The 54,594-nt window shown below is 63.7% G+C and carries 60 protein-coding genes (1 of these 60 only partly in view); 34 read left to right on the top strand and 26 right to left on the bottom strand.

Translation table 11 applies throughout. The features are described 5' to 3' along the window. From AWB65_RS25980 to pxpB, 5 genes are all read right to left on the bottom strand, one after another. Window positions 1-702, bottom strand: the 5' portion of a protein-coding gene (locus AWB65_RS25980; protein WP_087669893.1) for a DUF979 domain-containing protein. 255 nt of this gene lie to the left of the window's left edge; 702 of the gene's 957 nt are visible here — the first part of the coding sequence; it begins with the start codon at window positions 700-702; its stop codon lies beyond the left edge, outside the window. Then, the gene (locus AWB65_RS25975; RefSeq protein ID WP_025527920.1) at window positions 699-1,418 is read right to left on the bottom strand and encodes a DUF969 domain-containing protein; all 720 of its coding nucleotides are present in this window, start codon (window positions 1,416-1,418) and stop codon (window positions 699-701) included. The genes AWB65_RS25980 and AWB65_RS25975 overlap by 4 nt, the downstream gene beginning before the upstream one ends. Window positions 1,419-1,561: 143 nt before the next feature. Further along, the gene (gene pxpA, locus AWB65_RS25970) at window positions 1,562-2,308 is read right to left on the bottom strand and encodes a 5-oxoprolinase subunit PxpA (RefSeq protein WP_087669892.1); all 747 of its coding nucleotides are present in this window, start codon (window positions 2,306-2,308) and stop codon (window positions 1,562-1,564) included. 23 nt (window positions 2,309-2,331) lie between these two features. Then, window positions 2,332-3,363, bottom strand: a complete 1,032-nt coding sequence (locus AWB65_RS25965) for a 5-oxoprolinase subunit C family protein (RefSeq protein ID WP_087669891.1) — start codon at window positions 3,361-3,363, stop codon at window positions 2,332-2,334. Beyond that, window positions 3,360-4,013: a 5-oxoprolinase subunit PxpB gene (gene pxpB / locus AWB65_RS25960; protein ID WP_087669890.1), complete on the bottom strand. Its 654-nt coding sequence runs from the start codon at window positions 4,011-4,013 to the stop codon at window positions 3,360-3,362. Before pxpB ends, AWB65_RS25965 begins: the two co-directional genes overlap by 4 nt. Before the next feature lie 175 nt (window positions 4,014-4,188). On the opposite strand from pxpB, the gene AWB65_RS25955 reads away from it, so the two are divergent. Further along, window positions 4,189-4,701: a winged helix DNA-binding protein gene (locus tag AWB65_RS25955; RefSeq protein WP_087669889.1), complete on the top strand. Its 513-nt coding sequence runs from the start codon at window positions 4,189-4,191 to the stop codon at window positions 4,699-4,701. A gap of 27 nt (window positions 4,702-4,728) precedes the next feature. Here AWB65_RS25955 and AWB65_RS25950 read toward each other — a convergent pair whose 3' ends face one another. Further along, complete coding sequence (locus AWB65_RS25950) at window positions 4,729-5,322, bottom strand: 5-formyltetrahydrofolate cyclo-ligase (RefSeq protein WP_087669888.1); 594 nt, start codon at window positions 5,320-5,322, stop codon at window positions 4,729-4,731. A 20-nt stretch (window positions 5,323-5,342) separates the two neighbouring features. Here AWB65_RS25950 and AWB65_RS25945 point away from each other — a divergent pair, with 20 nt between their 5' ends. The 4 genes from AWB65_RS25945 (at window position 5,343) to AWB65_RS25930 (ending at window position 10,252) form a co-directional block, all read left to right on the top strand. Then, window positions 5,343-7,310, top strand: a complete 1,968-nt coding sequence (locus AWB65_RS25945; protein WP_087669887.1) for a lytic transglycosylase domain-containing protein — start codon at window positions 5,343-5,345, stop codon at window positions 7,308-7,310. A 101-nt stretch (window positions 7,311-7,411) separates the two neighbouring features. Further along, complete coding sequence (locus AWB65_RS25940) at window positions 7,412-8,368, top strand: complex I NDUFA9 subunit family protein (RefSeq protein ID WP_087669886.1); 957 nt, start codon at window positions 7,412-7,414, stop codon at window positions 8,366-8,368. Window positions 8,369-8,390: 22 nt separating this feature from the next. Beyond that, window positions 8,391-9,008, top strand: a complete 618-nt coding sequence (locus tag AWB65_RS25935; protein WP_087669885.1) for a glutathione S-transferase family protein — start codon at window positions 8,391-8,393, stop codon at window positions 9,006-9,008. Then, window positions 9,005-10,252 carry a multifunctional CCA addition/repair protein gene (locus tag AWB65_RS25930; protein WP_087669884.1) on the top strand — a complete coding sequence of 416 codons (1,248 nt, stop codon included), beginning with the start codon at window positions 9,005-9,007 and terminating at the stop codon, window positions 10,250-10,252. Before AWB65_RS25935 ends, AWB65_RS25930 begins: the two co-directional genes overlap by 4 nt. 21 nt (window positions 10,253-10,273) lie before the next feature. Here the strand turns inward: AWB65_RS25930 and AWB65_RS25925 are convergent, their stop codons facing one another. Continuing rightward, entirely contained in the window at window positions 10,274-10,468 is a 195-nt protein-coding gene (locus AWB65_RS25925) for a DUF2905 domain-containing protein (RefSeq protein WP_087669883.1), read from the bottom strand. A gap of 18 nt (window positions 10,469-10,486) precedes the next feature. Further along, complete coding sequence (locus AWB65_RS25920) at window positions 10,487-11,692, bottom strand: class I SAM-dependent methyltransferase (protein WP_087669882.1); 1,206 nt, start codon at window positions 11,690-11,692, stop codon at window positions 10,487-10,489. Between the two features lie 13 nt (window positions 11,693-11,705). Here AWB65_RS25920 and AWB65_RS25915 point away from each other — a divergent pair, with 13 nt between their 5' ends. The 7 genes from AWB65_RS25915 (at window position 11,706) to AWB65_RS25885 (ending at window position 19,208) form a co-directional block, all read left to right on the top strand. Further along, window positions 11,706-12,527, top strand: coding sequence for an SDR family oxidoreductase (locus AWB65_RS25915; protein ID WP_087669881.1), 822 nt, complete (start codon window positions 11,706-11,708; stop codon window positions 12,525-12,527). A 33-nt stretch (window positions 12,528-12,560) separates the two neighbouring features. Further along, complete coding sequence (locus tag AWB65_RS25910) at window positions 12,561-12,962, top strand: dihydroneopterin aldolase (RefSeq protein ID WP_087669880.1); 402 nt, start codon at window positions 12,561-12,563, stop codon at window positions 12,960-12,962. Next, window positions 12,959-13,915 (top strand): tRNA 2-thiocytidine(32) synthetase TtcA, encoded by a 957-nt coding sequence (gene ttcA, locus AWB65_RS25905; RefSeq protein ID WP_087669879.1) that lies wholly within the window; start codon window positions 12,959-12,961, stop codon window positions 13,913-13,915. Before AWB65_RS25910 ends, ttcA begins: the two co-directional genes overlap by 4 nt. Window positions 13,916-13,985: 70 nt before the next feature. After that, window positions 13,986-15,347, top strand: coding sequence for a bifunctional UDP-N-acetylglucosamine diphosphorylase/glucosamine-1-phosphate N-acetyltransferase GlmU (glmU, locus tag AWB65_RS25900; RefSeq protein ID WP_087669878.1), 1,362 nt, complete (start codon window positions 13,986-13,988; stop codon window positions 15,345-15,347). 83 nt (window positions 15,348-15,430) lie between these two features. Further along, the gene (glmS, locus tag AWB65_RS25895; RefSeq protein ID WP_087669877.1) at window positions 15,431-17,248 is read left to right on the top strand and encodes a glutamine--fructose-6-phosphate transaminase (isomerizing); all 1,818 of its coding nucleotides are present in this window, start codon (window positions 15,431-15,433) and stop codon (window positions 17,246-17,248) included. Window positions 17,249-17,517: 269 nt separating this feature from the next. Next, window positions 17,518-18,708, top strand: a complete 1,191-nt coding sequence (locus AWB65_RS25890) for an ABC transporter substrate-binding protein (RefSeq protein WP_087669876.1) — start codon at window positions 17,518-17,520, stop codon at window positions 18,706-18,708. Window positions 18,709-18,770: 62 nt separating this feature from the next. Then, the gene (locus tag AWB65_RS25885; protein WP_087669895.1) at window positions 18,771-19,208 is read left to right on the top strand and encodes a DUF2501 domain-containing protein; all 438 of its coding nucleotides are present in this window, start codon (window positions 18,771-18,773) and stop codon (window positions 19,206-19,208) included. Between the two features lie 22 nt (window positions 19,209-19,230). On the opposite strand, the gene AWB65_RS25880 is transcribed toward AWB65_RS25885, so the two are convergent. Next, window positions 19,231-19,497 carry a cupin domain-containing protein gene (locus AWB65_RS25880; RefSeq protein ID WP_087669875.1) on the bottom strand — a complete coding sequence of 89 codons (267 nt, stop codon included), beginning with the start codon at window positions 19,495-19,497 and terminating at the stop codon, window positions 19,231-19,233. 71 nt (window positions 19,498-19,568) lie between these two features. After that, window positions 19,569-19,853, bottom strand: coding sequence for a hypothetical protein (locus AWB65_RS25875; protein WP_087669874.1), 285 nt, complete (start codon window positions 19,851-19,853; stop codon window positions 19,569-19,571). A gap of 463 nt (window positions 19,854-20,316) precedes the next feature. Here AWB65_RS25875 and arsC point away from each other — a divergent pair, with 463 nt between their 5' ends. From arsC to AWB65_RS25860, 3 genes are all read left to right on the top strand, one after another. Next, on the top strand, window positions 20,317-20,739 hold the full coding sequence (gene arsC / locus AWB65_RS25870) for an arsenate reductase (glutaredoxin) (RefSeq protein ID WP_087669873.1): 423 nt from the start codon (window positions 20,317-20,319) through the stop codon (window positions 20,737-20,739). Window positions 20,740-20,865: 126 nt separating this feature from the next. Further along, window positions 20,866-21,156: a hypothetical protein gene (locus AWB65_RS25865; protein WP_087669872.1), complete on the top strand. Its 291-nt coding sequence runs from the start codon at window positions 20,866-20,868 to the stop codon at window positions 21,154-21,156. Between the two features lie 121 nt (window positions 21,157-21,277). Continuing rightward, window positions 21,278-22,318 carry a putative outer membrane beta-barrel protein gene (locus AWB65_RS25860; RefSeq protein ID WP_087669871.1) on the top strand — a complete coding sequence of 347 codons (1,041 nt, stop codon included), beginning with the start codon at window positions 21,278-21,280 and terminating at the stop codon, window positions 22,316-22,318. Between the two features lie 23 nt (window positions 22,319-22,341). Here AWB65_RS25860 and AWB65_RS25855 read toward each other — a convergent pair whose 3' ends face one another. Both AWB65_RS25855 and AWB65_RS25850 read right to left on the bottom strand, forming a co-directional pair. Beyond that, window positions 22,342-22,839: an MgtC/SapB family protein gene (locus AWB65_RS25855; protein ID WP_235007766.1), complete on the bottom strand. Its 498-nt coding sequence runs from the start codon at window positions 22,837-22,839 to the stop codon at window positions 22,342-22,344. A 24-nt stretch (window positions 22,840-22,863) separates the two neighbouring features. Continuing rightward, window positions 22,864-23,325 (bottom strand): Lrp/AsnC family transcriptional regulator, encoded by a 462-nt coding sequence (locus tag AWB65_RS25850; protein WP_087669870.1) that lies wholly within the window; start codon window positions 23,323-23,325, stop codon window positions 22,864-22,866. 159 nt (window positions 23,326-23,484) lie between these two features. Here AWB65_RS25850 and AWB65_RS25845 point away from each other — a divergent pair, with 159 nt between their 5' ends. After that, complete coding sequence (locus AWB65_RS25845; protein ID WP_087669869.1) at window positions 23,485-24,498, top strand: 1-aminocyclopropane-1-carboxylate deaminase; 1,014 nt, start codon at window positions 23,485-23,487, stop codon at window positions 24,496-24,498. Window positions 24,499-24,586: 88 nt separating this feature from the next. Continuing rightward, a complete protein-coding gene (locus AWB65_RS25840) occupies window positions 24,587-24,961 on the top strand; it encodes a RidA family protein (RefSeq protein ID WP_200821799.1) in 375 nt (124 codons plus the stop codon). A gap of 6 nt (window positions 24,962-24,967) precedes the next feature. Here AWB65_RS25840 and AWB65_RS25835 read toward each other — a convergent pair whose 3' ends face one another. Further along, on the bottom strand, window positions 24,968-25,585 hold the full coding sequence (locus AWB65_RS25835; RefSeq protein WP_087669867.1) for an alpha-ketoglutarate-dependent dioxygenase AlkB family protein: 618 nt from the start codon (window positions 25,583-25,585) through the stop codon (window positions 24,968-24,970). Window positions 25,586-25,848: 263 nt separating this feature from the next. Between AWB65_RS25835 and AWB65_RS25830 the strand changes: the two genes are divergently transcribed. Then, a complete protein-coding gene (locus AWB65_RS25830) occupies window positions 25,849-26,271 on the top strand; it encodes a response regulator (protein ID WP_087669866.1) in 423 nt (140 codons plus the stop codon). A 9-nt stretch (window positions 26,272-26,280) separates the two neighbouring features. Here AWB65_RS25830 and AWB65_RS25825 read toward each other — a convergent pair whose 3' ends face one another. Next, entirely contained in the window at window positions 26,281-27,087 is an 807-nt protein-coding gene (locus tag AWB65_RS25825; RefSeq protein WP_087669865.1) for an endonuclease/exonuclease/phosphatase family protein, read from the bottom strand. Window positions 27,088-27,133: 46 nt separating this feature from the next. After that, window positions 27,134-27,652 (bottom strand): hypothetical protein, encoded by a 519-nt coding sequence (locus tag AWB65_RS25820; protein WP_087669864.1) that lies wholly within the window; start codon window positions 27,650-27,652, stop codon window positions 27,134-27,136. 362 nt (window positions 27,653-28,014) lie between these two features. Between AWB65_RS25820 and AWB65_RS37890 the strand changes: the two genes are divergently transcribed. The 7 genes from AWB65_RS37890 to AWB65_RS25785 all read left to right on the top strand — a co-directional run bounded on the left by AWB65_RS37890 (window position 28,015) and on the right by AWB65_RS25785 (window position 33,480). Continuing rightward, window positions 28,015-28,317: a DUF4258 domain-containing protein gene (locus AWB65_RS37890; RefSeq protein ID WP_087669863.1), complete on the top strand. Its 303-nt coding sequence runs from the start codon at window positions 28,015-28,017 to the stop codon at window positions 28,315-28,317. 3 nt (window positions 28,318-28,320) lie between these two features. After that, entirely contained in the window at window positions 28,321-28,782 is a 462-nt protein-coding gene (locus tag AWB65_RS25810) for a helix-turn-helix domain-containing protein (protein WP_087669862.1), read from the top strand. A 126-nt stretch (window positions 28,783-28,908) separates the two neighbouring features. Beyond that, window positions 28,909-29,886, top strand: a complete 978-nt coding sequence (locus tag AWB65_RS25805) for an AAA family ATPase (protein ID WP_087669861.1) — start codon at window positions 28,909-28,911, stop codon at window positions 29,884-29,886. 184 nt (window positions 29,887-30,070) lie between these two features. Then, window positions 30,071-31,177: an NAD(P)/FAD-dependent oxidoreductase gene (locus AWB65_RS25800; protein WP_087669860.1), complete on the top strand. Its 1,107-nt coding sequence runs from the start codon at window positions 30,071-30,073 to the stop codon at window positions 31,175-31,177. Window positions 31,178-31,296: 119 nt separating this feature from the next. Continuing rightward, window positions 31,297-31,611: a high-potential iron-sulfur protein gene (locus AWB65_RS25795; protein ID WP_087669859.1), complete on the top strand. Its 315-nt coding sequence runs from the start codon at window positions 31,297-31,299 to the stop codon at window positions 31,609-31,611. A 234-nt stretch (window positions 31,612-31,845) separates the two neighbouring features. Then, window positions 31,846-33,153: an MFS transporter gene (locus AWB65_RS25790; protein ID WP_087669858.1), complete on the top strand. Its 1,308-nt coding sequence runs from the start codon at window positions 31,846-31,848 to the stop codon at window positions 33,151-33,153. A 15-nt stretch (window positions 33,154-33,168) separates the two neighbouring features. Continuing rightward, complete coding sequence (locus AWB65_RS25785) at window positions 33,169-33,480, top strand: cupin domain-containing protein (RefSeq protein WP_087669857.1); 312 nt, start codon at window positions 33,169-33,171, stop codon at window positions 33,478-33,480. A gap of 6 nt (window positions 33,481-33,486) precedes the next feature. On the opposite strand, the gene AWB65_RS25780 is transcribed toward AWB65_RS25785, so the two are convergent. Both AWB65_RS25780 and AWB65_RS25775 read right to left on the bottom strand, forming a co-directional pair. Next, complete coding sequence (locus AWB65_RS25780) at window positions 33,487-33,759, bottom strand: hypothetical protein (protein ID WP_087669856.1); 273 nt, start codon at window positions 33,757-33,759, stop codon at window positions 33,487-33,489. Between the two features lie 69 nt (window positions 33,760-33,828). Beyond that, entirely contained in the window at window positions 33,829-34,590 is a 762-nt protein-coding gene (locus AWB65_RS25775; protein ID WP_087669855.1) for a Mut7-C RNAse domain-containing protein, read from the bottom strand. An 89-nt stretch (window positions 34,591-34,679) separates the two neighbouring features. Between AWB65_RS25775 and AWB65_RS25770 the strand changes: the two genes are divergently transcribed. The 4 genes from AWB65_RS25770 (at window position 34,680) to AWB65_RS25755 (ending at window position 37,283) form a co-directional block, all read left to right on the top strand. Next, the gene (locus tag AWB65_RS25770) at window positions 34,680-35,552 is read left to right on the top strand and encodes an NAD(P)-dependent oxidoreductase (protein WP_087669854.1); all 873 of its coding nucleotides are present in this window, start codon (window positions 34,680-34,682) and stop codon (window positions 35,550-35,552) included. Between the two features lie 82 nt (window positions 35,553-35,634). Then, window positions 35,635-36,258 (top strand): LysE family translocator, encoded by a 624-nt coding sequence (locus AWB65_RS25765; RefSeq protein ID WP_087669853.1) that lies wholly within the window; start codon window positions 35,635-35,637, stop codon window positions 36,256-36,258. A 220-nt stretch (window positions 36,259-36,478) separates the two neighbouring features. After that, a complete protein-coding gene (locus AWB65_RS25760; protein ID WP_087669852.1) occupies window positions 36,479-36,910 on the top strand; it encodes a hypothetical protein in 432 nt (143 codons plus the stop codon). A gap of 7 nt (window positions 36,911-36,917) precedes the next feature. Next, a complete protein-coding gene (locus AWB65_RS25755) occupies window positions 36,918-37,283 on the top strand; it encodes a response regulator (protein ID WP_087656736.1) in 366 nt (121 codons plus the stop codon). A 228-nt stretch (window positions 37,284-37,511) separates the two neighbouring features. Here the strand turns inward: AWB65_RS25755 and argC are convergent, their stop codons facing one another. From argC to AWB65_RS25740, 3 genes are all read right to left on the bottom strand, one after another. Then, window positions 37,512-38,459 (bottom strand): N-acetyl-gamma-glutamyl-phosphate reductase, encoded by a 948-nt coding sequence (argC, locus tag AWB65_RS25750; protein ID WP_087669851.1) that lies wholly within the window; start codon window positions 38,457-38,459, stop codon window positions 37,512-37,514. Between the two features lie 130 nt (window positions 38,460-38,589). Next, window positions 38,590-39,156: a flavodoxin family protein gene (locus AWB65_RS25745; RefSeq protein ID WP_087669850.1), complete on the bottom strand. Its 567-nt coding sequence runs from the start codon at window positions 39,154-39,156 to the stop codon at window positions 38,590-38,592. 167 nt (window positions 39,157-39,323) lie between these two features. Next, the gene (locus AWB65_RS25740; protein WP_087669849.1) at window positions 39,324-39,926 is read right to left on the bottom strand and encodes a YbhB/YbcL family Raf kinase inhibitor-like protein; all 603 of its coding nucleotides are present in this window, start codon (window positions 39,924-39,926) and stop codon (window positions 39,324-39,326) included. A gap of 287 nt (window positions 39,927-40,213) precedes the next feature. Between AWB65_RS25740 and AWB65_RS25735 the strand changes: the two genes are divergently transcribed. After that, complete coding sequence (locus tag AWB65_RS25735; RefSeq protein WP_087669848.1) at window positions 40,214-40,927, top strand: response regulator; 714 nt, start codon at window positions 40,214-40,216, stop codon at window positions 40,925-40,927. A gap of 84 nt (window positions 40,928-41,011) precedes the next feature. Here the strand turns inward: AWB65_RS25735 and AWB65_RS25730 are convergent, their stop codons facing one another. Then, window positions 41,012-41,698, bottom strand: coding sequence for an orotate phosphoribosyltransferase (locus AWB65_RS25730; protein ID WP_087656732.1), 687 nt, complete (start codon window positions 41,696-41,698; stop codon window positions 41,012-41,014). A 304-nt stretch (window positions 41,699-42,002) separates the two neighbouring features. Between AWB65_RS25730 and AWB65_RS25725 the strand changes: the two genes are divergently transcribed. Both AWB65_RS25725 and AWB65_RS25720 read left to right on the top strand, forming a co-directional pair. Beyond that, the gene (locus AWB65_RS25725; protein ID WP_087669847.1) at window positions 42,003-43,220 is read left to right on the top strand and encodes an MFS transporter; all 1,218 of its coding nucleotides are present in this window, start codon (window positions 42,003-42,005) and stop codon (window positions 43,218-43,220) included. Between the two features lie 270 nt (window positions 43,221-43,490). Then, window positions 43,491-45,773: an NADP-dependent malic enzyme gene (locus AWB65_RS25720; RefSeq protein ID WP_087669846.1), complete on the top strand. Its 2,283-nt coding sequence runs from the start codon at window positions 43,491-43,493 to the stop codon at window positions 45,771-45,773. Window positions 45,774-45,968: 195 nt separating this feature from the next. Here AWB65_RS25720 and AWB65_RS25715 read toward each other — a convergent pair whose 3' ends face one another. Next, window positions 45,969-49,559: an indolepyruvate ferredoxin oxidoreductase family protein gene (locus tag AWB65_RS25715; protein ID WP_087669845.1), complete on the bottom strand. Its 3,591-nt coding sequence runs from the start codon at window positions 49,557-49,559 to the stop codon at window positions 45,969-45,971. Window positions 49,560-49,911: 352 nt separating this feature from the next. Here AWB65_RS25715 and AWB65_RS25710 point away from each other — a divergent pair, with 352 nt between their 5' ends. Then, window positions 49,912-50,115: a hypothetical protein gene (locus AWB65_RS25710; protein ID WP_087669844.1), complete on the top strand. Its 204-nt coding sequence runs from the start codon at window positions 49,912-49,914 to the stop codon at window positions 50,113-50,115. A gap of 103 nt (window positions 50,116-50,218) precedes the next feature. On the opposite strand, the gene hppD is transcribed toward AWB65_RS25710, so the two are convergent. Continuing rightward, entirely contained in the window at window positions 50,219-51,322 is a 1,104-nt protein-coding gene (gene hppD / locus AWB65_RS25705; RefSeq protein ID WP_087669843.1) for a 4-hydroxyphenylpyruvate dioxygenase, read from the bottom strand. A 140-nt stretch (window positions 51,323-51,462) separates the two neighbouring features. On the opposite strand from hppD, the gene AWB65_RS25700 reads away from it, so the two are divergent. Then, window positions 51,463-51,966 carry an Lrp/AsnC family transcriptional regulator gene (locus tag AWB65_RS25700; RefSeq protein ID WP_087669842.1) on the top strand — a complete coding sequence of 168 codons (504 nt, stop codon included), beginning with the start codon at window positions 51,463-51,465 and terminating at the stop codon, window positions 51,964-51,966. Between the two features lie 147 nt (window positions 51,967-52,113). Here the strand turns inward: AWB65_RS25700 and AWB65_RS25695 are convergent, their stop codons facing one another. From AWB65_RS25695 to AWB65_RS25685, 3 genes are all read right to left on the bottom strand, one after another. Next, window positions 52,114-52,782: a GNAT family N-acetyltransferase gene (locus AWB65_RS25695; RefSeq protein WP_235007765.1), complete on the bottom strand. Its 669-nt coding sequence runs from the start codon at window positions 52,780-52,782 to the stop codon at window positions 52,114-52,116. A 217-nt stretch (window positions 52,783-52,999) separates the two neighbouring features. Next, window positions 53,000-53,605 (bottom strand): TetR/AcrR family transcriptional regulator, encoded by a 606-nt coding sequence (locus AWB65_RS25690; RefSeq protein WP_087669840.1) that lies wholly within the window; start codon window positions 53,603-53,605, stop codon window positions 53,000-53,002. A 32-nt stretch (window positions 53,606-53,637) separates the two neighbouring features. Next, entirely contained in the window at window positions 53,638-54,447 is an 810-nt protein-coding gene (locus AWB65_RS25685; protein WP_087669839.1) for a DUF1835 domain-containing protein, read from the bottom strand. Window positions 54,448-54,594: the final 147 nt, after the last annotated feature.

The following is a 54,594-nucleotide window of genomic DNA, read 5'->3' as shown; positions in this document are numbered from 1 at the left end:
AGGAAACGCGGCAAATCCATTGCCCATCACCATCGTGAAAAGCGCCATCCCGATGCAGTACACAGCCACCGCTACGAGCCGGTAATCGAGATTCACATAAGCCGTCGTGATATGCGCGACCGCCTTCCCAACGCCCGCATCGGAAAACACGAGCCCGAGCATCCCCAGCATCTGCGGCAAGACCGCCGCCCAGGAAAGCGCATCGATCAACCGTCGCGTTTCCTTCATCGACTGCCCGACGGTATCGCGTGTCATCACGCACGCGATCGCGAGGGCGATCACGCAGCCGATGCCGAAGCCGATCAGCGTCACATTCTTCAGCTCGATCAGCGGCGTGCCACCGAACACCAGATACTTCGCGCCGAGCGTCACGATCACGGTGACGACGGGAATCGTCAGCGCGGGGACGAACAGCTTGTTGCCGAGGCGCATCGCGCTCTGGCGGCGCGTCTCGACGGACAGCATCTTCGGCTTCGCGCCGGTCACGCCGCCGAATCCGGCGATCAGCGCCATCGCGATGACCAGCACGCCGACCACCGTCGGCGGCAGGAAATCGCCGATCAGGAAGATGAGCGCATACACGAGCCAGAACGAGCCGGCGGTGAGGCGGCGCGGATGCGATTTGTCGGTGATGATCATCCCGCCGACGACCACCAGCACGATGCCGACGAGATAGAACAGATAATTGATCGTGAGCGTCATGCTTTTTCTCCGGCGACGTTTTTGGTGAGCGCGCCGAGTTCCTTCGCGAGTTGCCGGTCGAGCAGCCACAGCCGGAAGCCGTGGACGATGAACGCGCAGATCGCGGTCGGAATGCCCCAGAACGCGACGTGCAGCGGCTCCACGACGATCCCCGCTTCCTTCAGGAACGTGACCATCAGCACGATCGCGCCGAACGCGACGAAAATGTCCTCGCCGAAGAAGAGGCCGACGTTGTCGGTCGCCGCCGAATACGCGCGCAGTTTGAAGCGGATCTTGTCGGAGAACTTGCCGTAGCGCGCTTCGGTGGCGCCTTCGGCCATCGGCGCGAGGAGCGGACGGACCATCTGCGGATGTCCGCCGAGACCCGTCAGGCCGACTGCCGCCGTCAGTTCACGAATCAGCAGATACACGATCAACAAGCGCCCCGCGGTTGCAGCCTTGATGCCCGAAATCCAGATCTGCGCGCGCTCGCGCAGGCCGTGGCGTTCGAGCAGGCCGATCACGGCGAGCGGCAGCAGAATGATCAGCGGAATATTGCGTGTCTTCATGAAACCCGAACCGATCGCGGCAAGAATGCGATCGAGCGGAAAATGCGCCGCGAAGCCGGTGACGATCGCGGCAGCCGCCACGATCAGCATCGGATTGAAGCGCAGGACGAAGCCCACGATGATGACGGCCACGCCTATCAGCGGCCATAGATTGACTGCGGTTCCCATAAGATCTCCAAACGTCGACGTCATGTTCCCGATGCGTACGGCCGAGCGCGCCGCACCGGTATGCGAAAACGGCTCTATCGGCCGCTGTTTGCTAAAACGCCTCGCGTGTTGCGCGAGGCGTTCAGTGCTCTCTCAAACCCCAATCAGTTGCCGTGCGCCGCGCGCACTTCGATGCCCGCCGCCGTCAGCGCCGAGCGGATTCGACGCGCGAACGCGAGTGCATGTTCGCCGTCGCCGTGCAGGCAAATCGTCTGCGCGTTGAGCGGCACCCACTCGCCGCTCACGGCCTGCACGCGCTGCTCGCGCACCATCGCGAGCGTGCGGTCGAGCACGACGTTTTCGTCGTCGAGCAGCGCGCCCGGTTCCTTGCGCGGCACCAGAGAGCCGTCGGCGCGATAGCCGCGATCGGCGAACACTTCCTCGATCGCGACGATCCCCGAGTTGCGCGCCGCCTCGACGAGCCCGCTGTTCGCGAGCCCAAAAATCATCAGCGACGGATCGAAGTCGTGCACGGCCGAGACGATCGCATCGGCGATTTGGGGATTGCGCGCGGCCTGGTTGTAGAGCGCGCCGTGCGGCTTGACGTGCGCGATGCGCCCGCCTTCCGCCTGCGCGATCGCCGACAGCGCGCCGAGTTGATACAGCACGCCCGCGTAGATTTCGGACGCCGGCAGGTCCATCTCCTTGCGGCCGAAGTTTTCGGGATCGTTGAAGCTCGGATGCGCGCCGATCGACACGCCCTTCGCGACGGCCCAGCGCACGCAGTCGCGCATCGCGGTGGCGCCGCCCGCGTGCCAGCCGCACGCGATGTTGGCCGAGCTGACGAGGTCGAGCAGCGCTTCGTCCGAGCCGCAGCCTTCGCCGAGATCGGCATTGAGATCGATTTCCATGACTGTCGTTCCAGTATCGTGGGTCACTTCGCGCATCGCTCCTCGTGCATGGCGATGGCGGTCTCCACCTGTTTCACGTACATCCGTTCATCGGCGAGCGCGTGACGCGCCTCTTCCACCGATGTCTCAATAAAGCGCACGCCGCTATTCAGCCGCGCTTGCGCGAGCTTCCACAGATCCGCCTTGATCACGGCGCCGATCTTCGGATAGCCGCCGGTCGTCTGCGCGTCGCCCATCAGGACGATCGGCTGGCCGTTCGGCGGCACCTGGATCGTGCCGGGCAGCACCGCGTGCGACAAAAGGTCGATTCTGCTCTTGCGTTCGAGCGGCGTGCCGGCGAGACGAAAGCCCATGCGGTTGCTGTTCGGCGTGATCGTCCATTCCTCGGTCCAGAAATTCGACAGCGCTTCGGCGGTGAAGCTGGCGTATTCCGGGCCGCGCAGCACGCGAACCGGAATCGACCACGCGACGCCCGGCGCGTGCCGTCCGCGCCGCAACGGTTCATCGACGAGCACGAACTTGCACCACGCCGGGGCCTTCACGCCGAACGCGGGCTCGGCCGGCGAAAACGCGATGCCCGGATGCGGCTGCGCCACGCCGACCGGCAGCCGGTCGCCGTCGCGTAGCGCTCGGCCGCCGAGCCCGCCGAAGCAGGCGCCGAGGTCGGTGCTGCGCGAGCCGAGCATCGGCAACACGTCGATGCCGCCCGCCACGCACACATAGCCGCGCATCCCGCGCTTGGCCGCACGCAAGGTCAGTTCCTGTCCCGCCTGCACGGGCAGGCTCCACCACGAATAGACCGGTTCGTCGTCGAGCGTCGCGCCGAAATCGGTGCCGGTGATCGCGACGCGCGTCGCATGCTTGAAGCGCAGCACGGTCGGTCCGAACGTCACTTCGATGCCCGCCGCATCCGGCTTGTTGCCGACGATCCGGTTGCCGATTTCGAGCGACAGCGCATCGAGCGCGCCGCCCGAACTCACGCCGAGATGGCGATAGCCGTGGCGCCCGAGGTCTTGCACGGACGTCAGCACGCCCGCGCGAATCACGTCGATCATGCGCGTACCTCCAGCGCGGTGAAGCGCACGCGGTCGCCGGGCTGCATGAGCGTCGGCGGGTTGCGGGTGGGATCGAAGAGTTTGAGATCGGTGCGCCCGAGCAACTGCCAGCCGCCAGGCGACGCCGCCGGATAAATCCCCGTCTGCGCCCCGCCGATCCCGACCGATCCGGCCGGCACTTCGAGGCGCGGTTCGGCGCGGCGCGGCATGTGAAGCGATGTGTCGAGGCCGCCCATGTACGCGAATCCCGGCTGGAAGCCGAGGAAGAACACGACGTACTCGGCCTGCGTGTGCCGCTTCACGACTTCACCGACCGACAAGCCGACGTGCTTGGCGAGCGTCGCGAGATCGGGGCCGTCCGCGCCGCCGTAGCGCACGGGGATCTCGATTTCGGCCGATCCGGCGTCGGTATCGGCGACGGTGTCCCAGCCGTCGTCGAGCTGCTGCGCGAGGCTTTCGTAGTCGGCGGCGAGCGGATCGAAGACGATCGTCAGATTGTTCATGCCCGGCACGACCTCGACGACGTGCGGCCACAGCCGCGCGCTGTCGGCGAGCGCCCACATGCGGCGCTGGCAGTCGAGCGTGGCGGGCGGCGACGCTTCGCACACGAGAGCGGTGTCGCCGAGCGGATGGATTCGGGGTCTGGTCATGCCGTCTTTTCAGGTTAGCGCGACGCCCGGAAAACCGCACGTCGCCGTCGCAGAGAGTACATTATCAATAATTTATCAACAAATTATCTATCAGAGTTTGCTCGAATCGCCCCGAATCGTCGTGCGATAAGGTCGATACGCTACACTCGAACGCACAGATAACCGGCCGAAAACCATGTCGCGACATCCCACCAAGATCGTTTCCTCCGAGCATCTCGTCTCCGAATCGAGCGCCGAACTCTCCGAACTCGAGTACGGGCTCATCATGGCCAGCAATGCGTTCAATCGCTGGATGGTGCGCTGCATGTCGGCGGCGGGCGCGAAGGACATGACGGCGGTCGAGGTGTCGCTCCTGCATCACGTGAGCCATCGCGACCGCAAGAAAAAGCTCGCCGACATTTGCTTCGTACTGAACATCGAGGACACGCACGTTGCTACGTATGCACTGAAAAAACTGGTGGCGCGCGGCTACGTCAAGAGCGAAAAGACGGGCAAGGAAGTGTTCTTCTCCGCGACGCCCGCCGGACGGGACCTCTGTGGCAAGTATCGCGAAGTGCGCGAAAGCTGTCTGATTACGACACTGCGTGAAAGCGGCCTGACGAACGAACAGATCGGCGAAGCGGCGCAATTGATGCGCAATGCGTCGGGGCTTTACGACACCGCGGCGCGCGCGGCGGCATCGCTTTGATGCGCCGACCGCTTCGCGTCATTTGCTTCAATAAATAGCAGATTCCGTGACGATCGCGTCGAGCGGCACGTCGTGGGCCTCGTGCGGCAGCGCGTCGCACTTGCCCGATTCATACGCGACGCCTATCTTCACCGGCTTTTTCTCCGACGGCCACGCGGCGAGTGTGCGATCGAAATACCCGCCGCCGTATCCCAGCCGATAGCGCTCCTTGTCGAACCCGACACACGGTATCAAAAGCAGGTCCGGCACGACCGCCTTTTCTTCGAGTGGCACCGGAATGCGATAGCGGCCCGCCTTCATCGGCGCATGCTCGCGCCATGCGTGAAAGATCATCGCCGCGTGACGCTCCACGACCACCGGCAAAGCCACCTGGCGCGACGCATCGAGCTTGAGCCACACGGCGAGCGCATCGCGTGCATCGAACTCCCCGGCGACCGGCCAGTAGAAGCCGATGCACGTCGCCGGATGCTGCGCGATCGCGGCCATCACACGGCGCGCGAGCGCTTCGTTTCGCGCGGCGTGATCGGCTTCTTCGCGTTGCGCTTCGCGGGTCGCGAGGAGCGTCGCGCGCAGCGCGCTTTTCGGTTCTGGAGAAGGGTTGCGTGCTATGCTTTCGACCAATTCGCGCTCCTGAAATAACGATGTCAAAACGCCTCAATCGAGTATATCGCGCGGTCGCTCCGGCACTCGCGGCAGCGGCGCTCGTCGCTTGCAGCACAGCCTCCGCGGTGCGTCCCGACGCCGACTACATCCCCTCATCCGACGACCGCATCTTCATGCAGTTGCGCGAAGCCGCGCGCACGAACGATGCAGGCAAAGCCGCGCTGCTCGCCTCGCAGATTCCGGAATATCCGGCGCCTGGCTATATCGAGTACTTCACGATCAAGCCGCAGCTTTTCGACTCGCAAGGCCACGCCCGCGTCGATGCGCCCGACGAGCCCGTGCTCTCGTTCCTGCAGCGCTACGACGGTCAGGCGATTGCCGACCGCATGCGCAACGACTACCTCGTCGTGCTCGGCGGCCGTCACGACTGGCGCAACTTCGAGCAGCAGTATTCCCGCTTCGTGCTCAATGACGACACGCAGGTGAAATGCTACGCGCTCGGAGCGCGCGCGGCGCGCGGCGAGAACGTCGCGGATGCGGCGCGCGCGCTGCTCGTCGATCCGAAATGGTACGGCGACGGTTGCGTCGATCTGATCGGCGCGCTGGCTCGCACGCAGCAATTCTCAAGCGACGACGTCTGGCAGCAGATTCGTCTTGCGTACGAGCAGAACTATACGGGCACGGGCGCGAAGATCGTCGATGCGCTCGGACAGGAACGTCCGGACCCGACGCTCTTCGACAACGCGACGAGCACGCCGCCGCTCTACCTCGCGCGCGGCGTGATGCCGAACACACCGGCGCATCAACTGACGCTGCTCGCGATCACGCGCATGGCGCGCAACGATCCTGCGATGGCGGCTGCCACGTTCAGCTCGGTCGCGCCGAGCCTGACCGCGCCCGAGCGCGCGATCGGCTGGGGCACGATCGGTTATCAGGCGGCGCTGAAGCGCATGCCTGCCGCAGCGGACTGGTATCGGCTGTCGGTAAATGCGCCGTTATCGGTTCCCGCTTACGAATGGCGCACGCGGGCTGCATTGCTCGCGGGCGACTGGAACATGGTGCGCTGGTCGGTCGAGCAGATGCCGCCGTCGCTGCGCAACCAGCCGGCGTGGGTCTACTGGCACGCGCGCGCGCTCAAGCAAGCAGGCGACGGCGCCACGGCCGCGCAGGAATTCCAGTCGATCGCGGACCGCTTCGACTTCTATGGACAGCTCGCCTCGGAAGAACTCGGCCAGAAGATCACGATCCCGCCGCGCACGACCGTGAGCGACGCCGAAATCGCGCAGATGCAGTCGGTGCCGGGCTTCGCGCTGTCGCAGCGTTTCTACGCGCTGAACCTGCGTCTCGAAGGCAACCGCGAATGGAACTGGCCGCTGCGTTCGATGACCGATCGTCAGTTGCTCGCCGCTGCACAGTACGCGCGCCGCATCGAACTGTTCGACCGCACGGTGAACACCGCCGACAAGACGAAGACCGAGCACGATTTCTCCTTGCGCTATTTGTCGCCGTTCCGGGAGATTGTCGAGCGCGATGCGCAGAACACCGGGCTCGACGTCGAATGGGCGTACGGCCTGATTCGGCAGGAATCGCGCTTCATCATCAATGCGCGTTCGGAAGTCGGCGCGGGCGGACTGATGCAACTGATGCCTGGCACGGCGCAACTCGTCGCGAAGAAGATCGGCATGGGGCCGGTGTCGCGCGCGCAGATGAACGACATCAACACGAACATCCTGCTCGGAACCAACTATTTGTCGATGATCTACAATCAATTCGACAATTCCCCCGTGCTCGCGACGGCAGGCTACAACGCCGGGCCGGGACGTCCGAACAAGTGGCGCGGCGATCTGACCGGGCCGGTGGAAGGCGCGGTTTTTGCTGAGACCATTCCGTTCACCGAGACCCGCGACTACGTGAAGAACGTGTTGTCGAACACCGTCTATTACGCGGCGCTGTTCGAAGGCCGTCCGCAATCGCTCAAGGCGCGCCTCGGCTACATCGCGCCGTAAGCCTTCACGCTTTTTACGCCTTTCAGGCAAGGCCGCGCGTTCGACACCACGCGCGGCCCCGCAGCAAGACCCGCGAGCCGTCGCCACCAGCAGAGGCGAATATGCGACATCAGAAAGTAGCGCTGATCGGCGGTTCGGGTTTCATCGGCAGTCATCTCGTCAACGCGCTCGTCGAAGTCGGCAAGGACGTGCGCGTCGCCACGCGGCGGCGCGCGAACGCCGCGCATCTCACCCTGCTCCCCATCGATGTGATCGAAGCCGACGTCCACGATCCGGCGCAACTCGCCGCGTTCGTCGCCGAGGCCGATGCGGTGATCAACCTCGTCGGCATCCTGCAGGGGCGGCGCGGCGATCCGTACGGTCCCGAGTTCGCGAAGGCGCACGTCGAACTGCCGCGCAAGATCGTCGCGGCGTGTGAGTCGAAGGGCGTGGGGCGTCTTTTGCACATGAGCGCGATCGGCGCCGATTCGAACGGCCCGAGCATGTACCTGCGCTCGCGCGGCGACGGCGAGAAGGTGATCCGTGATTCGTCGCTCGCCACGACGATTTTTCGCAGTTCCGTAGTCTTCGGTCCCGAGGACAATCTGCTGAACCAGTTCGCGTTTCTGGAGCGCGTGTTCCCGGTGATCCCGCTCGCGTGCGCGGACGCGCAGTTTCAGCCGGTGTTCGTCGGCGACGTGGCCAAGGCGATCGTCAACGTGCTCGATCTGGATGCCGCGAGCGGGCGCGTGTTCGAACTCGCCGGGCCGCAGGTCTACACGCTCGCGGAACTCGTGCGTTTCAGCGGCGCGACGATCGGCAAGCACGCGAAGATCATCAAATTGCCTGAGAGCCTCGGCCGCGTGCAGGCGATGACGCTCGAACTCGCGCCCGGCGAACCGATGATGTCGCGCGATAATCTCGATTCGATGAAGACGCCGAGCGTCGCGAGCGGACCGCTTGCGCCGGAGCTCGGCATCGACGAGCCGGCGAGCATCGAAGCGATCGCGCCGATGTATCTCACGGGGCAATCCCCACGCTCGCGCTTCAACGCATTTCGCGCGACGGCGCACCGTTAGCCCACTTTTTTTGCGCGTGTTTATGAAACTCGTTATCGGTGACAAGAACGTCTCTTCCTGGTCGATGCGGCCGTGGCTGGTGCTCAGGCACTTTGCAATTCCCTTCGACGAAACGCTGATCCGCCTCGGGCGACCCGAGTCGAAGGCGCAGATCCTGGAGCATGCGCCGTCGGGCAAGGTGCCGTGCCTCGTCACCGATTCCGGCGACGCAATCTGGGAATCGCTCGCGATCATGGAGACGCTCGCCGAGCAGCATCCGGAACACGCGATGTGGCCGCGCGACGCCGCCGCCCGCGCGCGGGCGCGCAGCATCAGCGCGGAGATGCACGCCGGTTTCGCCGATTTGCGCCGCGACATGACGATGACCATTCAAACGCACGCGCCGGGTACCGGACGCACGCCGGAAGCGCTCTCGGACATCGCGCGGATCGAGGCGATCTGGCGCGATTGCCTGAGCATGTACGGCGGGCCATTCCTGTTCGGCGAGTTCGGTATCGCGGACGCGATGTACGCTCCTGTCGTGATGCGCTTCAATACCTACGCGCCCGAACTGAGCGACGTGTCGCGCGGTTACGTCGAGTGCGTGACGAAGGTGCCGGCGGTCGCCGCGTGGATCAGGGACGCGGGCGACGAACGATGAATATCTACGCCGTCGGCGGCGCGATCCGCGATGAACTGCTCGGCGTGCCCGTCGTGGACCGCGATTACGTCGTCGTCGGCGCGACGCCCGAGCAGATGGCGGCGCAGGGGTATCGGCCGGTCGGCAAGGATTTTCCGGTGTTTCTGCATCCCGTGACGCAAGAGGAATACGCGCTTGCGCGCACCGAGCGCAAGACGGCGGCGGGCTATCACGGCTTCCAGTTCTACTATTCGCCCGACGTCACGCTGGAAGAAGACCTGGCGCGCCGTGATTTGACTATCAACGCGATGGCGCGCGAAGTCAGCCCCGACGGTACGCTGACCGGCCCGGTGATCGATCCGTTCGACGGCCGCGCCGATCTGGAGAAGAAGCTGTTCCGCCACGTCGGCAATGCGTTCATCGAAGATCCGGTGCGCGTTCTGCGGGTCGCGCGCTTCGCGGCGCGGTTCACGGATTTCACTGTCGCCGGCGAGACGCGCGCGCTGATGAAAAAGATGGTCGCGGCGGGCGAAGTCGATGCGCTCGTGCCCGAACGCGTGTGGCAGGAAGTGTCGCGTGGATTGATGGAGCGCACGCCGTCGCGGGTGTTCGCCGTGCTGCGCGACTGTGGCGCGCTAGAACGCATCCTGCCGGAAGTCGATGCGCTCTGGGGCGTGCCGCAGCGCGCCGACTATCACCCCGAAGTCGATACCGGCGTACACGTGATGATGGTGCTCGACTACGCGGCATCGCAGAACTTCGCGCTGACCGTGCGCTTCGCCGCGCTGACGCACGATCTCGGCAAGGCGACCACGCCCGACGATGTCCTGCCGCGCCACATCGGCCACGAGGGGCGCAGTGTCGATTTGCTGCGGCCGCTGTGCGAGCGGCTGCGCGTGCCGAACGAGTGCCGTGACCTGGCGCTGCTCGTTGCGCGGGAGCACGGGAATATTCATCGCGTGATGGAGATGGGGCCGGCGGCGCTCGTGCGCCTGTTCGAACGATGCGACGCGCTGCGCAAGCCGGCACGGTTCGCGGAGGCGCTGCAGGCGTGCGTCGCGGATGCGCGCGGACGGCTCGGGTTGTCGCAGCAGCCGTATCCGCAGGCGGAGCGGTTGCGCGAGGCGCTGGTGGCGGCGCGCGCGGTGGATGCGGGCGCGGTGGCGCAGCAGTACGCGAAGGAGCCGGCGAGGATCAAGGACGCGGTGCATCATGCGCGCGTCGAGGCGGTGAAGGCGGCGCTGGAAGAAGCGGGACCGGTGTGATTCAACGCACGGCGTTGAGAATCAAAGCAGCCGCGCAATGAACGACAACAGCATTGACAGAATCAACGTCGACATGAACGGAAACGGGTATTCGCGCCCGAACAGCCGCAGCGTGAAATCCCCCGGCAGCCGCCCGATGCCGAGCTTGCGCAGCCAGGGCCAGCAAGCCGACAGAATCGACAGCGCGACGAACGTGGTGAGCAGCCAGCGGATCATGACGGCGAGCCTATAACTTCACAGCGTGTGCGATCGGTCGCCGGTGGCGAACGCAGAGAGCGTGTCTTCGATGCCGCGCGAAAACGCGATCACCTTGAACAACTCGCCCATCTCCGCCTCCGACAACAACTTCTGAACCGCGTTCGCCGCGGGCAGGAAGCGCTTGACGTCGACGGGATCGATGTCGGAGAGCACGTCGGTGATGCCCGCGTTCATCAGAAACCGCGCCTGCGATGTGAATCCGAGCAAATCCGCGCCTGTCTCGACGCCCGCTTCCGCGATCCCCGTGAATTCGACATGCGCCGTGATGTCCTGCAAGCCCGGATACAGAAACGGATCGCCGTGCGCCCGATGCCGGTAGTGACACATCAGCGTGCCGGTCGCGCGTTGCGCGTGATAGAACTCGTGCCGCGGAAAACCGTAATCGATGAAAAACGCCGCGCCGCGCGTGAGCATCGTGCAGACCGTCTTCGTGAACGCGAGCGCGGCTTCGTGCGTTTCCGTCACGTATTCGACGAACGGTTCGTCGTTGGCCGCATCGATGGCGGCGTCGATCGTGGCGACGAGCGGGTCGCCCGAAAGCGGATGGTCGTCGAAGGCGAAGCGGCCGTTCAGTTCCACCACGCCGCGCTCGTGCCACGCGCCGAGCTTGCGCACGACGAGCCGCACCGGCATCGCGTCGAGCACTTCGTTGCCGATCACCACGCCCGCGAACGCCGGCGGCAGTGCGTCGAGCCATTTCACCTTGGCGGCGAGTTCGGGCGCGTCGGCTTCGATCGTCGCGCGCTGGCGCTCGCGCAGTTCGCCGGACAGATCGACGATCGAATAGCTGTCGAACGGGACGTCCAGGTCGCGCAACGCCTTGAGCAACCCCGCCGCGAGCTTGCCCGTGCCCGCGCCGAATTCCATCACGTCGCGCGTGCCGCTCGCTTCGAGCGCCTGCGCGACGGGCCGCGCGAGCGTCGCGGCAAAGAGCGGCGAAAGTTCCGGCGCCGTCACGAAATCGCTGCCGTCTTCCGCCCGGCGCCCGAATTTCATCGCGCCGCCGCTGTAGTAGCCGAGGCCGGGCGCGTAAAGCGCCAGTTCCATGTAGCGGTCGAAGGGCAGCCAGCCGCCCGCGTCGGCGATTTTGTCGCGAATCAGCGTCGTGAGCGCCTCGGACTGCGCCAGCGCGTCCGCGCCGGGAGCAGGTAAACTGTCGGATTGTCGAGCATTCGGATTCATCCCGATATTGTAAATGAGCGCTTCTCCTTCAGTTTTAACCCCCGGCCGGCCGCGCGTCGTGCTCGTCACCGGCGCGGCGAAGCGCATCGGGCGGGGCGTCGCGCTCGGTTTCGCGTCGCGCGGCTGGGACGTCGCCGTGCATTACGGCGAATCGGAGCGGGCAGCGCACGAAACCGTCGCTGAGATCGCCGCGCTCGGGCGCCGCGCCGTCGCGCTGCGGGCGGATCTGGGCGTCGAAACGCAGGTGGCGCGGCTCGTGCCGGCGTGCATCGAGGCGCTCGGCGGCCTGAATTGCGTGGTGAACTGCGCGTCGCGTTTCGACGAGGACACCGCGCAAGATTTTCGCTACGCGAAATTGCTGGAGATGACCGCGATCAATCTGGCCGCGCCGCTGACGTTGGCTCGCGCGCTCCACGAAACGGTGCCGGATGCCGCGATCGACGACGAAACGCAACGCGGCGTCGTGATCAACGTGCTCGACCAGAAGCTGTACAACATGAATCCGGACTACCTTTCGTACACGCTGACGAAGGCGGCGCTCGAGAACGCGACCGTCGCGCTCGCGCAGGCGCTTGCGCCGAAACTGCGCGTCGTGGGCCTGGCGCCCGGCTTGACGATGGTGTCCGCGAACCAGACGCCCGCGGATTTCGAGATCGCGCATCGCGTGACGCCGCTCGGCCGCGCATCGCGTGTCGTGGACATCGCGGAGGCCGCGTGCTACTTGGCGACCGCGCACGGCGTGACGGGTACAACGCTTGTCGTCGATGGCGGCCAGCATCTGGTGCCGAGTCCGCGCGACGTGATGTTCATGGTCGGCGACAAGCGCTCGACGTAAGCGAAAAACACGCAACACCTACTGGAAAAGACCATGCTTGCCGCACTTTCGCATCCCCGGCTCGCCGACTGCCGGCGGCTCTTTCTGCGCAACTACGAAGTGCGCATCAACATCGGCGTGCATGACTTCGAGAAGCAGGGCGAGCAGCGCGTCGTGATCAACGTCGAGCTGTTCGTGCCGCTCGCGTTGTCGACGCCTGTCGAGGACAAACTGCGCGAAGTGGTCGATTATGACTTCATGCGCTCGACCATCGCGCAGCGTGTCGAGCGCGGGCACATCCATTTGCAGGAAACGCTTTGCGACGACGTCGCCGCCGCGCTGCTTGCGCATCCGCAAGTGCGGGCGGTGGTCGTATCGACGGAAAAGCCGGACGTTTATCCCGACTGCGACGCCGTGGGCGTCGAGGTCTTTCGCATCAAAGAGGAACAAGCATGAACACGCCCGCTCAGGCTGAAGCTCACATGCAAGTACCCGAGCGCGCCGCGCTCACGCGCCGCGAGCAGAAGGAAGCCTACGAGAACAACAAGCTCTTCAAGCGGCTCGCGCGCCAGGTCGGCCAGGCGATCGGCGATTTCAACATGATCGAGCACGGCGACAAAGTGATGGTGTGCCTGTCCGGCGGCAAGGACAGCTACGCGATGCTCGACATCCTGATGCGCCTGCGCGAGCGCGCGCCGATCGATTTCGAGATCGTCGCGGTCAATCTCGACCAGAAGCAGCCGGGTTTTCCGGAGCACGTTCTGCCCGGCTATCTGGCCAAGCTCGACATCCCGTTTCACATCGAAAATCAGGACACGTACAGCATCGTCAAGCGGCTCGTGCCTGAGGGCAAGACCACCTGTTCGCTGTGCTCGCGGCTGCGTCGCGGGATTCTGTATCGCGTGGCGGGCGAACTGGGCGCGACGAAGATCGCGCTCGGCCATCATCGCGACGACATCCTGCAAACGCTGCTGCTCAACATGTTCTACGGCGGAAAGCTGAAGGGCATGCCGCCGAAGCTGCAATCCGACGATGGCAAGAACGTCGTGATCCGGCCGCTCGCCTACGTGAAGGAAACCGATCTGGAGAAGTACGCCGAGCTGCGCGAATTCCCGATCATTCCGTGCAACCTGTGCGGCAGTCAGCCGAACCTGAAGCGCGCGGAAATGAAGGCGCTGATCCGCGACTGGGACAAGCGTTTTCCGGGCCGCGCGGAGAATATGTTCAACGCGCTCGGCAACGTGGTGCCGTCGCATTTGATGGATCACCAGCTTTTTCCGTTCGCTGGACTACGTGCGACGGGCGAAGCCGATCCTCAGGGCGATATCGCGTTCGACGAAGAACCGTGTGCGAGCGAACCGTCAGGCGCGCCCAAGACGGTTTCAATCGTGCCGTTCGATGATCTTTGATGCAATCTCCAGCAGCATGCGGCTTGATGTGTCCTGCTGGTCTTTCCAATTCTTATAAATACGTGATGCGATGAACATTGTGATTCTGGCGGCGGGCATGGGAAAACGCATGAATTCCGCCCTGCCGAAAGTGCTCCATCCGCTGGCTGGCAGGCCGCTCCTGTCGCACGTCATCGAGACCGCGCGTTCGCTCCAGCCGACGCGGCTCGTCGTCGTGATCGGGCACGGTGCCGAGAAAGTACGCGAAGCCGTTGCCGCGCCCGACGTGCAGTTCGCCGTGCAGGAGCAGCAACTCGGCACCGGCCACGCCGTGCAGCAGGCGCTGCCGCTGGTCGATCCATCGGTGCCGACGCTGGTGCTTTACGGCGACGTGCCGCTAACGCGTGCCAGCACACTGAAACGACTCGTCGATGCCGCCGAGAATGGCCGCTACGGCGTGCTCACGGTCACCCTCGACAATCCCACCGGCTACGGACGCATCGTGCGCGATGCGAACGGCGCGGTGCAGAAGATCGTCGAGCAGAAGGACGCGAGCGCCGACGAACGCAAGATCGCCGAGATCAACACGGGCATCATCACCACGCCGACGGAGCAACTGTCGAGTTGGCTCGCCTCGCTTCGGAACGACAACGCGCAGGGCGAGTTCTACCTGACGGACGTGGTCGAGCGCGCGCTTGAAGCCGGCGTCGAAATCGTCACCGCGCAGCCCGACGAAGAGTGGGAAACGCTCGGCGTGAACAGCAAACAGCAGTTGGCCGAACTCGAACGCGTGCATCAGCGCAACGTGGCGAACGATCTGCTCGTCGCGGGCGTGACGCTGCTGGACCCGGCGCGCATCGACGTGCGCGGTACGCTGGAATGCGGCCGCGATGTGTCGATCGACGTGAACTGTGTGTTCGAAGGGCGCGTGACGCTCGCGGACAACGTGACGGTCGGTCCGAACTGCGTGATCCGCGACGCGGTGATCGGCGCGGGCACACGCATCGATGCGTTCACGCATATCGAAGGCGGCACGACCGGCGCGAACGTCGTGCTCGGGCCGTATGCGCGGCTGCGTCCGGGCGCGAAGCTCGGCGACGAAGCGCACGTTGGCAACTTCGTCGAAGTGAAGAACGCGGTGCTCGGGCACGGCTCGAAGGCGAATCACCTGTCGTATGTCGGCGATTCCGATGTCGGCGCGCGCGTGAACATCGGCGCGGGCACGATCACCTGCAATTACGACGGCGCGAACAAGCATCGCACCGTGATCGAAGACGACGTGTTCGTCGGCTCCGATACGCAACTCGTGGCGCCGGTGCACATTGGGCGCGGCACGACGATCGCGGCAGGCACGACGGTATGGAAGGACGTCGGCGAAGGCGAACTCGTGATGAACGGGAAGACCCAGGTGAGCCGCCGAGACTACGTGCGGCCGACCAAGAAGAAGGCCTGAGCTTTCACGAATATCGATTGATCGCAGCAGCAGCGGCACCCACAGCGTGCGTTGCAAACAAACTTAGAGAAGGACGAGAAACCATGTGTGGAATTGTCGGCGCGGTCGCGCAGCGCAACATCGTATCGGTGCTGGTCGAAGGACTGCGCCGGCTTGAATATCGTGGTTACGACTCGTGCGGCGTCGCCGTCATGAGCAACGGCGCGCCGAAGCGTGCGCGCAGTGTCTCGCGCGTATCCGATCTCGACGCCCAGGTGCGCGACACGCGTCTCGACGGCGTGACGGGCATCGCCCATACGCGCTGGGCGACGCACGGCGCGCCCGTCACGGACAACGCGCACCCGATCTTTTCGCGCGATGCGCTGGCGCTCGTGCACAACGGCATCATCGAGAACTACGAGTCGCTGCGTGAAATGCTGCGCGGCAAGGGCTACGAGTTTGTCTCGCAGACCGATACCGAAGTCATCGCGCACCTGATCCACAGCATGTATCGCGGCGACCTGTTCCAGACCGTGCGCGAGGCCGTCAAGCAACTCCACGGCGCGTATGCGATCGCCGTGATGCACAAGGACCAGCCGCATACGGTGGTGGGCGCGCGTCAGGGTTCGCCGCTCGTCGTCGGCGTGGGTAACGGTGAGAACTTCCTCGCATCGGACGCACTCGCGCTCGCCGGCAGCACGGATCACTTCGCGTTCCTCGAAGAGGGTGACGTGGTGGAGATCACGCTCGACGGCGTGAAGATCGTCGATCGCGAAGGCGTGCCCGCGGTGCGCGAAGTGCGCGTGGTCGCGGCTTACGGCGGCGCGGTGGAACTCGGGCCGTATCGCCACTTCATGCAGAAGGAAATCTTCGAGCAGCCGCGCGCGATCACCGACACGATCCCGCAAGCCGATCATTTCGATGCATCGATCTTCGGCGAGAACGCGAAGCAGGCGTTCGACGGTATCGACAACTTGCTGATCCTCGCGTGCGGCACGAGCTACTACTCGGGGCTGACGGCGAAGTACTGGCTCGAATCGATCGCGAAGATTCCTACGCAGGTCGAGATCGCGAGCGAGTATCGGTATCGCGAATCGGTGCCGGATCCGAAGGCGCTCGTCGTGGTGATCTCGCAATCGGGTGAGACTGCGGATACGCTTGCTGCGTTGAAGCATGCGCAATCGCTCGGGCACAAGCACACGCTGGCCGTGTGCAACGTCGGGACGAGCGCGATGGTACGGCTGACGGAGCTGTCGTTCCTGACGCATGCGGGGACGGAGATCGGCGTTGCATCGACGAAGGCGTTCACGACACAACTCGTCGGGCTGTTCGTGCTGGCCGTGACGCTCGGCAAGATGCGCGGGTTCGTCGATGCGAAGCAGGAAACGGCGTATCTCACGCAGTTGCGGCACTTGCCGGCGGCGCTGAACAGCGTGCTCGCGCTGGAACCGCAGATCATCGCGTGGGCCGAGGAGTTCGCGCGCAAGGAGAATGCGCTGTTCCTCGGGCGCGGACTGCACTATCCGATCGCGCTCGAAGGTGCGTTGAAGCTCAAGGAGATTTCGTACATCCACGCGGAGGCTTACCCAGCGGGTGAGTTGAAGCACGGACCTCTGGCGCTCGTGACCGAAGCGATGCCGGTCGTGACAGTGGCGCCGAACGACACGCTGCTCGAAAAGCTGAAGTCGAACATGCAGGAAGTGCGGGCGCGTGGCGGCGAGCTTTATGTTTTCGCCGATGCGGATACGCGCATCGTCAGCGAAGATGGGATTCACGTGATCCGGATGCCGGAACACTACGGACCGCTCTCGCCGATCCTGCACGTCGTGCCGCTTCAGTTGCTGGCTTATCACACTGCGTGTGCGCGTGGGACGGATGTGGACAAGCCGCGGAATCTCGCGAAGTCGGTTACGGTGGAGTGAGGCCTTTTCACCGTCCGTGAGACTACAAACGAAAGCGATCATGCCGGCGTTCCGCCGGCATGATCGCTTTGGCGTCTACCCCACGATTGTTTCACCTTCCGGCACACACACGCCGCCTGGGTGCCGCATGTAGCACTATCGCAATCCACTCCCTCGCAACACTGCCGTCGCACTAGAATCAGAGCAATGCGACTACGCGACACCCCGCGCTGAAGCGCAATCCGCAGCCCGTCCCCGATCGACCGCGTTTCCCAACCGAGGCCCGGAAGATGACACCTTGCTTCGCACGAATTCGCCCGCACCGCAAGCGACGATGCTTCATCGCGCGGCTGGCGAACGCCCTCGTCATCGCGATCCCGCTCACGCTCAGCGCATCGGCCTACAGCACGCACTTGCCGCCCGAGCGCTGGCGCGTCCTCATCATGCAGGGCGGCGATCCCTACCTGCCCTCAGCCGTCGCGCAGGATCGCGGCATTCGCGACGTCTTCTCGCGTGCCACCGATGCCTCCACGGAGTTCATCACCGAGCCGCTTCACACGCTCGAATCCAGCAGTCCGGTGCCGGATGCTGTGGTCACGCAGTATCTGAACAACAAGTTCGCGAGCCGGAAGCCCGACATCATCATCGCGTTGCGCCAGCCGGCGCTCGAATTCCTCGAGCGCAACGCGGACACGCTCTGGCCCGATGTCCCGATCGTCTTCTGCGGCATTCCGGACGATTATTTCGGCACGCGCACGCTGTCGGCGCGCGTGTCGGGCGTGCGCATCGCGTTCGATGTCGCCGGCACGCTCGATCTGGCCCGGCGCTTCCAGCCGAACGCCGACCGCATCGCGTTGATCGCGGGTACGTCGTCGTACGATCAGGCGTGGCGCGGGCGCGTGGAGAGTGTGGTGTCGAACCGCTTCAAGGACCTGCCGATGATCTGGATCTCCGACGCCCCGATCGAAGACATGCTGGAGCGCGTCGCCCAGTTGCCGCCGCAGACGATCATCCTGTACTCAAGCGTGTTCCGCGATGCGCGCGGCCGGACTTTCATCCCCCGCGATCTCATCTCGCTTTTCTCGGAGCGCGCGCATTCGCCAATCTACAGCTTCTTCGATACGTATCTCGGCGCGGGGATCATCGGCGGATCGATTTCGAGCTGGGCGGAGCAGGGGACGCTCGCCGGACAAATGGCGTTGCGCATTCTTCGCCAGCCGAGCGCGCGTTCGCCGGTCATCATGCCGGCGCCACCCTCGACGGTTTCCGTCGACGTGCGGGAAATGGAACGCTGGAAAATCGATGCGAGTCTCGTTCCGGCGGAGACGCGGTTTCTGCATCGACCGGATTCGCTGCTGGAGAGGTATCGGGTGGAGATATGCGTGGTGATTCTGGTGCTGATCGCGCAGGCGAGTGTGATCGGAGCGCTGATGCTGGAGCGGCTGCGTGTGAGGCGCGCGGAGCGGATGGCGGCGCGGTGAGAAGCGCGGTCGCCGAAAAGCACTATAGTAAGAACCTACCTGCCCTCGAAAAGGTGACGAGCATGAAACTGCGAACAATCCTCACCGTCGCGACGGCCTTCGCGACCATCGCCTGTTTGCCGCCGGCCCACGCCCAACTCGGCGATCTCCTGAAAAACAACGGTGGCGCGACAGGCGCGGCGGGTGGATTAGGCGGCCTCGGCAGTTCGCTGTCGGGCCAGTCGCTCAGTTCCGGCAGCCTCGGCAATGTCACCGGCATCATCGAATACTGCATCAAGAACAACTACCTGAGCGGCAGCGGCGCATCGTCGGTGAAAGATTCGCTGATGGGCAAGCTGGGCGGATCGTCGTCGTCGGACAGCGGCTACACGGACGGCGCCAAAGGCATCCTCAGCAGCAGCAGCGGGCAGAAAGTCGACTTGAGTGGCGGCGGACTGAAAGAGCAGGTCACGAAGCAGGTCTGCGACAAGATTCTCGCGCAAGGCAAATCGATGTTGTGAACTGAAAGGCGCTAAAACGCGTCTATTTCCGCCCGACGAGATACACGACACCGAAAGGCCCATAGCGTTCCGAGTGCGACTCGTCGGAAGCCAGATGAAAGACATCGCCCACCTGAAACCGCCGCTCCGTCTCGCGTGCGCGAATCGTCAATTCGCCTTCGACGATCAACGCCTTCGCCTCGAACGGATGCGTATGCGTATCGAGTGACTGGCCCGCCTCGCGCGTGACCGTCACGATTTCCTGAAATCCTTCGCTCGCCAGTTCGGCGAGAAATTCATCGCGTGTCATGGGTTCTTACAAAGAAAGAGGAGAATCCGCCTGAGGACAAAGCCTCGACGGGATTCTCCCCATTGCACACGTCACTGGCCAAAAAAGATATCGCATTGCGTGCCGCGCACGCACGGCTTCGATGTCATGCCGCCCGCCACGCTGCGGGTAGCCGGCGCGCCGCCATACGAACTGTCGGCCGGCTGGGCGGGCGCGTTCGCGTCCTGTTGCATGCCGGGTTGCGCCATCTGCTGGCCGGTCGTGTCGGCGCCCTGCATCGGCGGCTGGGCGGTGCGATACGTTTCCTGCGCGGTTGCAAGGCTTCCGACAGCTACCAGGGAAGCGACGAGCGTCGTCAATACCAAACGGGCTTTCATAGCGACTCCTTTCATCAAGCGCTGATCACAGGGGTCCCGCACTGGCGATCGGCGGGCTCGGTTCTCCGCTTGCAAGGCGCGTGCCGCGAGAAAGGGGCAGATTCGCGTTGAACGGAGACGCGTCGGTCATCGGCCGGTCACACCGGCGTGCCGAACTAGTTGGACTGTTACCGCGAAAATTGCAGAGCGGTGCGCCGGTGAGATGCCGGCTTATAGGGACGCAAGGTCCGGGTATCAAGCTACACAAGGTCAGTAAAGCCGCACTGCATTTTGGTTATAGCGTGCCGATGCACGAATTGACAGCACAATCGCACCGCGCGTCGCGATGCGCGCCGAGTCTGGCTTGCAGATGACATTTCCGCCATTCGACATCGATCCCGGAGCGCGCGACGACATCGGCCGGGGTAACACTAAAATGGTGAATGACCGCCTTCGAACACGGCGCAAACCGCGAGGAAACATCATGACCGTCACGATTTACCACAACCCGCAGTGCGGCACGTCGCGCAACACGCTTGCGCTGATCCGCAACGCCGGCATCGAGCCGCGGGTCGTTGAATACCTGGTCGCGCCGCCGGACCGCGCCACGCTCACCAGCCTCTTCGCCCGCGCGGGCATGTCGGTGCGCGACGCGCTGCGCGAAAAGGGCACGCCGTACGCCGAACTGGGCCTCGGCGACCCCGCCCTCACCGACGATCAGCTCATCGACGCCATGCTGGCTCATCCGATCCTCATCAACCGTCCCTTCGTCGAGACGCCGCTCGGCGTGCGGCTGTGCCGTCCGTCCGAACTCGTGATCGATATCCTGCCGTCGCCGCAGCAGGGGCCGTTTGCGAAGGAAGACGGCGAAGTCGTCATCGATGAAAAGGGCCAGCGCGTGCGCTGAAGTCCCGCGCGACGGCCGTTACGACGCGTTACCTTTATGGCTTCGCTGTAGCACTTGTATCGGATATCGCACTCTAGACTGCGTTCCGTGGTCACTGACATTGCACTCGGTGCAAGGAGAAGCGATATGAACAAGAAGATGATCGGGGCGGCTTTGGGACTGGCGGTGCTGGTGGCGTCGACGGCGGCATCGGCGCATGTGGATCTCGCGGTCGGGATCGGCGTGCCGGCCTATTACGCGGCGCCGCAGCCGGTGTATGTCGCGCCGCCGCCGGTAGCAGTGGCATACGGCGGCTACGGCGATTACGACGGCTGGCGCGAACGCGAATGGCGCGAGCGTCGCGAATGGCGTCGCGAACGCCACTGGCGCCATGAAGAGCGCCGCGAGGAACGCTGGCATGATCGGCATGGCTGGTAAGGATTGAACGAACGGCGACGAGACTATAGAGTTCGTCGCCGTTCGCGCTTTGAGGGCCCTTGACGACGCTTCGAGCAAGACGCTGCTACGATCCTGACTTGATTCCAAGCCGGACACGCGCATGCCTTCATCTCCCGGGTCCCGTCCAACGCCGCTATGTCACGGCGCCGCGCGATCAGCGTGCTTGACGCCCTTTGCCCTCGCCGCTTTCCTTCTTATCTCCGCCTCCGAAACACTCCACGCGCAGGAACTGTCGCTGATGGGGGGCGTATCGCGCGGTATCGGCGAGCACACGTATTCCTGGGCGGGGTCCTACGAGGAAGGTCTGGGCGAATATTTCGCCGCCAGTTTCACCTGGCTCAACGAAGGCCACGTCGCCAATCATCATCGCGACGGCAATCTGATCCAGGGCTGGGCGCGCCTGCCGCTCGCGAACCGGCGCTTCGTGCTCTCGGCGGGCGTCGGCCCATATCGTTATTTCGATACCTCGACCGATTCTGACGGCGGCAGTTATTCCGACCTGCACGGGTGGGGCGTCGTGTACAGCGTGCGCGCGCAGTACTACATGGCGAACCGCTGGATCGCGCAATTGCAGCTGAACCGCGTGCAGGTGCAGCGCGGGCCGAATACGTCGGCGGCAATGCTCGGCGTGGCCTATCAGCTCGACGCCCCCGATACCCCCGGCCCGCGCGATTGGGCCCCCGACCGCACGACCCGCGTCACGACCAACGAAGTCACCGCCTTCCTCGGTCAGACGATTGTCAACAGCACGGGGTCGGAAACATCGCTTGCCACCGCGCTCGACTATCGCCGCGGCCTCATGAAATACATGGACGTCACGGTCGGCTATCTGCACGAAGGCAACAGCGATCTCGTGCGCCGCGACGGTCTCACGACCCAACTCTGGGCGACGCGCGCCTTCTTCAGCGATCGCTTTACGCTCGGCGTCGGCGCGGGCGTCTACATTGCGCTGAACCAGCGGTCGAACACCGACGTCACCGGCGACAACGACACCGACGACCGCTTCGCCGGCATCGTCTCGATGTCGGCGGCGTACCGTTTCGGCGAGCACTGGACGACGCGCGTCACATGGAACCGCATCGTCACGCGCTACAACCGCGACACCGACGTGATTCTCGCGGGCGTCGGCTACCGGTTCTGACGACCTTCGATTGACGGCGGCGCTCAGTCGTCATCGGGGATGGCGCGCGCCTCGCGTTCTTCGGGCGGCTTTTTCATCCATTGCCGGTGCAGCGCCTTCTCGACGACCCGCCCGGCCGTCAGCAGCAGGATCAGAATCATGGTCGCGATCAGCGCGACGCTCCACAGCCCCAAACCGCACACGATTCCTACTGCAGCCGTCACCCAGATCGACGCGGCCGTGGTCAGCCCGCGAATCCGGTTCAGGCTCGGATTCTGGATGATGACGCCCGCGCCCAGAAAGCCGATGCCCGTCATGATCCCCTGCACGACGCGCGACACGTCCGCGTTGGCGGTGAGCGGCTGCATCGAAAAACCCTGTGCGGACATCGTCGCGAGACAGGCGCCGAGCGACACGAGGCCGAGCGTCTTCATGCCTGTGGGCTTGCCGTGCAGATCGCGATCGAGCCCGATGATGCAGCCGATCGCCACCGCCGACAGCATGCGGATCACGACTTCCAGCAGGATGGGGAAAGGCAGCATGTTTTCGTGATCGCGTAAGGCGTGTCAGAAGAGTAATTGTCCGTCGAGTTTGACCTCGTTCATGACGAAGAAGGTTCGCACTTGCCGTACGTTCGGCAGGCCGAGGATCTTTTCGCTATGGAAGACGTTGAACGCGTTGAGATCGCGCACGCGCACCTTGAGGAAATAATCGACATCGCCCGCAACCAGCACGCACTCGAGCACTTGCGGCAGCTCGCGCGCGGCGCTTTCGAAGAGCGCAAAGCTCTCCTGCGTCGAGCGGTCCAGCACCACGCCGACCAGCACCAGCACGGGCCGCTGCACGGCAGCCGGGTCGATGCGCGCGTGTACGCCCTGAATTACGCGCAGGTCGAAGAGGCGCTTCGTGCGGTTCCAGCACGCCGCCGCGCTCAGACCGACGAATTTTGCCAGTTCGGCGTTACTCAGACGGCCGTCGTTCTGAAGCGCGCGGAGGATCTTGCGATCGGTGGCATCGAGTTCGGTCATCGTGATGATTCTTTTGTCACACAGTCTTGAATAAAACGATTCATTCGACAAGATGCGTTGAAGCAAATATTCTACTGCAAGTGCGAATTTTGTACGAAGCACATTCCGCGCACTAATTCCTAGAATGAGGTTCCTTCTCACGACCCAAGGACCTCACTCATGGCACTCGATCTCGAAAAGCGCTTCGGCCGCGTCACGCTCGGCTTCTTTCCCTCGCCGGTTCACAAGCTCGAACGGCTGTCGAAGGCGCTCGGCGTCTCGGTGTGGGCGAAGCGCGATGACGTTTCGTCGGGGCTCGCGTTCGGCGGCAACAAGATCCGCAAGCTCGAATGGCTCGCCGCCGATGCCGTGAAGCAAGGCGCCGATACGCTCGTCTCGATCGGCAACATCCAGTCGAATCACACGCGGCAGGTCGCGGCGGTGGCCGCCGTGCTCGGCATGCGCTGCCGGCTCGTGCAAGAGGAATGGACGCACTGGGACGATCCCGTGTACGACAAGGTCGGCAATATCCTGCTATCGCGGCTGATGGGCGCCGAGACGCTGCTCGAAGGCGAGGGCTACTCGACCGAGGTGAAAAAGACGTGGGAACGCGCGCTGGAACAGGTGCGCCGCGAGGGCGGCAAGCCGTACGCGATTCCGGCGGGCGCGTCGGATCATCCGCTTGGCGGCCTCGGCTACGCCAATTTCGCCGACGAACTCGCGCGCCAGGAAAACGAGACGGGCGTGTTCTTCGACACCGTGATCACCGCGACCTGCACCGGCTCGACGCAGGGCGGCATGGTCGCGGGCTTCAAGGCGCAGGAGCGGCCGCGCCGGCTGATCGGCATCGACACCGCCTGCGACGAAGCGATGACGCGCCGCGCCGTCACGAAAATCGCGCGGCAGACGGCGGAGCTGATCGGCATCGACAAACCCATCGACGACGCCGACGTGATCATCGATCCGCGCTTCGCCGGTCCGGACTACGGTTTGCCGGACGAGGCGACGATCGACGCGATCCGCACGGCGGCGCGGCTGGAAGCGATGCTGACCGATCCGGTGTACGAGGGGAAATCGATGGCGGGTTTGATCGCCATGGCGAAGGCGGGCGAGTTCGAGCCGGGTGCGAACGTGCTGTACGTGCATCTTGGCGGGGCGCCGGCGTTGAACGCGTATCACAAGGCGTTTGCGTGAGATGACGGGTCGCTTTTTTGACGCGCTACCTTAACCGCTGCACTCAATACAGCAAGGACCGCCCGTGCCCCAGCATCCCAAATTCACGATGGTCGACAACGCGCCGACGCCGGTCGGACCGTTCTCCCACGCGGCGGAAGCCGACGGCTGGGTGTTCCTGACCGGCCAGATGCCGACCGATCCAGCCGACGACAACGCACCGCTCCCCGAAGGCGTCGCGGCTCAGACGCGGCGCGTGATGGACAACCTGATTCTCGTGCTCGGCGGACTCGGCCTGACGCTGGACAGCGTCGTGAGCGCGCGCATCTTCCTGACCGAGTTCAAACGCGATTACGACGCGATGAACGCCGTCTACAAGTCATATTTTGTACCGAAGCCGCTGCCGGCGAGGACTTGCATCGGCGTGACGGGACTGGCGCGCGATGCGCTCGTCGAGATCGATTTCGTCGCTAGACGGCCGTAGTGCGGATCACGTACGTCGGGTTTTCGCCTTCGGCACGGCGTTCGCGTCGATCCATCGGAAGGTGAGATTGATGCGCTCGCCGCGCGCCTCCGGCTCTTTCGGCACGCGATGCACCCATTCGAGCTGCGTGCGCCCGCGCATCACGAGCAGGCTGCCGTGCGAGAGCGGCAGCGTGTGCGTCGCGTGCGTGCGGGCGTGGCGGAATTCGAACGTGCGCGTCGTGCCGAGACTCACCGAGGCGATCACCGGCTCCGGCCCGAGTTCGCGTTCCTTGTCGGCGTGCCAGCCCATGCTGTCCTGGCCCGAGCGGTAGCGGTTGAGCAGCACGCTATTGAAGCGCCCTCGCGACGCGTCCTCCGCGCGCTGCCGCAATTCCGCGACGGCGGGCGTCCACGGCTGCGGCACGTTGCGGATGCCCGAGTACGTGTAGACGGCGTCCGGCTCGCCCTGCCACGCGGTGAGGCGCGGCAGCGGCACGCGGCCGCCGGGCGTCGTCATCGTGTCCTGCCGCCAGCAGACTTCGTCGATCAACGCCGCCATCAGGTCGGAGGCGGTGTCGGCGGGAAGCCAGTCCGGCTGCCAGTCGATGTCCGGCTTGGGGATGTCGTCGAAGAGGTCGAACATGTTGAGAGACGTGAAATCCGGCCGCGTCGCGCGGCGAGAAGAATCACGATAGCAGACGCGCGCCGGCGAGTCCCCTTGCGCATCGATTATCCCGAAATTGTGCCATCGTCGATTTTGAGGCCGGTCAAGCAGGCGCCGGATGAGCATTATTAGAGGCCTGCGCCGGATTGTCTCCGCCGGAAACCGTGTGCTACAGTCGGCCGCGTTTATCTCAATAAGTGCGCCGGCGACGCCGCGCGCATCCAGCGGACCACGGGGACCCCATGAACACGACGAACGGTGCCAACGAGGGCACGGCGCCCGCGCGCCGCGTGCTTCTCGTCGACGACAGCGCCGACGCGGCGGAAGCCCTTTCGATGCTGCTCGAAACGCTCGGCCACGACGTGCGCACAAAGCACGACGGCGCGAGTGCGCTCGCCATCGTCGATGAATTCAGGCCGGAAGTCGTGATCTGCGACATCGGTTTGCCGGGGATGGACGGCTTCGCGGTTGCACGCGAGCTGCGCAAGCTGCCGTCGACGCGCGATGCGCTTCTGCTCGCGCTCACCGGTTTCGGCGGCGCCGACGACCGGGCGCGCGCGACCGCCGCGGGTTTCGATCATCACATCGTCAAGCCGGTTTCGTTCGCCGATCTCGAAACGCTGATCGACCGCTCCTTCGGGCCGGACCAGAAGCGCAATTTCTGACGCATCCGGTCACTCGACGCGCAGCTTCGCCATATACGGAAGGTGATCGGACAGCCACGCGGTGTCCTGCGTCGGCGTGATCCATTCGACGGGTTTCATGCCACGGATGAACATCTTGTCGAGCGCGAGCGCTGGTGAAAACGCCGGAAACGTCCGTCCCGATTCGCCGAGCAGCGTCGCCACCTCGTGCATCCCGAGTTCGCCGAAGAGCGGCACGGAATCGTTGCGCCAGTCGTTGAAATCGCCCGCGAGCACGAGCGGGCCGTCCGGCGCCTCCTTCGCGATCCAGTGTGCGATCCAGTTCATCTGACGCAAACGCGCCTGGCGCGTCAGCGCGAGGTGCGCGCACAGGAGCGTGATCGCGCGGCCGGCGAACGTCGCGCGCGCGACGAGCAGTCCACGCCGCTCGAAACGATGCGCCGAGATGTCCCAGCGGCCGGAGAGATCGAGCGGATGCGGCGACAAAATCGCGTTTCCATGACGCCACGACGGCTTGAACACGTTCGGCCCGAGCGCGATCTGCAATTCGAGCGAGGTCGCGATTTCGGTCGCCTGGCAATGCCAGATGTCGTCAGGCGGGGCGTCGAGCGGGTTGCCGAAGCCGGTGGCGAGCATCGGCTGCGGCATGCGCCGGGCCATCGCTTCCTGAAGGAAGTAGGCGTCGGCGTTGGTGGACTGGACCCAGCGCTGCATCGCCTTCCAGGCCTGGAGCCCGAGCGGCGAGCGGCCCTTGTGCAGGTTCCAGCTCACCGCGACGAATTCGGGCGGTTGATGGCCGGTCGGAAAGCTGTGCGGTAAAAGTTCGGGGTTTCGCATGCGTTTGGTGTTTTTGAGCGGCGCGGCCCGCGGGACACTCAGGCCGTCATTGAGCCGCCGCGGTGTTCAGGCTGGCCCGCACCCGATACGCCAGCGAGGGATTCTTGTCGACGATCGTCCAGTTCGACCATTCGCCGGGCTTGAGCATGAGACCCGGATGCGACGCGTTCACGACGCGCGGCTGCGGCGGCAGCTTGCAGCCCTGCGCTGTCGTGCGCGACGTGGTTTCTTCGAGCGTCTCCTGGGCTTCGATCGCGAGCGTGATGTCGTCAGCGGACGCGTGGACGGGCGAGACGGTCAGTGTGCGTTGCAAGTCGATGTCGCCGGCCGGTTTGTCTGCGCAGCCTACGCTGTTTTTCACGACGTTGTGATGCGTATCGGTGCGGGCCTGGCCGACGTTGGTCGTCGCGGAGAACGAATCGATCTGCTCGCCGTCGCGCAGCACCTGAAGCTCCCACTTTACCGGCTGCGACGCGGACGACTGTGCCTGGGCGTTCGGGAGCCCGGCGAGCGATGCGGCGAGGAGGAGCGGGGCCAGCAGGCGGGCGGCGGGGTGTTTCAGCATCGAAAGGTTTCTCCTGGAATGCGGGGTGGCGAGGCGGGTTTTCACGCCGGGCGGCCCGCGGGTCGGGAACGTGTTTCTGACACCGCGATGCTCGACGGGTTCAGCTTTCCGCCAGACAGCAGGATTTGCTCCCGGGCGTGGCGAGTTTGGCCGGGTGGGAATGCGTCGATGATACAGAGGGTTGAGGTGAGGCGCTTTTGACACATTTGTTGACGAAGCTGTCCCCATAACGTCAGTAGACTCGTGAGTTCGCGCATCCCGGGGTGCTCCCGGATGCGCGAAAGAACTGTCGCTGTCACTAATACTGACAAGTAGTGTGTTGTCGGCGATGCTAAATAAACCTATACTTTTTATAGGTAAGCATGACGACAAACCGGGATTGGGAAGCGCTAATCCACAAGATCGCGCAAGGTGGCGGAAGAGTTGAGTTTACCGACCACGCCTGGAAGCAGATGGACGCTCGCGACATTTCCTCAAGCATGGCCATGGACACGCTTCGCAATGGGCGCATTATCCGGCCGCCGCAAGTGAATGACGCGACTGGCGAGACAAAGTGCCGAATGGAACACTACTGCGCTGGCGAAGAGGTCAGAGTAGTCGTCGCTGTCACAGGCACCGGTGCAAACACGGCGGTGGTTATCACCGCATTTACGACTAGCGAGTGAACAATGTTTCAATTCACCGATGGTGGCCTCTCTAATGTCTGGCTTGCAAATGGCTACGAGGAGATTGATACGCCTTACGGAAAGGGCGTCTCCTTCCACGATCTCGATGGCCTCGTTAAGGCCGTCTGCATCGCGCTGACGCGAAAAATCACACCGCTTGCCGGCGCCGAATTCCGCTATCTGCGTCAAGCGCTCTGCTTGTCTCAAGGTGCGGTCGGCCAGTTGATGGACAAGACCGACCAGGCCATCGCAAAGTGGGAGAAGTCCGTCGAGCCCGTCCCGCGGTTGGCGGATTTCGCCATGCGCGCCATCTATCTGCAACACGCGGACGGCGACGAAGCCATCAAGAATCTGGTAACTGCGCTGAATGTGACCGAGCGCACGCTGCATTTCGTCATGCGCGAGACTCCGCGCGGGTGGCGTCATACCGAGCAGGCCGAGCAGCCAGCCAGCACTGACGTGTGATTGCGCGGCGCGCGTCCCTCGAAACCCCTCCCAAATTAGCAGCACCCCCCCACGACTGCTCGCTTGCCAGCCCTTTTGTCGTCGATACACTGACCTCATCGACTACAGAAAACGACGGGGTGTGACATGACGACAGCCGTGGTCAAACAGGAGCTTGCGGTCGCATCGTTCAGCAAGGTTTTCAGTCTCGACGACGTCGAAACCGCGCTGAACGATCTCTCCGAGGGCTCGAGCGAAGCCCTTCGCGCCACCTACGAAAAGATGCTCAAGGTCGGCAACCTGCGCTTTTGCGTGAAGCCGAACCGCATGCCGTCGATCGACGATCTCGTTGGCAACCTGCCCAACTTCGAGGAGCCGCTTGCCGACATCCGCAAGCAGATCGCGCTCTGTCTCGAAACCGAGGATCGCCTCGAACTCATGCCGATCCTGCTGCTCGGCGAGCCCGGCATCGGCAAGACGCATTTCGCGAAACAGCTCGCGCGGCTGCTCGGCACGACCAGCCATTATGTCGCGATGAGCTCGCTCACCGCTGGCTGGATCCTGTCGGGCGCGTCTTCGCAATGGCGCAACGCCAAGCCGGGCAAGGTTTTCGACGCGCTCGTCAACGGCAGCTACGCGAACCCGGTCATCACCGTCGACGAAATCGACAAAGCCACCGGCGACGCCCAGTACGACCCGCTCGGCGCGCTCTATTCGCTGCTCGAACACGACACGGCGGAAACCTTCGTCGACGAATTCGCCGAGGTGCCGATCAACGCGGGCAACGTCGTCTGGATCGCGACCGCGAATGACGCCCGCGCGATCCCCGAGCCGCTTTTGAACCGCATGAACGTGTATGAGATTCCGCCGCCCGATCGCGACGGCGCTCGGCGCATCGCTCAGGCGATCTACGCCGAGATCCGTGACGCGCACGCGTGGGGCCGGCGCTTTCCGGAAACGCTCGGCGACGCGCCGCTCGACGCGCTCACCAAAGCCTCGCCGCGCGCGATGCGCCGGGCGATGCTCAATGCGTTCGGCAACGCGCGCATCGAATCCCGGCACCAAGTGGAGGCGCGCGACATCCAGATCGACCACAATTCACGCAAGAAGGCGATCGGATTCTGAAAGCCCGTTGTTTTAAAACTTGCCGAAAAGGCCGTCGAAAGGCGGCTTTTCAGGCTCAAAACAGTCGATTTCTTGCCTTTTCTGAAATCAGTGCAGAAAACGATCTAATTCATGTGCGGTTGTTGTGCAACACGCAATAGTCCAGAAAGTAGAATGCATTGGATGAACCTGCGACGGAAAAGACATGGACCAGATCGAATGCGTAGTGATTGGAGCGGGCGTGGTCGGACTAGCGATCGCCCGGGCGCTCGCGGCGCGCGGCCGCGAAGTCGTGGTGCTGGAGGCGGGTGAAGGGGTCGGGATCGGCACGAGTTCGCGCAACAGCGAGGTGATTCACGCGGGCATTTACTATCCGCGCGGGTCGCTGAAGGCCGAGCTTTGCGTGCGCGGCCGCGCGATGCTCTACGAATTTTGTCAGTCGCACGGCGTGCCGCACCAGCGCTGCGGCAAGCTGCTCGTCGCGACCGCGCGCAACCAGGTGCCGCAACTCGCGGCGATCGAGCAAAAAGGCATCGAGAATCACGTCACCGGGCTGCAACGTTTGAGCGCCGCCGAGGCGATGTCGATGGAGCCGCAATTGCGATGCGTGGAGGCGGTGTGGTCGCCGGAAACCGGCATCGTCGACAGCCATCAGTTCATGCTCGCGCTGCAAGGCGACGCCGAGCGCGACGGCGCGAACATCGCCTTCCACACGCCCGTTACCGCGATCGACGCGCGCGAAGGCTGCTTCATCATCGATACCGGCGGCGCCACGCCGACGCGCCTGCGCGCCACGCACCTCGTCAACAGCGCGGGCCTCTTCGCGAACGACATCGCGCGCAAGATCCGCGGCCTCGACGACCGCCACGTCCCGCCGCTCTACTTCGCGAAGGGCAACTATTTCAGCGTGAGCGGCCGCGCGCCCTTCGACCGCCTGATCTATCCGATGCCGAACGAAGCCGGCCTCGGCGTGCATCTCACCATCGATCTCGGCGCGCAGGCGAAGTTCGGGCCGGACGTCGAGTGGGTGCAGTCGATCAGCTACGACGTCGATCCGCAGCGCGCGAACGCCTTCTACGCGGCGATCCGCGCGTACTGGCCAGGCCTGCCCGACGGCGCGCTGCAACCGGCCTACGCGGGCATCCGCCCGAAGCTCTCCGGCCCCGGCCAGGCCGCCGCTGACTTCATGATCCAGGGCAAGTCCGCGCATGGCGTGCGCGGGCTCGTGAACCTGTTCGGCATCGAGTCGCCGGGGCTGACGGCGTCGCTTGCGATCGCTGATCGCGTCGTCGAGATGATGCGTCTCACCTGACTTGTTGGCGCCTTTATCTATGACATTTGGGCTTCATGAGGCCGCTTCCGGTTGATATGCTGGGGTATCGCCGTCGTCAGAACGGCGCGTCGTCCCCCCAATACATGGAGCGAGTCATCATGAAGACATCCCGTCGTACGTTTCTCATATCGAGCATCGGCGTGGCCTCGACGCTGGCACTGAGCCGCACCGCCTTCGCCGCCGATGCCGCCAAGGTCGAGGAAAGCGATCCGACCGCGCAGGCACTCGGCTACAAGCACGACGCCAGCAAGGTGGACAAAGCCAAGTACACGAAATTCGTCGCCGGCCAGGATTGCGGCAACTGCTCGTTCTATCAGGGCAAAGCGGCCGACGCCTGGGCGCCGTGCCCGATGTTCGCCAATAAGCAGGTCGCCTCGAAGGGCTGGTGCAGCGCCTACAACAAGAAAGCCTGAAGCAGAGGGCCCTGACCCGCGGCGATCCGCCGGGGCCCGAAAGACACGGTTTCTCCAAAAGCCGGCCTGAGAGAAAAGAAGCGCGCCGACCTGACGGTCGAGCGCGCTTTTTTCATTGCTTGATAACGATGCGCGCCGTAATTACACTCGCCAAGGCATAAATCCGTCGAGCGCCGGATTCGCGGCTGATGGACGATCCAACCGAGGCACGGCGCCCGAAGGGCGGGAGCATTCATGGCAACTGTGAATCGAAAGACTGTCAGGCCACCGAACACGCGCGCCGTCGCGGCCGCCGTGATCGGCAACGCGCTCGAATGGTATGACTTCACGGTGTTCGGCTTCATGACGGTCGTGATCGCGCAGCTATTCTTCCCGAGCACCAGCGACTACGCCTCGATTCTCCTCACCACGGCGACCTTCGGCGTGGCCTTCGTGATGCGGCCGGTGGGCGGCATCGTCCTCGGGCTCTATGCCGATCGCGCGGGGCGCAAGGCGGCGCTGACTCTCGTCATCGGGCTGATGACGCTCGGCATCTTTCTGCTTGCGATCGCGCCGCCCTATTCGGCGATCGGCCTCGGCGCGCCGCTCATCATCGTGTTCGCGCGGCTGTTGCAGGGCTTCTCGGCGGGCGGAGAGTTCGGCAGTTCGACCGCGCTCCTCATCGAAGCCGCGCCGTTTTCAAAGCGCGGTTTCTACGGCAGCTTCCAGATGGCGAGCCAGGCGGCCGCGCTGCTGCTCGGCGCGGTAGTCGGTGCCGCGATCTCGCGCGGGATGTCGCCCGAGGCGCTGCATTCATGGGGCTGGCGCGTGCCGTTCATTCTCGGGCTGGTGATCGGGCCGGTCGGTTTCTACATCCGGCGCAACATGATGGACACGGAAGCCTTCCTGCACGCGAAGAAAACCGCCCGCCGCGCGACGCTCGGCGAAGTTTTTCGCGAACACAGCCGCGAAGTGCTATGCGGGCTCGGCTCGGTGATCGCGCTGACGGTGACGGTCTACGTGCTGATCGGCTATCTGCCGACGTTTGCGGTCAAGCAACTCGGGCTGCCGTTCGGGCAGTCGTTCACGGCGCTGATCGTCGGGAATCTGTTGCTGACGGTGCTTTCGCCCGTCGCGGGCGCGTGGTCCGATCGCATCGGCAGGAAGGGGTTGACGCTGTGGTCGCTCCTGATCACGCTCGTGATCATCTATCCGCTCTTCGCGTGGCTCGCGGCCGAGCCGAGCATGATGCGGCTCATTGTCGTGCAGGCGCTGCTGTCGATTGCGCTATCCGGCTATTACGGCCCGTTCGGCGCGCTGATCGCGGAGCTTTTTCCGGCGCATATTCGCTCGACGGGTTTATCGCTCGCGTACAACATCGCGGTGATGCTTTTCGGCGGCTTCGGGCAGTTCATCGTAACGTGGCTCATCCGCTCGACCGGCTCGCAGCTCGCGCCGGCGCTCTACGTGATGGCGGGAATCGCGCTGTCGCTGATCGCGGTGGCGTGCATTCCGGCGACGCGCCCCGCCGATGTCGACGAAGCGCGGCAACTGAGCCGATAGTCAACGGACTGGAACATGAAAGTCATCGAAAGCGAGAATTTCACGGCTGAACGCGCGTGGGGCGCGCTCGACGTCTGCGTGATGAACGGCATCTCGTGCCGCCTTCACTGGACGGACAAGCCGTACAAATGGCACGTCAACGACGGCGAGGAAGTTTTCGCCGTAATGCACGGCGAGGTGAAGATGCACGTGCGACGCGACGGCCGCGAGGAAACGCTGATGCTCAAGGCCGGCGATATCGTCCACGCGCAGGCCGGCGACGAGCACTACGCCGAGCCGGTCGGCGAGGCGCGCATTCTGGTGATCGAACAGGAAGGCAGCGTTTAGCGAGCCTTACCGCGTCAGCCCGGCTACGATCAGCAGTTCGGCGAGCGCTTCGGTCATGCCGCCTTCGTGCGCGGCGGCGCGTTCCTGCAATTGCTTGACGAGCGATGCGTCGAGCTTGCAGGCGAACGGCACGAGACCTTTTTCCTGATCGAGCTTGCGCTGTTCGCGGCGGTCAAGCTTCGGCTGCGCGCCTGCCTGGCCGATACGCGCGGCGCTGCTCTGCTTCAGATCGTTGGCGAGCTTGAGCGCCTTGTTTTTTTCGAGGTCGAATTTCTTCACAAGAAGCTCCGGGGTTTGGGGTGGAAGGGAAGCCGCGTATTGTACGAGCTTATTCTCGCGGTCTAGCCGTTACGCGGGTCTGCTCGCGTCGGCGAGGGCGTCGATGCGCTCGCGCATGCGCTTCCAGTGCGTCCCTTCCCAGAAGACGCGGCGGCAGACGTCGCACGTCACGAAGCGCGTGTGCCGCTCGCGCACGCCTTCGGGCACGCGGCCGTCGAGATCGTGCGGATGCGCCGGACGGAGCGGCGCGTTGCACATCAAACAAAGCCGAAACGCGCGCACATGCGGCGCGAGATTCAGCCGGTCGGCGATTTCGCGATACTGCGCATCGCCTTGCAGCGCGCGCACGTAACAGCCGTGCACGACGCTGCGGCGCTTCAGCAATTCGCGATCGCGCGTGAGCACGACGCGATGCTCGTCGAGCGCGAGTTGTTCGATTTCATCGTCGGGGAAGTTGTTGTCGTAGCGGGTGTCGAAGCCCGCGAGCCGCAGCAGTTGCGCGAGCGCGCCGAGATGCGCATCTGCGATGAAGCGCAATCCGGCGCCGCGCAACGGCGGCCTGAGCAGCAGCGCCCCGGTTTCCATGCCGCGCGGCGCCGCGTGCTTCGGATAGACGCCGATCGAATCGCCGTCGGCGATCGGCGCGTCAAACCCGGCCGGCTCGCCGTTCCGCAGGATCAACTCGACTTCCGTGTGCGGCACGCCGAGCGCCTCGATCATGTGCTTCGTCGACGATCCCTTCGCGCACGCGCAAACGAACGCCTTCTCGCGTTGCGGTCGCGCGAGGAATTCGTTCAGTTCGTGGTGGAAACGAAAGTGTGCGTGAACCATGTAACGAGTATCGCATCGCCCGGCGCTGCATGCTTCAGGTCGATGTGATCTACTGGCTCCGGCATTTTCTTCATTGAAAGGAGCATGGCATGGACATCGGTTTCATCGGACTGGGCGAAATGGGCAGCGCGATAGCGGGCAATGCGCTGAAGGCGGGGCACACGGTGCGCGTCTGGAACCGCTCGGCCGCGCGCACGAAGGCGCTGGCGGATCTGGGCGCGTCGGTCGTCGATACACCGGAGCAGGCGTTTTCCGGTGACGCCGCCTTTTCGATGCTCGCCGACGACGTCGCATTGCGCTCGGTCCTGATCGACGGTGGCCTGCTGAAGCACGCGCCGAAGGGCCTTGTCCACGTCAACATGGCGACGATCTCCGCCGCGCTCGCCGCCGAACTCACCGAGTTGCACGCGCAACACGGCGTCGCTTATGTGGCGGCGCCGGTGCTCGGCCGGCCGGACGTCGCGGCGGCGGGCAAGCTCAACATCCTCGCCGCCGGCGCCGACGACGCGATCGACCGCGTGCAGCCTGTCCTCGACGCGATCGGCCAGAAGACGTGGCGCGTCGGCACGAATCCGCAGCACGCGAACGTGCTGAAACTGGCGGCGAATTTCATGCTGGCATCGGCGATCGAGACGTTCGGCGAGGCGGCGGCGCTGGTCTCGGGCCACGGCATCGAAACACACGCGTTCCTCGACATCATCACGAACACGCTGTTTCCGGGGCCGGTGTATCAAGGCTACGGGAAGATGATCGCGGAGCGCCGCTACGAGCCGGCGCTCTTCAAGGCGCGGCTGGGGCTGAAGGACGTGCGGCTCGCGATGGCGGCGGCCGAAGCCGTCGATACGCCGTTGCCGATCGCGAGCCTCGTGCGCGACAGCCTGATCGATGCCGTCGCGCACGGCGGCGGCGATAAGGATTTCGCGGTGCTCGGCGAAGTCGCGGCGCGCCGGGCAGGGCGCTGAATTGTCAATAAACGTGGAATGAATAGGCGACTGCGTCTGCAGACGGCATAATCCGGTCCTATCTCAAAAATAGTCCGCCGCGATGAATCTGCATATCTGGTCGCTTTTTGTCGCCACCGTATTCGTCCTGTCCGCGATCCCCGGGCCGAACATGCTGCTGGTCATGACGCACGGCGCGCGCCACGGATTGCGGCGCTCCAGTGCGACGATGGCGGGCTGCTTATCGGCGTTGATCCTGATGTTCTCGGTATCGGCGGCGGGGCTCGGTGTCTTTCTGGAAGCGTGGCCCGCGATGTTCGACACGCTGCGGTTCGCTGGCGCTGCGTATCTGGTCTGGCTCGGCGTGAAAAGCTGGCGGGCGAAAGTGTCTGAAGCCGAAGTCGACATCCCGGCCACGGAGAACACCGGCAGCCTTGCGCTCTTCCGCAACGGCTTCCTGATCGCGAGCAGCAATCCGAAGTCGATCGTGTTCGCCGCCGCGCTTCTCCCCCAATTCATCGATGCGACCCGTCCGACGCTGCCGCAATTTGGCGTGCTCGTCGCGACGTTCGCTGTGATCGAAGTGAGCTGGTATCTGATTTACGCGGCACTCGGCACGCGGATCGGCGCGAAGCTGAAGAGCGGGAATGTCGCGAAGGCGTTCAACCGGCTGACGGGCGGCATTTTCGTCGGCTTCGGAGCGATGATGGCGCTGGTGCGGCATTGATGCGTCTCGAAACAGAGCTCGTCGCAATTTGTGTGAAAAATCCGCGATATCGACGTGAATCGTGAAACGTCCGACGAATTCTCTCGTGGATCGTGTCTTGCTACTAGATGATGTGTTTCATTCGCTTTCGAACATACGTACGCGGAATCCGGGTGCACAGTGCCCTTCGAACAACGTCTTGCGTCGATCGAAGAAGAATAGCGACAAAGGGAGGCGCCACATGTTTGCTTTAGGACGAGCGGTCGCCTCAGCCATAGCCGCGCTTCTGCTTTGCGTCGGGCTCCCCGCCTTCGCCGACGACACACCCACGCCCTGCGACGCGCTCAAGCACATCGTCGCGGCGGCGCCCGGATTTTCCTCGCTTACGCCTGACGACGGCCGCGCCGTCGCGCTCCCTCATGGCGACGACGCCAAATGCGCGTCGTCACACGGCAGCTACCAATGCGTGTGGACGTCGCACAGCGGATCGACCGTGGATGCACTGCAGGGCGTCGCGGCCGACATCGCGTCCTGCCTGCCCGACGCCACCCACGACCAGAATTCTCCTTCCCGCCAGCACTTCTATCTGGGCGCGCGCGGCCAGCGCACTCAGATCGTCGCGACGACGGCGGGCGCCAACAAGCTAAAGCTCGTGATATCGGGCAACAAGTGAGACTGCCGTGACCAAACGCATCCTGATCGCCGACGATGACGACGACTCCCTGATCGGGTTGTCGAACCTGCTCAACGGAATGGGCTACGAGGTGGCGCTCGCGGCAAACGGTTCGCAGGCCGTCGATGTTGCGCAGCAATTCGCGCCGGAGGTCGTGATCCTCGACCTCGGCATGCCGCAGATGAACGGGCTCGAGGCGGCGCGCGCGTTGCGGACCTTGCCGAATGGACGCTCGCTGTTGATCGTCGCGCTGACAGGATGGGGCCAGCCGCAGCATCACGAAATGACGCAGGACGCCGGTTTCGACGTTCATCTCGTCAAGCCGGTGTCGGCGGATCAGTTGGGCTTCATCTTGTCCATGACACAACCGTAGCTGACGTTGCAGGAGCGAGACAGAACGTCGCACGATGTTGCGGCGCACCAATGATTTTGGTACAGTCGTTCTTGTCTCCTCCATGTCTCCACTGATATGGATTCAACCCGCCCTCGCAGGCGGGTTTTTTTTCGACTGCAGCTTCTTGCGCCTTTCGGCGAAAGAAAAAGCCGATGCGCTTTTCAGCGAATCGGCTTGGCGGTCGAAGCAATCGCGCCTGCGCGGTTCTTACCGCTTCAACCCCGCCTCTTCATCCGCGCCGATGTGCAGATTCATGCACTGGATCGCCGCGCCCGAGGCGCCCTTGCCCAGATTGTCCAGCCGCGCCACGGTCACGAAGCGCTCGTCGTTGCCGAACACGAAGATATCGACGCGATTTGTGTCGTTGCACGCCTGCACATCGAAGAAACCGTCGTCGAGATTGCTTCCCGCGTTGAACGGCAGCACGCGGATGAACGGCTCGTTCGCGTAGTATTCGGCGAGCATCGATTGCACGTCCTGCGGCTTGGCGGCGCGCGCGAGCTGATTCGGCGAGAAATAGGTCGTGACCGCCAGCCCCTTCAGGAAGTTGCCGACGATCGGCGTGAAGATCGGCGCGCTTTTCAGCCCCGAGCGCACCGCCATCTCCGGCAGATGCTTGTGCGTCAACCCAAGCGCATACGGACGCGGGCTCGTGAGCTTCGCGTCGCCGCCCGCTTCGTAATCCGCGATCATTTTCTTGCCGCCGCCGCTGTAGCCCGTGATCGAGTACGCGTGCGCGTCGAAGTCGGCGGGGACGAGGCCGCCTGCCACCAGCGGCTGCATCGACAGCACGAACGCCGACGCATGGCACCCCGGCACCGCGATGCGCTTGGCCGTGCGCAGCCGTTCGCGCTGGGCGCGGGTCAATTCCGGAAGGCCGTACGCCCAGTCGTCCTGCGTGCGGAACGCGGTGCTCGCGTCGATCACGCACGTATTGTCGTTCTCGACGAGCGACACCGATTCGCGCGACGCCACGTCGGGCAGGCACAGGAACGTCACGTCCGACGCGTTGATCAGACGCCGGCGCTCTTCGACGTCCTTGCGCTTCGCTTCGTCGATGCGCAACACCTCGATGTCCCGCCGCTCCGACAGATATTCAAAAATCTTCAGGCCGGTGGTGCCTTCCTGTCCGTCGACAAATACTTTCGTGGTCATCTCGATCTCGCTGGTTCGGCCTCGCCGCGCAGTGCGCGCGGGGAGTGGCAAAAGCGCCATTTTAATGCGCTTCGAAGTCAGCGGTATGGCGGGCAATCAGAACCGGCCGATCGGCTGACCCCGGCGATGCCTACTTGCCCGTCCAGCGCGCCGTCACGGCCGCGACGCGCGCGCCGAATGCTTTCGCGGTTTCGAGGTCGCCGGGCGGCGGCGCTTCGTCCGGCGACGCATCCGCCGGCGATTGCGCGAGCAACCCCGTAAAGCCGCCGACGAAGTTCAGGTCGTTGCGCGTCGCGGCCTTCGTGTTCGACGGCATCATGCCGGTGCCCGCCCAGAGCATGCCGTGCTGCATCGCGAGCGTGACGAGGTAGGTGATCGTGTTGAACTTGTCGCCGTTCATGGTCGCGGAATTCGTGAAGCCCGCCGCGACCTTGTCCTTCCACTTCTGCGCAAACCACGGCTTCGAGCTGGCGTCGGCGAATTTCTTGAAGTCCGCCGACGGCCCGCCCATGTAGGTCGGCGCGCCGAAGATGATGCCGTCGGCGGCGTCGAGCTCGGCCCAGGCGGCGTCGTCGAGATCGCCGACCGCGACGATCTTCGACTCGGCGCCCGCGTCCTGCGTGCCGGCGAGCACGGCTTCGGCCACTTTCTTCGTATGGCCGTAGCCACTGTGATAAACGATGACGATTTTCGGCACGGCGTTGTCCTTTGGTTTGTGGTTAGGGGCATCCTGCGCAGTGTGGCGGGTGCCTGCGCTGCGGGAACGGCGCAATGCAAACGATTACACAGGATCACTGAGCAAGCGAGTATAACAAAGACAAATTGCGTATATCCGGCGCGCTGGAGGACGGCAGTGCGCGCCCGTCAGCGCCCGTAAGTGAAGACGAGCTGCGCGCTGGCGAGCGTCGTCGTGCGGATTTCGTGCTCGAACATCAGCGCCGGACGCCCCTGACGCAGCCGCAAGTCGCTGGAGTTGAGCGCATACACCGTGATCACATAGCGATGTGCTTTTCCGGGCGGCGGGCAGGGGCCGGCGTAGCCGTCGGTGTCGAAGTCGTTGCGGGCCTCGACGGCGCCCATCTTCCGCAGGACGCCCGATCCGCTCGCGTTGGCCGGCAGTTGCGTCACGGTCGCGGGAATGCCGGCCGCCGCCCAGTGCCACCAGCCGCGGCCGGGCGCGTCCGGATCGAAGATCGTTATCGCGAAGCTGCGCGTCTCGGCGGGCGCGCCGTGCCAGGAGAGTTGCGGCGAGTGATTGCCCCCCTTGCAGTCTGTCTGATCAAAGAGCAATGTGGGCGGTACGGCCTTGCCAGCCGACAGATCGGCGCTCTTGACGGTAAACGCCGCTTCGGCGTGCGCCCGGGGCGCCTTGTATACGATCACGGCCGAACACAGCATCGCGAGGACCATCGTGGAGCGGCGCGGACGAGGCGCGGCGAGACGCAGGGCCAGACATGCCAGGGGCATAGTGCGGTTTCTCCGTATGAGGCGCCGGTGCTCCCTAGCACCGTTACGCTGATCGTAACGATGTATTTTGTCTCAGAAATGGGCTTTATGCGGATTTCGAGTTTAAGATTGCAACAAAGCATTAAAATTTTTTGCTCGTCACGTAAAGATCGCGCACGGTTCTTGTATTGACCTTGGCGTGACGCGGACGGCTCGATCGCAAAGTTTCACATGGATCAAGACATGGAAAACAACATGACGACGCTTATCTGCAAGGCGTCCGGTCAATTGCAGTGGATGGAGGAATAATGAGCCAGCGAATCAGGGTGATAATCGCCGACGACCATCCGGTGATTTTATTCGGCGCGGCGCAGGCATTGCTCCGTTTTCCGGAGGTCGAAGTCGTCGGGCAGGCGCGCCAGTCCACGGAACTCATTCCGCTCTTGCAGAAAACCCCCTGCGACGTGCTCGTCTCCGACCTCGCCATGCCAGGCGGGCAATTCGGCGACGGCATGCCTTTACTGGGCTATATCGGGCGGCAGTTTTCGAACGTGCGCATCGTCGTGTTGACGATGCTCGAGAACCCCGCGCTGCTCAAGCGTCTGCGCGAAGTCGGCGTGAACGCCGTGATCAGCAAGGCGGACGACCTGAGCCACATCGGCCTCGCGGTCGTGCAGGTCATGCGCGGGAAGGAATATATCGGGCCATCGGTTCAGAAGGCGCTCGACAGCATGGGCTTGAGCGCGAGCGGCGCGCAGCGGGACGTGGTTTTGTCGAAACGCGAACTGGAAGTGGTGCGGCTTTTCGTTTCCGGCATGACGATTACTGAAATTGCCGCGCAATTACGCCGTAGTATCAAAACGATCAGCACGCAGAAAAACACCGCGATGCGCAAACTCGGCATCGAGCGCGATTCCGAATTGTTTCAATATGCGCAGAGTAATGGTTTATTGAATCTATCGGCGTATGTCGGCGACGGGAATCTCGATACGCCACTGCCTCAAAATCCCGAAACCCGATAATCGATTAACTTGTTAATGCGTAATGAAAAAGCCGCTGGTCCCGTCGAGGACCAGCGGCTTTTTCGATTGAGCGATCGCAAAAGCTTATTGCGGCGCGGCTGTTGCGCCGCCATGCGCCGCCGACCATTCCGCCGGCGCGTGCAGGAATTTCTCCACTTCGTCGAGCGTCTTCGCTTCGAAATAGCCCGCGTCCTTCGCGACGCGCAATACGTCCCACCAGGTGGCGAGCGCGTGCAGGTCGACGTCAATGTCTTTCAGCACCGACACGCTTTCCTTGAATATGTTGTAGTGGAACAGCACGAAGCAGTGGTTCACCGTCGCGCCGGCCGTGCGCAGCGCGTTGATGAAGTTGATCTTGCTGCGGCTGTCGGTCGTCAGGTCCTCGACCAGCAGCACGCGCTGGCCTTCCGTCAAGAGGCCCTCGATCTGCGCATTGCGCCCGAAGCCCTTCGGCTTCTTGCGCACGTACTGCATCGGCACCATCAGGCGGTCCGAGAGCCACGCCGCGAACGGGATGCCGGCGGTTTCGCCGCCCGCGACCGCGTCGATCTGCTCGTAGCCGACGTCGCGCAGGATGGTCGCTTCGGCCATTTCCATCAGGCCGCGGCGCACGCGCGGATACGAAATCAGCTTGCGGCAGTCGATATAAACCGGGCTCGCCCAGCCGGACGTGAAGATGTACGGTTTTTCCGCGTTGAAGTGCACCGCCTGCACTTCCAGGAGCATTTTGGCGGTGGTGTCGGAGATCGTCTGGCGATCGTTGCCTGTCATGGGCGAATCCTTGGACTTTGAGTGGCGCTTGAGCGCGGAGGCGGCCCGTGGGCCCGTGGCGCAGCGTGTACGGAGGACGAAACCGAGGAGCCGGAGCGTCTGGGTTTGTCGGGACGTTTGCTGCGCGCGTAGCCCGCGATTTTACCCGACTGACGCCCCTCAAGCGAGCGCCGGCCGGCCTGTAACGACGCTGAAAGCGCGCGGCGTCCGGCAATTTTTTGCCGGTTGTGAGCGATAAGCGCGCCACGTACACTCGCGGCACTTCTCACGTCCCGGGCGCCCGCCGAGCGTCCGGCTGCTTCCGATGACTTCCTCCGCCGTCGCCGCTTCTTCCCCCGATCGTCACGCCGTGCGCGCGCTCGTCGCCTCGATGCTCGGCTACGCGATGGACGGCTTCGATCTGCTCATCCTCGGCTTCATGCTGCCGGCGATTGCCGCCGACCTGCATCTCACGCCGACGCAGGCCGGTTCGCTCGTCACGTGGACGCTCGTCGGCGCGGTGGCAGGCGGGCTGATCTTCGGGACGCTCTCCGATTACTACGGCCGCGTGAAAATGCTGACGTGGACAATTCTCCTCTTCGCCGTCTTCACCGGCCTCTGCGCGCTCGCGCAGGGTTTCGGCGATCTGCTGTTCTATCGCACCGTCGCGGGGATCGGGCTCGGCGGGGAGTTCGGCATCGGCATGGCGCTCGTCGCCGAGGCTTGGCCGGCACGACAGCGGGCGCGGGCGTCGTCGTATGTGGGGCTTGGGTGGCAGGCGGGTGTGCTCGCCGCCGCGCTCCTCACGCCGCTGCTTTTGCCGCTGATCGGCTGGCGCGGGATGTTCGCCGTCGGCTTGCTGCCAGCGGTCGTGTCGTTCGGCGTGCGGCGGCGCGTGGAAGAACCGGCGCTTTTCACTGAACGCCGAAGCGTTAGCCGCAAACTCCCGCTCCGGCGCCTCTTCGACGACGCCCGCACCGCGCGCGCGAGTCTCGGCGTCGTGATCCTGTGCTCGGTGCAGAACTTCGGCTACTACGGCCTGATGATCTGGCTGCCGAGCTATCTTTCGAAGACGTTCGGCTACTCGCTGACGAAGTCCGGTGTCTGGACGGCCGTGACCGTCCTCGGCATGGCGCTCGGCATCTGGCTCTTCGGCATCGCCGCCGACCGCTTCGGCCGCAAGCCCGCGTTCCTCGTCTATCAGATCGGCGCAGTCGTGATGGTTTTCGTCTACTCGAATCTGACGACGCCGTTCGCGCTCCTGATTGGCGGCGCGCTGATGGGCGTGTTCGTGAACGGAATGATCGGCGGCTACGGCGCGCTTATCTCCGAGCTCTATCCGACCGAGGCTCGCGCGACCGCGCAGAACGTACTGTTCAACATCGGCCGGGCGGTTGGCGGGTTCGGGCCGGTGGCCGTGGGCGCGCTCGCGGCGCGCTATTCGTTCGCGGCGGCGCTGGCGCTGCTCGCGTCGATCTATCTGCTCGACATCGTCGCGACGCTCTTCCTGATCCCCGAGCGGCGCGGCGCCGAACTGCTATAACCACGGCTTTCTTCGCACCAAAGTACGCTGGCTAAGGGTTTCGCCCATCGTCTTCGATCAAATGCTGCTTCGCGTCATTCAATGCGCGGGGTGTACACTAATTCTCCCAAAAAAAGCTCCGTCCGCCGCTGTCATCCACATCGGCGAGATGCCGCGCCTTACCAGGCGTGCCGGGCGCCGCCGTACGATCGATCCACGATTGACACCCCGCGGCCGCGTCAAGGCAGCGAGGCCCCTATTCGAAAAATCACCAACGTCTCTAGGCTAATCATGGACGAACAACTGAAGCAAAGCGCCCTCGCGTATCACCAGAATCCGAAGCCCGGCAAGATTTCCGTCACGCCGACCAAGCCGCTTTCCAACCAGCTCGACCTCTCGCTCGCGTATTCGCCGGGCGTCGCGGCCGCGTGCATGGCGATCTTCGACGAACCGCTCGACGCGCAGAAGTACACCTCGCGCGGCAATCTGGTCGGCGTCGTGACGAATGGCACGGCCGTGCTCGGGCTCGGCAACATCGGGCCGCTCGCCGCCAAGCCGGTGATGGAAGGCAAAGGGTGTCTGTTCAAGAAGTTCGCGGGCATCGACGTGTTCGACATCGAACTCGCCGAGACCGACCCGGACAAGCTCGTCGAAGCGATCGCGATGCTCGAACCGACGCTCGGCGGCATCAACCTGGAGGACATCAAGGCGCCGGAGTGCTTCTATATAGAGAAGAAGCTGCGCGAGCGCATGAAGATCCCCGTCTTCCACGACGACCAGCACGGCACGGCGATCATTGCGTCGGCGGCGATTCTCAACGGCCTGAAAGTGGTCGGCAAGAAGCTCGACGAAGTGAAGCTCGTGTGCTCGGGCGCGGGCGCGGCGGCAATCGCTTGTCTGGACCTGCTCGTCGACCTCGGCCTCAAGAAGTCGAATACGCTCGTCGTCGATTCGAAGGGCGTGATCTTCGAAGGACGCGGCAATCTCGATGCATCGAAGGAGCGCTATCAGGCGACGACCGACGCGCGCACGCTCGCCGATGCGATGCACGGCTGTGACGTGTTCCTCGGCTGTTCCAGCGCGGGCGTGCTCAAAGCCGAGATGGTCACGACGATGGCCGACAAGCCGCTGATCCTCGCGCTCGCCAATCCGGAGCCGGAAATCCGCCCGGAAGAAGCGAAGAGGGTGCGCCCGGACTGCATCATCGCGACGGGCCGTTCGGACTATCCGAACCAGGTCAACAACGTGCTGTGCTTCCCGTTCATCTTCCGCGGCGCGCTGGACGTCGGCGCGACCACGATCACCGAACAGATGAAGCTCGCGTGCGTGCGCGCGATCGCGGAACTCGCCGAGGAAACCGATCAGGGCGATGAAGTCGCGAAGGCCTACGAAGGCCATTCGCTGGAATTCGGCCCGGAGTACCTGATTCCGAAGCCGTTCGACCCGCGCCTGATCATCAAGATCGCGCCGGCCGTCGCGCAGGCCGCGATGGATTCGGGCGTCGCGACGCGTCCGATCCACGACATGGACGCCTATCGCGAGGAACTCGGCACGACCGTGTATCGCACGGGGATGGTGATGCGGCCGGTGTTCCAGGCGGCGAAGTCGGCGCCCGCGCGCATCGCGTTCGCGGAAGGCGAGGACGAGCGCGTGCTGCGCGCCGCGCAGTTCGTGCTGCTGGAGAAGATCGCGAAGCCGATCATCATCGGGCGTCCTGCGGTCGTCGAGATGCGGCTGAAGAAGATGGGCTCGAAGCTGAAGCCTGGCGTCGACTTCGAGATCGTCAATCCCGAGGACGATCCGCGCTATCAGAAAAGCTGGCAGGAATATCACAGCATCGCGGCGCGCAGCGGCGTGACGCCGGAGAGCGCGAAGGCAGCGCTGCGCAAGTTCAACACGCTGATCGGCGCGATCCTCGTCCATATGGGCGACGCCGATGGGATGATCTGCGGCCTGATCGATACGTATCAGGATCACCTGAAGTTCATCGAGCAGGTGCTGGGCAAGGCGAAGGGCGTGCAGAACTTCGCCGCGATGAACCTGCTGATGCTGCAGGGGCGCAACCTCTTCATCAGCGATACATACGTCAACGAAGAGCCGACGCCCGAGCAACTCGCCGACATGACGATTCTCGCGGCGAGCGAAATCGAGAAGTTCGGCATCCAGCCGAAGGTGGCGCTCGTGTCGAACTCGAATTTCGGCAGCGTGCCGACGGCTTCCGCCAAACGCATGGCCGCGGCGCGCAAGCTGATCGCGGAACGTGCGCCGCATCTCGAAGTCGATGGCGAGATGCACGGCGATGCGGCTTTGTCGGAGGCGGTGCGCAAGTCCGCGTTCCCGGGCACGTCGCTGCACGGCGAGGCGAACCTGCTGATCATGCCGAACGTCGAGGCGGCGAACATCACGTACAACCTGCTCAAGATGGTGAGCGGTGAAGGCGTGACGGTCGGGCCGTTCCTGCTCGGCACCGACAAGCCGGTGCATATTTTGACGCCGGCGGCGACGGTGCGGCGGATCATCAACATGACGGCGGTGGCGTCGGCGGGCGCGCGGGTGGGGAAGAGCGCGATGTGATGTGATCGATGTCAGCGGCACGTATCGATCGCGTGATGGCGCGTGGCCGCATCGGCGGCTTTTCGTCGACGGGTCATGGCGATGCGGCGTCCGCGCACGGGTCGGCTGCGTGTTCTAAGCTGATTTGAAGCCGAAGCAAAAAAGGGCGGTCCGCAACACGGACCGCCCTTTTTACTTGCCAACGCTAACAAATAATCAAGCCACCTGCCGCGCCTCGCCGTTTTGTCCTTCGCGCCAGCGAGCCAGCAGCGCGTTCCACTTCGTCTTCGCGGCCTGCACGTTGTTGTCCTTCACGTGACCGTATCCGCGCATCGAATCGGGCAGACTCGCGAGTTCGATTGCCAGCGCGAGTTTCGGTAGCGTCAACCCGGCGATCAGCTCCTTCACGAGCCCTTCGTACTCGACGATCAACGCCCGCTCCATCCGCCGCTCCTCCGTCTTGCCGAACACATCGAGCGCCGTTCCGCGCAGGAACTTCAGCTTTGCGAGCACGCGCATCGCGGGCAGCACCCACTGGCCGTACTGCTTCTTGACCAGATGCCCTTTCGCGTCCTTCTTCGAGAACGCGGGCGGCGCGAGATGGAACTTGATCTTCCAGTCGCCTTCGAAGCTGCCCTTCAGCTTCTCAACGAAAGCCGGATCGGCATAAAGACGCGCCACTTCGTACTCGTCCTTGTACGCCATCAGCTTGTGCAGATTCTTCGCGACGGCTTCCGTCAGCGGATACTGCCCTTCGTTCGAACCAAGCTCCGCCTCCGCCGTGCGAACCTGCGCGACCAGCCGGCCGTAACGCGCCGCATACGCTTCGTTTTGATAGTCGGCGAGATAGGCGAGGCGCTTTTCGATCAGCTTGTCGAGTGCCTTCGGCGTATGCAGCGCGATGATCTTGCTCGTGCCGCCCTGCGCCGCGCCGCTGCCTTGCGAATTTACGATACGGCGTACGGCCTCGACGTCATGCGCCGCGCGACGGCCCCATTCGAACGCCGCGAGATTCTTCTCGACCTGCACCGCATTCAATTCGATCGCGCGCACGAGCGATTCGTGACGCAGCGGCACCCAGCCGCGCTGCCACGCGTAGCCGAGCACGAACGGATTCGTGTAGATCGCGTCGCCGAGCAGCGCGACGGAGAACTGGTTCGCATCGACCATCGCGACGTGCTCGCCCGCCGCCGCGCGGATATCCGCCTCGGCGCTCGCGCCGGGGAAGCGCCAGTTCGGGTTCTTGATGAACTCGGCGGTTGGCGTCTGCGCGCTGTTCACGACGACGCGCGTATGGTTCGGCTGCATCCGCGAGCCGCATTCGTCGCTTGCCGTCACGATTGCATCGCAGCCGATCACGAGATCGGCCTCGCCCATCGCGATGCGCGTGGCGTGGATGTCGCCCGGCTTGTTCGCGATCTGCACGTGGCTCATCACGGCGCCGCCTTTCTGCGCCAGGCCAGTGACGTCGAGCACGGTCACGCCCTTTTGCTCCAGGTGCGACGCCATGCCGAGCAGCGCGCCGATCGTCACGACGCCCGTCCCGCCGACGCCCGTCACGAGCACGCCGTAAGGCCGCGCGATTTCAGGCAGATCGGGTTCCGGCACGGCGGGCATCGCGTCGCCCGCGACGCTCGATGCCTTCGGCTTCTTCAACTGTCCGCCTTCGACCGTGACGAAGCTCGGGCAGAAGCCGTTCAGGCACGAATAATCCTTGTTGCACGTCGACTGGTTGATCTGGCGCTTCGTGCCGTACTCGGTATCGAGCGGCTCGACCGAGAGGCAATTCGACTTCACCGAGCAATCGCCGCAGCCTTCGCAGACTGCCTCGTTGATCACCACGCGTTTCGCCGGATCGGGATACGCGCCGCGCTTCCTGCGACGGCGCTTCTCGGTCGCGCAAGTCTGGTCGTAGATCAGGATCGACGTGCCGGCAATCTCGCGTAGCTCGCGTTGAACATCGTCGAGCTTGTCGCGATGATGCACGTCGATGCCCGGTGCCAGCCCGACGTTCGCCGAGTACTTCTCCGGATCGTCGGTGACGATCACGATCTTCGACGCGCCTTCGGCGGCGAGTTGATGCGTGATCTGCGGCACGGTCAACACGCCGTCGACGGGCTGCCCGCCCGTCATCGCGACGGCATCGTTGTAGAGAATCTTGTAAGTGATGTTCGTCTTCGACGCGATCGCCGCGCGGATCGCGAGCAGGCCAGAATGGAAGTACGTGCCGTCGCCGAGATTGGCGAACACGTGCTTGTCGTTCGTGAACGGCGCCTGGCCGATCCACGCGACGCCTTCGCCGCCCATCTGGCTGAATGTGCTCGTGCTGCGGTCCATCCACACTGTCATGTAGTGGCAGCCGATGCCGGCCATCGCGCGCGAGCCTTCCGGCACGTTCGTCGACGTGTTGTGCGGACAGCCCGAGCAGAACCAAGGCTTGCGCTCGGCTTCGACGCGCGGCTTCGCCAGCGCGCGTTCCTTCGCCTCGATCACGGCGATGCGCGTCGCGATGCGCGCGCGCACCTCGTCGGGCAGGTCGAGCTTGTCGAGCCGCGTCGCGATCGCCTTCGCGATGATCGCTGGAGACAATTCGTAATGCGCCGGCAGCAGCCAGTTGCCCATCGGCACCGACCATTCGCCGCCCGCGCCGTCCTTTTCGTCGAACTTGCCGTACACGCGCGGACGCTGCGCATCCGGCCAGTTGTACAACTCTTCCTTGATCGCGTATTCGAGAATCTGGCGCTTTTCCTCGACGACCAGAATCTCCTCCAGCCCGTGCGCGAACGCATGCGCGCCCTGCGCTTCGAGCGGCCACACGCAGCCGACCTTGTACAACCGAATGCCGATGCGGGCGCAGGTTTCGTCATCGAGACCGAGGTCCGCGAGCGCCTGACGCACGTCGAGATAGGCCTTGCCCGCCGTCATGATGCCGAAGCGCGCGTTCGGCGCATCGATTTCGATGCGGTCCAGCTTGTTCGCGCGCACGTAGGCGAGGGCGGCGTACCACTTGTAGTCGAGCAGACGCGCTTCCTGCACGAGCGGCGGATCGGGCCAGCGAATATTGAGACCGCCGTCGGGCATCGCGAAATCGGTGGGAATCACGATTTTCGTGCGATGCGGATCGATATCGACGGACGCCGACGATTCCACCACGTCGGTCACGCACTTCATCGCGACCCAGAGGCCGGAGTAGCGGCTCATCGCCCAGCCGTGCAGGCCGAAATCGAGATACTCCTGCACGTTCGAAGGAAACAGCACCGGCAGGCCGCACGCCTTGAAGACGTGTTCCGACTGATGAGCGAGCGTCGACGATTTGGCGGCGTGATCGTCGCCGGCGAGCACCAGTACGCCGCCGTTCGGGGCCGAGCCTGCGGAATTACCGTGCTTGAAGACGTCGCCGGAGCGATCGACGCCCGGGCCTTTGCCGTACCACATCGAGAAAACGCCGTCGTATTTGGCGCTCGGGTACAGGTTGACTTGCTGCGAGCCCCAGACTGCGGTGGCCGCGAGGTCTTCATTGACGCCCGGCTGGAACACGACGCCGTGCGCGGCGAGATGCTTCTTCGCCTTCCACAACGACTGGTCGAGACCGCCCAAGGGGGAACCGCGATAGCCGGAGATGAAACCGGCGGTATTGAGCCCGGCGGCCTTGTCGCGTTCCTGTTGCAGCATCGGCAGGCGGACCAGCGCCTGGATGCCGCTCATGTACGCGCGGCCGCGTTCGAGCGTGTATTTGTCGTCGAGCGTGACGGATTTGAGCGCGGCTTCTAGCGAAGCTCTTTGTTCTGCGTCTAGCGGGGCATTCATTATGTGTACTCCTCCACCCAGTTTGGGATCACCAAAGCATTCTGCGGACTTCGGCGTCTTGTGGACGCTTCGGCCGGGATTGTGAGTGTGACGACTTGCAGACTTTTCCGGCAGTGGTAAAAACCCGCTGAAAAATCCTCGCGTTAGCTAAGTTTATGACCGTTTGACGAAGTTTTCAGGTGCCTTTGCGCACGGATGTTACGAGGTGTAAATTCGACCGATTTCGGGAACCGGACGGTAGACTCCTGTCTAATCACCCGCTTGCGCAATTTTGCGTACCGTAGTTCGGAGTCACGCTTTACGAAGCAGCACTAGCAGTACATAAAGCAGCACGCAGTCAGAAGGAGAAACAATGAAACAGCGCCACATCCAGAGCTTCCTGATGGTTTCGGCCGCGTTTTTCGCGATGAACGCGCCCATTCGCGCCGGCAACACGAATCCGTCTCAAATCACCGCATCGTCCGCGAAGCAGGTGGCGCAAGTGCGCGTGCCGTCCGCCCAAAGCGGCAACGCGGGACGCACCGCTTCCGAATCCGACGACGAGTCGGACGATTGATTCCCTGCGGCCTGTCCGGTGCCGTTACCCCGAGCATGGGCCGTCAAAAACAAAAAAGGCGAGGATCGTTTTCGATCCTCGCCTTTTTATTCGCCTCGCGGTATCAGCTCGCCGTCGTGTCTCTCAGCACGCCGCGCCGCATCTGATCGAGTTCGATCGATTCGAACAGCGCCTTGAAGTTACCTTCACCAAAGCCCTGATTGCCCTTGCGCTGGATGATCTCGAAGAAGATCGGCCCGATCTGGTTCTCCGTGAAAATCTGCAGCAGGATTTCGTCGCGCACGCCGTCGATCAGGATCTTGCGCTTCTTCAAATCCGCCACCGATTCGCCGTGGTTCGGCACGCGGCGATCCACCAGTTCGTAATAGGTATCGATGGTGTCGAGCAGCGCGATCTTCGCGTCGCGCAGGCCGTCGACCGTGCTGTGAATGTCGTCGGTGCCGAGCGCGATGTGCTGGATGCCTTCGCCGCGATACGCGTCGAGATATTCCTGGATCTGGCCCGCCGTCTCCGAGCCTTCCTCGTTGATCGGAATACGGATCTTGCCGCACGGCGAACTCATGGCCTTCGACTTGACCGCCGTCACCTTGCCTTCGATATCGAAATAACGCGCTTCGCGGAAGTTGAACAAGCGCTCGTAGAACTCGGCCCATTCGATCATGCGGCCGCGGTGGACGTTATGCGTCAGGTGATCGATATAGGTCAGACCGTGGCCGACCGGATTCGGCTCGGCGCCGGCGATCGGTTCGAAATCGACGTCGTAGATGCTGATATCGCCGATGCTGCCCGGCTGCGCGCCGTTCTTGCCGCGCCAGCGATCGACGAAATAGATCAGCGAATCGCCGATGCCCTTGATCGCCGGGATGTTCAGCTCCATCGGGCCGGTCTTGTTGTCGAAGCCCCAGGCGCCGAGTTCGAGCGCGCGCTTGTAGGCCTGCCCCGCATCGGCGACGCGAAACGCGATCGCGCAAATCGACGGCCCGTGCTGGCGCGCGAAGCGTTGCGCGAACGAATCCGGCTCGGCGTTGATGATGAAATTGATCTCGCCCTGCCGATACAGCGTCACTTTCTTGTGACGATGCCGCGCGATCGCGGTGAAGCCCATCTGCTCGAACAGCTTGCCGAGCGCGACGGGATCGGGTGCCGTGTACTCGATGAACTCGAAACCGTCGGTGCCCATCGGGTTGTCCCAGCCCTGGAATGTCATGCGTGTCTCCTTGGAATCTTTGCGTGGAAATATTGAAAAGAAGTGTACTGAAGCACGCGCGGCGAATGCTTGCGAAATAAATCGCCGATGACTACGATTGCGCAAGTTACTGCCAAGGATTTGAAAGGAGGAGACAAAAAATGGCTGATATCGAACTGGATGCGATCGACCGCAAGATTCTTGCGATCCTGCAGGAGAATGGCCGGCTGTCGAATCAGGAGATCGCGGATCGGGTGAATTTGTCGCCGAGTCCGTGTTTGCGGCGGATTCGGCGGCTGGAGGAAAGCGGCGTGATTCGCGGTTATGTCGCGTTGCTCGATTCACAGAAGCTTGGGCTCGGGCTGCTCGCGTATGTGAACGTGCGGCTGGAAAAGCGCGGCGGGACGTCGTTCGCGCCGCGATCGTCGAATCCCGCGACGCACGCCGATTTATTCCGCGAGGCGGTGCAGGATTGGCCGGAAGTCGTCGCTTGCGATGCAATGACGGGGGATATGGATTACCTGTTGCGCGTGCAGGTGGAGGACATGGCGCACTTTTCGCGTTTCGTGCAGGATCATTTGCTGCACCATCCGTCGGTGATCGACGTGAAAACGAGCTTCTCGCTCGAACGCATCAAGGAAACGACGGCGCTGCCGCTGTTATAAAGCCATCGCACGCAGAAGCTCAAAAGCAGAAGGGCGGTCATTGCCGCCCTTTCTTGTTTCGGTCCCACTCACAGTGCAATTTCGTTGCATGGAGCCGGAGTAAGCGCTAAAGCGCCAACTCTGGCCGATACAACCCCGCGCTGATTCTTAAGCCGCGTCCGCTGTCGGCATGAACACCTGGAACATCTGCGACGCGCGACGCGCCTGGCGCTTGATCGTGTAATCGAATACGGCGGCCTGCTCCTGGAGCATCTCCGCGATGAGGCTGCTCTGATCGGCCGGCGTGAGCGACAAATAGGCATCGGCCTCGCCGTATGCGTACTCGATCTTCATGCCCGATTTCTTCGCGATGTGCATCATCGTCGAATTGCGCGACAGGCAGTGCATATAGAGCGTCGAAACCTGCGTATTGCGGCTGCGGATGGCGGCGCGCTCGAAGAGCTTGGTGCCGATGCCCTGGCCGCGTGCGCTTTCCAAAACAGACACGCCGAACTCGGCCGTGCGCTTGTCGCCTTCCGCCGGCAGATAGGCCAGATGGCCGACGCCGACCAGACGCAGTTCGTAATCGAACACGCCGAAGACCGTGTCGCGCGCGAAATCCATATTGCGGACGTAATTGTCGATCACGTGGTCCGGCACGATCTGGCCAAAACGCAGCAGGCGATCGTCTTCGTCAAGTGCGAGGAAATGGGTGAGGAGACGTTCGCGGTCGCCCGATGACAACTCGCGAACGAGAACCGGCGTTCGACCTGCCTCAGGCAGCGCGCGCTCGGCTACGAGGGTGGGTGCGGCAAAGCGGTTAAGAGTGATGTTCACGATGGGTTCTCCTTGAATCGTCATGCGACGTGCTGCATCGCAAAACGAATTTTACCCGAATAGTGAAATCGGGATACGGGAAAACCCTTAAAAAGACCCTGAGACCGGCTTCTAAAAGAACGTTTAGTACAAAAAATGTCGTGAAATATCAATTAATTGGGGCCGGTATCTCCAAATGACATCGAATTGTAAATTCGACATGCTGTACCGCAACAATTCATGCGTCGCCGTTCAGGCCGTTCTCGATCACGTCCATGACTTGTTCCGCGAATTCGCGATATCCCAGCTTGCCGCCCGGCTTCAGCCACGTGAACGTCCAGTTGATCATGCCGAACACCATCATCGTGAGCGCGGTCTGGTTTTCCTTCGTCGCGCGCGCCGGGTATGCGCGCGCCAATTGTCGGGCGAACGCGGCGACGATGTCGCGCTGACGGTCGAGCACGATCGTGCGTTGCGCGTCTTCAAGGTATTTCACGTCGTTCAGCAGCGCGACATGGCGGCTGTGCGACGTCTCGTACTCCGCGAGAAACGCGCGCACCAGCTCGGCGAACGCCTCGCGCTCGCTCAAACCGCGCCGCTGGCTCGCGCCTTCCACCTCGGCGATGATCAACATCAGCCGCTTCGTGTAGCGGTCGAGCAGGTCGAAGAGGATCGCTTCCTTGCTCGCGTAGTAGTGGTACAGACGCGCTTTCGACGTGCCGCTCGCGGCGGCGAGATCGGCCATCGAGGTGCTCGGATAGCTCGTTTGCGCGAATTTGGCGGCAGCGAGTTCGAGAATCTGCTCGCGCTGGGTGTCGTGGTCGGGCGCTCTTGTGCGGGCCATTTATCTTCAGTGGAATTGCTGGAGGGTTGCGCTTATTTGCGCCGGAGTTCGGCCTGGGCGACATTGCCCGGCTCGCCGCGAAGTTTAAGCCGTCCCGCGGCTGCGAGCTCGCGGCATCGCCAGAGTGCGATCGAATCGCTGACCAGGAAGCCGAAGTCGCCGCCCATCACCGCGCCCGCGATGCGCCGCGCGTCTTGCCAGTCGGCGGTGAGCGCGTCGAGGATCGCTTCGTCGATGTCGGCGAAATTGCCCGAGACGAACGTGTTCTCGTGCCACCCGCGCGTTTCGGCGTTCATATGCTTCGCTTCCTGCCATTCGAGCGCGAGCCGCCCGATGCGCAACACCGAAATCGGCGCGGCGCTCGGCAGTTTCGCGAGCAGTTCTTGTGCGGTGAACATGCCGACCGCCGTGATGCCGTCCGCGCGGCCGCGGCGGCGCTCGTGGCCGTCGGCATCGATGGTCATGGGCAGGTCGCGTTCGGATAGCTTCGCTTCGTTCAGACGCTGCGGCGCGTTGCGCAGATGATAGGCGACCCGCCGCAGCGCGAGCTGATCGGACGCGCTCTGGCCGTGCCACACGACGATCTGCGCGTCGCTGCGCACGAGGCTTTGCAGTTGCGCTTCCTGCTGCTCGAACTCGGCCTCGAAGTCGATGCCCTCGCGCGTCAGCACATGCCGCCAGAACGTGGCGCGCGTTTCCGGCGCGTCGTCGACGCCCTTCAACGTCCCGACCGCGAGATCGTCCTTCAGCGCGATCACGCGCTCGTCGCGTTCGGCGAGCTTGAGCGCTTCTCGAAGGGTGTCGGCGGCGTGATCGCCGTTCGTAACGTGGATGATGCTCATCGTGAAAGTGGCCGGCGAACGAAAAAGGGACCGCAGAAAGCGATCCCTGAGTGTAAGCCAACCGATATCCCGCTCAACGTTCGTCGTAACTCACGACGACGCGATCGCTCACCGGATGGCACTGGCACGTCAGCACGTAGCCGTCGT

Origin of the sequence: Caballeronia humi, from assembly GCF_001544475.1 — a bacterium.
GTDB classification, from domain to species: Bacteria; Pseudomonadota; Gammaproteobacteria; order Burkholderiales; family Burkholderiaceae; genus Caballeronia; species Caballeronia humi.
Note: the sequence above shows the minus strand (reverse complement) of the source record. Positions and strands in the feature narration are given on the sequence as shown.

Bases quoted from the DNA above. Each gene is read 5' to 3' on its own strand.
- AWB65_RS25975 (WP_025527920.1), bottom strand. From the start codon at position 1,418: ATGGGAACCGCAGTCAATCTATGGCCGCTGATAGGCGTGGCCGTCATC.
- pxpA (WP_087669892.1), bottom strand. From the start codon at position 2,308: ATGGAAATCGATCTCAATGCCGATCTCGGCGAAGGCTGCGGCTCGGAC.
- AWB65_RS25965 (WP_087669891.1), bottom strand. From the start codon at position 3,363: ATGATCGACGTGATTCGCGCGGGCGTGCTGACGTCCGTGCAAGACCTC.
- pxpB (WP_087669890.1), bottom strand. From the start codon at position 4,013: ATGACCAGACCCCGAATCCATCCGCTCGGCGACACCGCTCTCGTGTGC.
- AWB65_RS25955 (WP_087669889.1), top strand. From the start codon at position 4,189: ATGTCGCGACATCCCACCAAGATCGTTTCCTCCGAGCATCTCGTCTCC.
- AWB65_RS25945 (WP_087669887.1), top strand. From the start codon at position 5,343: ATGTCAAAACGCCTCAATCGAGTATATCGCGCGGTCGCTCCGGCACTC.
- AWB65_RS25940 (WP_087669886.1), top strand. From the start codon at position 7,412: ATGCGACATCAGAAAGTAGCGCTGATCGGCGGTTCGGGTTTCATCGGC.
- AWB65_RS25935 (WP_087669885.1), top strand. From the start codon at position 8,391: ATGAAACTCGTTATCGGTGACAAGAACGTCTCTTCCTGGTCGATGCGG.
- AWB65_RS25930 (WP_087669884.1), top strand. From the start codon at position 9,005: ATGAATATCTACGCCGTCGGCGGCGCGATCCGCGATGAACTGCTCGGC.
- AWB65_RS25925 (WP_087669883.1), bottom strand. From the start codon at position 10,468: ATGATCCGCTGGCTGCTCACCACGTTCGTCGCGCTGTCGATTCTGTCG.
- AWB65_RS25920 (WP_087669882.1), bottom strand. From the start codon at position 11,692: ATGAATCCGAATGCTCGACAATCCGACAGTTTACCTGCTCCCGGCGCG.
- AWB65_RS25915 (WP_087669881.1), top strand. From the start codon at position 11,706: ATGAGCGCTTCTCCTTCAGTTTTAACCCCCGGCCGGCCGCGCGTCGTG.
- AWB65_RS25910 (WP_087669880.1), top strand. From the start codon at position 12,561: ATGCTTGCCGCACTTTCGCATCCCCGGCTCGCCGACTGCCGGCGGCTC.
- ttcA (WP_087669879.1), top strand. From the start codon at position 12,959: ATGAACACGCCCGCTCAGGCTGAAGCTCACATGCAAGTACCCGAGCGC.
- glmU (WP_087669878.1), top strand. From the start codon at position 13,986: ATGAACATTGTGATTCTGGCGGCGGGCATGGGAAAACGCATGAATTCC.
- glmS (WP_087669877.1), top strand. From the start codon at position 15,431: ATGTGTGGAATTGTCGGCGCGGTCGCGCAGCGCAACATCGTATCGGTG.
- AWB65_RS25890 (WP_087669876.1), top strand. From the start codon at position 17,518: ATGACACCTTGCTTCGCACGAATTCGCCCGCACCGCAAGCGACGATGC.
- AWB65_RS25885 (WP_087669895.1), top strand. From the start codon at position 18,771: ATGAAACTGCGAACAATCCTCACCGTCGCGACGGCCTTCGCGACCATC.
- AWB65_RS25880 (WP_087669875.1), bottom strand. From the start codon at position 19,497: ATGACACGCGATGAATTTCTCGCCGAACTGGCGAGCGAAGGATTTCAG.
- AWB65_RS25875 (WP_087669874.1), bottom strand. From the start codon at position 19,853: ATGAAAGCCCGTTTGGTATTGACGACGCTCGTCGCTTCCCTGGTAGCT.
- arsC (WP_087669873.1), top strand. From the start codon at position 20,317: ATGACCGTCACGATTTACCACAACCCGCAGTGCGGCACGTCGCGCAAC.
- AWB65_RS25865 (WP_087669872.1), top strand. From the start codon at position 20,866: ATGAACAAGAAGATGATCGGGGCGGCTTTGGGACTGGCGGTGCTGGTG.
- AWB65_RS25860 (WP_087669871.1), top strand. From the start codon at position 21,278: ATGCCTTCATCTCCCGGGTCCCGTCCAACGCCGCTATGTCACGGCGCC.
- AWB65_RS25855 (WP_235007766.1), bottom strand. From the start codon at position 22,839: ATGCTGCCTTTCCCCATCCTGCTGGAAGTCGTGATCCGCATGCTGTCG.
- AWB65_RS25850 (WP_087669870.1), bottom strand. From the start codon at position 23,325: ATGACCGAACTCGATGCCACCGATCGCAAGATCCTCCGCGCGCTTCAG.
- AWB65_RS25845 (WP_087669869.1), top strand. From the start codon at position 23,485: ATGGCACTCGATCTCGAAAAGCGCTTCGGCCGCGTCACGCTCGGCTTC.
- AWB65_RS25840 (WP_200821799.1), top strand. From the start codon at position 24,587: ATGGTCGACAACGCGCCGACGCCGGTCGGACCGTTCTCCCACGCGGCG.
- AWB65_RS25835 (WP_087669867.1), bottom strand. From the start codon at position 25,585: ATGTTCGACCTCTTCGACGACATCCCCAAGCCGGACATCGACTGGCAG.
- AWB65_RS25830 (WP_087669866.1), top strand. From the start codon at position 25,849: ATGAACACGACGAACGGTGCCAACGAGGGCACGGCGCCCGCGCGCCGC.
- AWB65_RS25825 (WP_087669865.1), bottom strand. From the start codon at position 27,087: ATGCGAAACCCCGAACTTTTACCGCACAGCTTTCCGACCGGCCATCAA.
- AWB65_RS25820 (WP_087669864.1), bottom strand. From the start codon at position 27,652: ATGCTGAAACACCCCGCCGCCCGCCTGCTGGCCCCGCTCCTCCTCGCC.
- AWB65_RS37890 (WP_087669863.1), top strand. From the start codon at position 28,015: ATGACGACAAACCGGGATTGGGAAGCGCTAATCCACAAGATCGCGCAA.
- AWB65_RS25810 (WP_087669862.1), top strand. From the start codon at position 28,321: ATGTTTCAATTCACCGATGGTGGCCTCTCTAATGTCTGGCTTGCAAAT.
- AWB65_RS25805 (WP_087669861.1), top strand. From the start codon at position 28,909: ATGACGACAGCCGTGGTCAAACAGGAGCTTGCGGTCGCATCGTTCAGC.
- AWB65_RS25800 (WP_087669860.1), top strand. From the start codon at position 30,071: ATGGACCAGATCGAATGCGTAGTGATTGGAGCGGGCGTGGTCGGACTA.
- AWB65_RS25795 (WP_087669859.1), top strand. From the start codon at position 31,297: ATGAAGACATCCCGTCGTACGTTTCTCATATCGAGCATCGGCGTGGCC.
- AWB65_RS25790 (WP_087669858.1), top strand. From the start codon at position 31,846: ATGGCAACTGTGAATCGAAAGACTGTCAGGCCACCGAACACGCGCGCC.
- AWB65_RS25785 (WP_087669857.1), top strand. From the start codon at position 33,169: ATGAAAGTCATCGAAAGCGAGAATTTCACGGCTGAACGCGCGTGGGGC.
- AWB65_RS25775 (WP_087669855.1), bottom strand. From the start codon at position 34,590: ATGGTTCACGCACACTTTCGTTTCCACCACGAACTGAACGAATTCCTC.
- AWB65_RS25770 (WP_087669854.1), top strand. From the start codon at position 34,680: ATGGACATCGGTTTCATCGGACTGGGCGAAATGGGCAGCGCGATAGCG.
- AWB65_RS25765 (WP_087669853.1), top strand. From the start codon at position 35,635: ATGAATCTGCATATCTGGTCGCTTTTTGTCGCCACCGTATTCGTCCTG.
- AWB65_RS25760 (WP_087669852.1), top strand. From the start codon at position 36,479: ATGTTTGCTTTAGGACGAGCGGTCGCCTCAGCCATAGCCGCGCTTCTG.
- argC (WP_087669851.1), bottom strand. From the start codon at position 38,459: ATGACCACGAAAGTATTTGTCGACGGACAGGAAGGCACCACCGGCCTG.
- AWB65_RS25740 (WP_087669849.1), bottom strand. From the start codon at position 39,926: ATGCCCCTGGCATGTCTGGCCCTGCGTCTCGCCGCGCCTCGTCCGCGC.
- AWB65_RS25735 (WP_087669848.1), top strand. From the start codon at position 40,214: ATGAGCCAGCGAATCAGGGTGATAATCGCCGACGACCATCCGGTGATT.
- AWB65_RS25730 (WP_087656732.1), bottom strand. From the start codon at position 41,698: ATGACAGGCAACGATCGCCAGACGATCTCCGACACCACCGCCAAAATG.
- AWB65_RS25725 (WP_087669847.1), top strand. From the start codon at position 42,003: ATGACTTCCTCCGCCGTCGCCGCTTCTTCCCCCGATCGTCACGCCGTG.
- AWB65_RS25720 (WP_087669846.1), top strand. From the start codon at position 43,491: ATGGACGAACAACTGAAGCAAAGCGCCCTCGCGTATCACCAGAATCCG.
- AWB65_RS25715 (WP_087669845.1), bottom strand. From the start codon at position 49,559: ATGAATGCCCCGCTAGACGCAGAACAAAGAGCTTCGCTAGAAGCCGCG.
- AWB65_RS25710 (WP_087669844.1), top strand. From the start codon at position 49,912: ATGAAACAGCGCCACATCCAGAGCTTCCTGATGGTTTCGGCCGCGTTT.
- hppD (WP_087669843.1), bottom strand. From the start codon at position 51,322: ATGACATTCCAGGGCTGGGACAACCCGATGGGCACCGACGGTTTCGAG.
- AWB65_RS25700 (WP_087669842.1), top strand. From the start codon at position 51,463: ATGGCTGATATCGAACTGGATGCGATCGACCGCAAGATTCTTGCGATC.
- AWB65_RS25690 (WP_087669840.1), bottom strand. From the start codon at position 53,605: ATGGCCCGCACAAGAGCGCCCGACCACGACACCCAGCGCGAGCAGATT.
- AWB65_RS25685 (WP_087669839.1), bottom strand. From the start codon at position 54,447: ATGAGCATCATCCACGTTACGAACGGCGATCACGCCGCCGACACCCTT.